Annotated in this window: 47 protein-coding genes (2 of these 47 only partly in view); 27 read left to right on the top strand and 20 right to left on the bottom strand. The window is 41.3% G+C overall.

Going from position 1 to position 57671, the window contains the following annotated elements:
- The 4 genes in view from U0R10_RS02385 to U0R10_RS02370 are tightly spaced (at most 53 nt apart) and all read right to left on the bottom strand, a layout consistent with a single transcriptional unit that may run on beyond the window.
- Nucleotides 1-200: the beginning of a DUF4249 domain-containing protein gene (locus U0R10_RS02385; protein ID WP_377982125.1), read on the bottom strand. It extends 943 nt beyond the left edge of the window; the window shows 200 of its 1143 coding nt (coding positions 1-200); its start codon is at nt 198-200; its stop codon lies off the left edge, out of view.
- Between the two features lie 2 nt (nt 201-202).
- Nucleotides 203-2605: a TonB-dependent receptor gene (locus U0R10_RS02380; RefSeq protein WP_377982123.1), complete on the bottom strand. Its 2403-nt coding sequence runs from the start codon at nt 2603-2605 to the stop codon at nt 203-205.
- 53 nt (nt 2606-2658) lie between these two features.
- Entirely contained in the window at nt 2659-3747 is a 1089-nt protein-coding gene (locus U0R10_RS02375) for a complex I subunit 1/NuoH family protein (RefSeq protein WP_377982121.1), read from the bottom strand.
- Nucleotides 3747-4913: a trans-sulfuration enzyme family protein gene (locus U0R10_RS02370; RefSeq protein ID WP_377982120.1), complete on the bottom strand. Its 1167-nt coding sequence runs from the start codon at nt 4911-4913 to the stop codon at nt 3747-3749. The genes U0R10_RS02375 and U0R10_RS02370 overlap by 1 nt, the downstream gene beginning before the upstream one ends.
- Before the next feature lie 168 nt (nt 4914-5081).
- On the opposite strand from U0R10_RS02370, the gene U0R10_RS02365 reads away from it, so the two are divergent.
- The 5 genes from U0R10_RS02365 to U0R10_RS02345 all read left to right on the top strand — a co-directional run bounded on the left by U0R10_RS02365 (nt 5082) and on the right by U0R10_RS02345 (nt 9642).
- A complete protein-coding gene (locus tag U0R10_RS02365) occupies nt 5082-6449 on the top strand; it encodes a 3-keto-disaccharide hydrolase (protein ID WP_377982118.1) in 1368 nt (455 codons plus the stop codon).
- 5 nt (nt 6450-6454) lie between these two features.
- A complete protein-coding gene (locus U0R10_RS02360; RefSeq protein WP_377983004.1) occupies nt 6455-7783 on the top strand; it encodes a Gfo/Idh/MocA family protein in 1329 nt (442 codons plus the stop codon).
- Nucleotides 7784-8278: 495 nt separating this feature from the next.
- A complete protein-coding gene (locus tag U0R10_RS02355) occupies nt 8279-9055 on the top strand; it encodes a PASTA domain-containing protein (protein WP_377982116.1) in 777 nt (258 codons plus the stop codon).
- 4 nt (nt 9056-9059) lie between these two features.
- Nucleotides 9060-9359 (top strand): rhodanese-like domain-containing protein, encoded by a 300-nt coding sequence (locus tag U0R10_RS02350; protein ID WP_377982114.1) that lies wholly within the window; start codon nt 9060-9062, stop codon nt 9357-9359.
- 1 nt (nt 9360) lies between these two features.
- Entirely contained in the window at nt 9361-9642 is a 282-nt protein-coding gene (locus tag U0R10_RS02345) for a rhodanese-like domain-containing protein (RefSeq protein ID WP_377982112.1), read from the top strand.
- On the opposite strand, the gene miaA is transcribed toward U0R10_RS02345, so the two are convergent.
- The 3 genes from miaA to U0R10_RS02330 all read right to left on the bottom strand — a co-directional run bounded on the left by miaA (nt 9624) and on the right by U0R10_RS02330 (nt 12482).
- Nucleotides 9624-10517: a tRNA (adenosine(37)-N6)-dimethylallyltransferase MiaA gene (gene miaA, locus U0R10_RS02340; protein WP_377982110.1), complete on the bottom strand. Its 894-nt coding sequence runs from the start codon at nt 10515-10517 to the stop codon at nt 9624-9626. The two genes, U0R10_RS02345 and miaA, sit on opposite strands and share 19 nt — an antisense overlap.
- A gap of 1 nt (nt 10518) precedes the next feature.
- Nucleotides 10519-11811 (bottom strand): DEAD/DEAH box helicase, encoded by a 1293-nt coding sequence (locus U0R10_RS02335; RefSeq protein WP_377982108.1) that lies wholly within the window; start codon nt 11809-11811, stop codon nt 10519-10521.
- Nucleotides 11812-12023: 212 nt separating this feature from the next.
- On the bottom strand, nt 12024-12482 hold the full coding sequence (locus tag U0R10_RS02330; protein ID WP_377982107.1) for a DUF6141 family protein: 459 nt from the start codon (nt 12480-12482) through the stop codon (nt 12024-12026).
- A gap of 67 nt (nt 12483-12549) precedes the next feature.
- Between U0R10_RS02330 and U0R10_RS02325 the strand changes: the two genes are divergently transcribed.
- Both U0R10_RS02325 and acs read left to right on the top strand, forming a co-directional pair.
- On the top strand, nt 12550-14211 hold the full coding sequence (locus U0R10_RS02325) for an MFS transporter (protein ID WP_377982105.1): 1662 nt from the start codon (nt 12550-12552) through the stop codon (nt 14209-14211).
- Complete coding sequence (gene acs / locus U0R10_RS02320) at nt 14201-16090, top strand: acetate--CoA ligase (protein WP_377982103.1); 1890 nt, start codon at nt 14201-14203, stop codon at nt 16088-16090. Before U0R10_RS02325 ends, acs begins: the two co-directional genes overlap by 11 nt.
- A gap of 137 nt (nt 16091-16227) precedes the next feature.
- On the opposite strand, the gene U0R10_RS02315 is transcribed toward acs, so the two are convergent.
- Both U0R10_RS02315 and U0R10_RS02310 read right to left on the bottom strand, forming a co-directional pair.
- Complete coding sequence (locus tag U0R10_RS02315; protein ID WP_377982101.1) at nt 16228-17901, bottom strand: sodium/sugar symporter; 1674 nt, start codon at nt 17899-17901, stop codon at nt 16228-16230.
- Nucleotides 17902-17982: 81 nt separating this feature from the next.
- Nucleotides 17983-19545 (bottom strand): NFACT RNA binding domain-containing protein, encoded by a 1563-nt coding sequence (locus U0R10_RS02310; protein ID WP_377982099.1) that lies wholly within the window; start codon nt 19543-19545, stop codon nt 17983-17985.
- Between the two features lie 23 nt (nt 19546-19568).
- Between U0R10_RS02310 and U0R10_RS02305 the strand changes: the two genes are divergently transcribed.
- The 5 genes from U0R10_RS02305 (at nt 19569) to U0R10_RS02285 (ending at nt 23093) form a co-directional block, all read left to right on the top strand.
- Entirely contained in the window at nt 19569-20162 is a 594-nt protein-coding gene (locus tag U0R10_RS02305) for an IMPACT family protein (protein WP_377982098.1), read from the top strand.
- 86 nt (nt 20163-20248) lie between these two features.
- Nucleotides 20249-20503: a DUF4160 domain-containing protein gene (locus U0R10_RS02300; protein ID WP_377982096.1), complete on the top strand. Its 255-nt coding sequence runs from the start codon at nt 20249-20251 to the stop codon at nt 20501-20503.
- 1 nt (nt 20504) lies between these two features.
- Nucleotides 20505-20723, top strand: coding sequence for a DUF2442 domain-containing protein (locus tag U0R10_RS02295; protein WP_377982094.1), 219 nt, complete (start codon nt 20505-20507; stop codon nt 20721-20723).
- 73 nt (nt 20724-20796) lie between these two features.
- Nucleotides 20797-21624, top strand: coding sequence for a fumarylacetoacetate hydrolase family protein (locus U0R10_RS02290; RefSeq protein ID WP_377982092.1), 828 nt, complete (start codon nt 20797-20799; stop codon nt 21622-21624).
- On the top strand, nt 21621-23093 hold the full coding sequence (locus tag U0R10_RS02285; protein WP_377982090.1) for an aldehyde dehydrogenase (NADP(+)): 1473 nt from the start codon (nt 21621-21623) through the stop codon (nt 23091-23093). Before U0R10_RS02290 ends, U0R10_RS02285 begins: the two co-directional genes overlap by 4 nt.
- Nucleotides 23094-23199: 106 nt before the next feature.
- Here U0R10_RS02285 and clpB read toward each other — a convergent pair whose 3' ends face one another.
- Together clpB and U0R10_RS02275 are read right to left on the bottom strand one after the other, a co-directional pair.
- Nucleotides 23200-25800 carry an ATP-dependent chaperone ClpB gene (gene clpB, locus U0R10_RS02280; protein WP_377982088.1) on the bottom strand — a complete coding sequence of 867 codons (2601 nt, stop codon included), beginning with the start codon at nt 25798-25800 and terminating at the stop codon, nt 23200-23202.
- A gap of 115 nt (nt 25801-25915) precedes the next feature.
- Complete coding sequence (locus U0R10_RS02275; protein ID WP_377982086.1) at nt 25916-29197, bottom strand: PAS domain S-box protein; 3282 nt, start codon at nt 29195-29197, stop codon at nt 25916-25918.
- A gap of 74 nt (nt 29198-29271) precedes the next feature.
- Here U0R10_RS02275 and rsmA point away from each other — a divergent pair, with 74 nt between their 5' ends.
- From rsmA to U0R10_RS02255, 4 genes are all read left to right on the top strand, one after another.
- Complete coding sequence (rsmA, locus tag U0R10_RS02270) at nt 29272-30054, top strand: 16S rRNA (adenine(1518)-N(6)/adenine(1519)-N(6))-dimethyltransferase RsmA (RefSeq protein WP_377982084.1); 783 nt, start codon at nt 29272-29274, stop codon at nt 30052-30054.
- A 76-nt stretch (nt 30055-30130) separates the two neighbouring features.
- Nucleotides 30131-31507, top strand: coding sequence for a magnesium transporter (gene mgtE / locus U0R10_RS02265; protein WP_377982082.1), 1377 nt, complete (start codon nt 30131-30133; stop codon nt 31505-31507).
- 3 nt (nt 31508-31510) lie between these two features.
- Nucleotides 31511-31966 (top strand): D-aminoacyl-tRNA deacylase, encoded by a 456-nt coding sequence (gene dtd, locus U0R10_RS02260; protein WP_377982080.1) that lies wholly within the window; start codon nt 31511-31513, stop codon nt 31964-31966.
- A complete protein-coding gene (locus tag U0R10_RS02255) occupies nt 31963-32289 on the top strand; it encodes a nucleotide pyrophosphohydrolase (RefSeq protein ID WP_377982078.1) in 327 nt (108 codons plus the stop codon). Before dtd ends, U0R10_RS02255 begins: the two co-directional genes overlap by 4 nt.
- A gap of 3 nt (nt 32290-32292) precedes the next feature.
- On the opposite strand, the gene U0R10_RS02250 is transcribed toward U0R10_RS02255, so the two are convergent.
- The 3 genes from U0R10_RS02250 to U0R10_RS02240 are packed head-to-tail and all read right to left on the bottom strand — an operon-like array spanning nt 32293 to nt 37635.
- The gene (locus U0R10_RS02250; RefSeq protein ID WP_377982076.1) at nt 32293-32949 is read right to left on the bottom strand and encodes a hypothetical protein; all 657 of its coding nucleotides are present in this window, start codon (nt 32947-32949) and stop codon (nt 32293-32295) included.
- Between the two features lies 1 nt (nt 32950).
- Complete coding sequence (locus U0R10_RS02245) at nt 32951-34576, bottom strand: hypothetical protein (protein ID WP_377982074.1); 1626 nt, start codon at nt 34574-34576, stop codon at nt 32951-32953.
- 53 nt (nt 34577-34629) lie between these two features.
- Nucleotides 34630-37635 (bottom strand): tetratricopeptide repeat protein, encoded by a 3006-nt coding sequence (locus U0R10_RS02240; RefSeq protein ID WP_377982073.1) that lies wholly within the window; start codon nt 37633-37635, stop codon nt 34630-34632.
- Nucleotides 37636-37784: 149 nt separating this feature from the next.
- On the opposite strand from U0R10_RS02240, the gene U0R10_RS02235 reads away from it, so the two are divergent.
- On the top strand, nt 37785-38219 hold the full coding sequence (locus U0R10_RS02235; RefSeq protein ID WP_377982071.1) for an Lcl C-terminal domain-containing protein: 435 nt from the start codon (nt 37785-37787) through the stop codon (nt 38217-38219).
- Here U0R10_RS02235 and U0R10_RS02230 read toward each other — a convergent pair.
- The 4 genes from U0R10_RS02230 to U0R10_RS02215 form a co-directional block, all read right to left on the bottom strand.
- Complete coding sequence (locus tag U0R10_RS02230; protein ID WP_377982069.1) at nt 38185-39213, bottom strand: alkane 1-monooxygenase; 1029 nt, start codon at nt 39211-39213, stop codon at nt 38185-38187. The genes U0R10_RS02235 and U0R10_RS02230 overlap by 35 nt on opposite strands.
- A 2-nt stretch (nt 39214-39215) precedes the next feature.
- Nucleotides 39216-40238: a porin family protein gene (locus U0R10_RS02225; protein WP_377982067.1), complete on the bottom strand. Its 1023-nt coding sequence runs from the start codon at nt 40236-40238 to the stop codon at nt 39216-39218.
- A gap of 27 nt (nt 40239-40265) precedes the next feature.
- Nucleotides 40266-41477 carry a PQQ-dependent sugar dehydrogenase gene (locus tag U0R10_RS02220; protein WP_377982065.1) on the bottom strand — a complete coding sequence of 404 codons (1212 nt, stop codon included), beginning with the start codon at nt 41475-41477 and terminating at the stop codon, nt 40266-40268.
- 79 nt (nt 41478-41556) lie between these two features.
- Nucleotides 41557-42654 (bottom strand): Fic family protein, encoded by a 1098-nt coding sequence (locus U0R10_RS02215; RefSeq protein ID WP_377982064.1) that lies wholly within the window; start codon nt 42652-42654, stop codon nt 41557-41559.
- Between the two features lie 279 nt (nt 42655-42933).
- Here U0R10_RS02215 and U0R10_RS02210 point away from each other — a divergent pair, with 279 nt between their 5' ends.
- A complete protein-coding gene (locus tag U0R10_RS02210; protein WP_377982062.1) occupies nt 42934-43659 on the top strand; it encodes a DUF6088 family protein in 726 nt (241 codons plus the stop codon).
- Nucleotides 43660-43820: 161 nt separating this feature from the next.
- On the opposite strand, the gene U0R10_RS02205 is transcribed toward U0R10_RS02210, so the two are convergent.
- On the bottom strand, nt 43821-44918 hold the full coding sequence (locus tag U0R10_RS02205; protein ID WP_377982060.1) for a helix-turn-helix transcriptional regulator: 1098 nt from the start codon (nt 44916-44918) through the stop codon (nt 43821-43823).
- Nucleotides 44919-45017: 99 nt separating this feature from the next.
- Between U0R10_RS02205 and U0R10_RS02200 the strand changes: the two genes are divergently transcribed.
- The 8 genes from U0R10_RS02200 (at nt 45018) to U0R10_RS02165 (ending at nt 55525) form a co-directional block, all read left to right on the top strand.
- Nucleotides 45018-46928 carry a DUF2779 domain-containing protein gene (locus tag U0R10_RS02200; protein ID WP_377982058.1) on the top strand — a complete coding sequence of 637 codons (1911 nt, stop codon included), beginning with the start codon at nt 45018-45020 and terminating at the stop codon, nt 46926-46928.
- 72 nt (nt 46929-47000) lie between these two features.
- The gene (locus U0R10_RS02195; protein WP_377982056.1) at nt 47001-47267 is read left to right on the top strand and encodes a hypothetical protein; all 267 of its coding nucleotides are present in this window, start codon (nt 47001-47003) and stop codon (nt 47265-47267) included.
- A gap of 21 nt (nt 47268-47288) precedes the next feature.
- Nucleotides 47289-47561 carry a hypothetical protein gene (locus tag U0R10_RS02190; protein ID WP_377982055.1) on the top strand — a complete coding sequence of 91 codons (273 nt, stop codon included), beginning with the start codon at nt 47289-47291 and terminating at the stop codon, nt 47559-47561.
- Between the two features lie 33 nt (nt 47562-47594).
- Nucleotides 47595-48023, top strand: a complete 429-nt coding sequence (locus U0R10_RS02185; RefSeq protein ID WP_377982053.1) for a hypothetical protein — start codon at nt 47595-47597, stop codon at nt 48021-48023.
- A 36-nt stretch (nt 48024-48059) separates the two neighbouring features.
- On the top strand, nt 48060-48230 hold the full coding sequence (locus U0R10_RS02180) for a hypothetical protein (protein ID WP_377982051.1): 171 nt from the start codon (nt 48060-48062) through the stop codon (nt 48228-48230).
- Between the two features lie 42 nt (nt 48231-48272).
- A complete protein-coding gene (locus U0R10_RS02175; RefSeq protein WP_377982049.1) occupies nt 48273-49679 on the top strand; it encodes a hypothetical protein in 1407 nt (468 codons plus the stop codon).
- Nucleotides 49680-49848: 169 nt separating this feature from the next.
- Entirely contained in the window at nt 49849-50550 is a 702-nt protein-coding gene (locus U0R10_RS02170; protein ID WP_377982047.1) for a hypothetical protein, read from the top strand.
- A 211-nt stretch (nt 50551-50761) separates the two neighbouring features.
- On the top strand, nt 50762-55525 hold the full coding sequence (locus U0R10_RS02165) for a P-loop domain-containing protein (RefSeq protein WP_377982046.1): 4764 nt from the start codon (nt 50762-50764) through the stop codon (nt 55523-55525).
- Nucleotides 55526-55635: 110 nt separating this feature from the next.
- Here the strand turns inward: U0R10_RS02165 and U0R10_RS02160 are convergent, their stop codons facing one another.
- Nucleotides 55636-56910 carry a hypothetical protein gene (locus tag U0R10_RS02160; protein ID WP_377982045.1) on the bottom strand — a complete coding sequence of 425 codons (1275 nt, stop codon included), beginning with the start codon at nt 56908-56910 and terminating at the stop codon, nt 55636-55638.
- A 525-nt stretch (nt 56911-57435) separates the two neighbouring features.
- Here U0R10_RS02160 and U0R10_RS02155 point away from each other — a divergent pair.
- Nucleotides 57436-57671, top strand: partial view of a DUF4116 domain-containing protein gene (locus U0R10_RS02155; protein ID WP_377982043.1) — the beginning only. It continues 1855 nt past the right edge of the window; only the first 236 of its 2091 coding nucleotides appear in the window; its start codon is at nt 57436-57438; its stop codon lies off the right edge, out of view.

Genomic DNA, 57671 nt, shown 5'->3' with positions numbered 1-57671 from the left:
TTGGTTACCGGCTGTGCGAGTACAGACAAAATACGATTGGCAGATCCAGTAATGCGCACTTTACACAATTCAGGATCATCGGAGATATCAGCTTCAATGGTCATGTACGAGTTTGAATCTTTTTGAACAAAATTTTCAATGGGCTGTACACACGAAAATAAAAGGGCTGCAAAAAATAAGGGTATATATTTAATAGGCATGGCTATAAAAATTTAAAGTTGTAAGTCATCGACACAAATGGAGAAGCAAAAACACTTAGCTCATACGCCCGCAAACCATTTTTTGTTGACTTAAAGAACACAGAATACGGATTTTGTCTTCCGTACAAATTATACACGGTAAACACCCAGCTTCCCTCCCAGCGCGCATGCTTCATCGAAGGGTTATTGATCGTCCAAGAAAAATCTAAGCGATGATAGTCGCGAACGCGATCGTTATTTCGCTCAGCAAACACGGGATATTTCTTACCTCCAATTTCATAACTTCCGGATGGGGAAGAAAACGGTCGGCCCGTATTATATGCAAACGTGAATGAAAAACTATGATGCGTCGTAGGCTGAATATTCCACATGACATTAAATGAATGTGGCTTATCATAATTGGTGGCAAACCAATTTCCGCGGTTGATCGACTGAATTTCAGGAAAATCGCCTATCATTTGATTAAACGCACGGGCATAGGTATAGGAAATCCAACCGGAATTTTCACCTTTCTTCTTTTGCAACATCACCTCAAATCCGTAGGCTTTCGATTTTCCAGAAATCAATTGCGTTTCAATGTTCGGGTTCAACTGCAAATTAGCACCAGACACAAAATCCAAGGTATTGCGCACATTTCGGTAATACGATTCCAACGATATCTCAAAGACATTCTCATTGAACGTTTTAAAGAATCCAATCGTTGCAAAATCACTTCGCTGAGGCTTAATGAATGAATCAGCCGTTTTCCAGCGGGAAGTAGGCAATGGCGTCGTGTTATTCGACAACAACTGGAAGAATTGTTGCTGACGGTTATAACCCATCTTCATCGTCGTATTTTCCGCCAATGAATATTTCATCGTCAAACGAGGCTCAAAACCACCGTATGTGGCCATGACTTCACCCGGTTCATAAGTCTTCTTCGAGATAATCGTATTGATGGAAGGCATAAAATCGGGCGCATACGTATTCACCGTTCCCGCACCAATACGCCAATATTTGGTATAACGAATACCCGCCTGAATGGTCCACTTCTCATTGAGCTTCCACTCATCGTCAACAAAAACAGCCGCCTCAATCGATTGCTCATCGTCCAATTTTACGGTAGCTACCCGCGAAACAACGCCATCATTTAAAGTTCCTGGCTTGATATCATAACGTGTAGTTGATATACCAAAATTCAATTTGTGATTTTCTACCGGCTGGTAATCAAAACTCATCGAGCCATTGCGATATAAAATGGCACTATTTAAGTCGATGGTATTAACAGAATCTGGCGCATACGTTTTAGTCACATAATTGGATACGGCTGCACTCACCAGCATATTTAACTTAGGCGAAAAATAATGATTCCAATGAAATGAGCCATTTTTATGGCCATAATCAAACGAAGTTTGTTTCGCCACCACGTTTTCAATACTGAATAATGAGTCTACTCGGTAGTAGTCGTTACTCAGGTAAGCAGATACGGAAATCGTATTTTGGGTATTAGGTCGAAAGTAAATCTTAGTGGCAATATCTGAGAAATTCGCACGAATGTTTTTCAGGTTGTCGGGTGCAAAGGATTTGAATAAGAAATCATTTGCCGACAAGCGGCCGGCTACGAGTACAGAAAGTTTTTCTTTAATCACGGGAATCTCGGCCATGATTCGGTTAGAAACCAAACCAATACCCCCTTGCATTTTAAACTTCTCCGTATTAGGCTCAATCATTTTTATATCAAGCACCGATGCCGTTCTACCACCAAAACGAGATGGAATACCACCTTTATACAACTCCAAATCACGAATGGCATCCGAGGCAAAAACCGAGAATAAACCAAACATGTGCGTCGGGTTAAAAATAGGGGTATCGTCAATAAAGATCAGGTTTTGATCCACATTCGAACCACGAATATTCAAACCATTAGCCCCTTCACCTACAGAAGAAACACCCGGCAATGACTGAAGGCTACGAATCACGTCCACTTCACCCATCATGGTAGGCAATTTTTTAATCCCTTTTAAACTTAGAACAGTCACACCTAACGAAGGTGTTTGGATATCTTTTTTGCTCGTGGAAGCAGATACAATTACCTCTTCCAATTGCTTCGTTACATCATTAAGCTCCACATTGAGAACCACATCCGCTTTGACATAAATTTTTGTGCGGAAGGGATTATACCCCACATTGCTCACTTTGACAATATATTCTCCTACAGGAAGTGGAATTTTAAAGAAACCTTTGGCATCTGTTGTCGCTCCTGACTTTTTAAAGTCGACCGAGATTGCAGCACCTATCAAGGGATCACCCGATTGTGCATCGATTACTTGACCACTTAAAATAGGAAGATTATACTCTTGAGCGATTAGATTCGTGTAAACACCAATCAATCCCAGCAACAATAGGCGGGTAAATACTTTATACATAGGTTAACAGCTAGTTAGCAAACGGTAATGATACGCATTTAATCAGACTTCTCTCACCCGAGTTGCGACCAAAAGGCTGAAATTGCGACGAAAGCCAACGTGAAAGGAATGAGTACCTTCCAACACAAGTGCATGAATTGATCTACGCGCAAACGAGGTAATGTCCATCGGATCCACATTTGCAGCGCAATAAGTACATAGGATTTGAGCATCAGCCAAACGAAACCCAATATGGTCGCATGAATCGACCCGGGAACCCCATTTGTCCAGTCGGCCAAACGTACAGAACCCACATTAGGCAATGGCGAATACCAAGCACCCCAGAATAGAATAACTCCCAAAATGCTCACCAAAAGCATCATGCCATACTCCGATAGAAATAATAAGGCCCAGCGCATACCGGCATATTCCGTATGAAAACCTCCTACGAGTTCGGATTCTGCTTCTGGAATATCAAAAGGGGCCCGATTAGCCTCAGCAAGTGAGGCAATGAAATAAATAATGAACAAAATAATGAAGAATGGCATGCGCACTACATTCCAGGTCAATATCCCCCCGATTCCCTGAACCTCAATTCCTAGCGCTTTAATGCCAAATAAATACTGAACTTCCTGCGAAAAAATGCCTTGTTGGCCTGCAATATCCTGCAAATTCAAACTTCCTGACACCATCACCACACATAAAATCGTCAAGCCCAATGGAATCTCAAAAGAAACTAATTGGGCCGCAGAACGAATGGCACCTAAGAGGGAATATTTATTGTTGGACGTCCACCCTGCCAACAAAATTCCCAAGGTATCTAAGGAAACAATGCCCATAAACAACATGACGCCCATTTCAGTTTGACTGCCTTGTAGCCAGGTTCCAGAACTGAGGGGGATGACGGAAAATGCACCAAAAATAGATAAAAAGATAATCCAAGGCGCTAGCAGAAAAAGGCGCTTTTGGGCCGCGGACGGAACGATATCCTCCTTTTGAATTAATTTGAGTAGATCAGCAAATACTTGCAATAATCCCCATTTTCCTACCTCCATAGGACCCAAACGATCCTGAATAAATGCAGAAAGTTTACGCTCGACATATACGCCGATGATGACATTGATTGTCAACAAAGCTAAGCATATGAGAAGCGCGATGAACATTAGTTAATCGCGTTTAAAGCTTGTAAGAAATCGGCTTTAAGATCCTCGATAGACTCAAGGCCAACGGCAATACGAACTAAACCTTCGGTGATTCCTAGTGAAACTTTTTCTTCGGGAGCAATTTTGGCGTGCGTCGTAGATGCGGGGTGCGTCATGATCGTACGCGAATCACCTAAATTAGGTGAAATAGAAGCTATTTTTAACGCCTTACTGAAGGCAACTACTTTTTCGAAGCCACCTTTGATATCGATCGTTAAGATACCGCCGCCATATTTCATTTGGCGTTTAGCTAACTCATAGTGGGGGTGTGACTTCAAAAAGGGGTATTTTACAGCATTTAGCACTGCATGGCCTTCCAAAGCTTCGGCGAGTGCTTGTGCATTTTCCGAATGTTTCTGCATCCGCAAGTCTAATAATTCTAAACTCTTCGAAAGGATCCACGCATTAAATGGAGATAACGAAGGACCGGTGTGACGAGCAAAGAATCGAATTTCATCTAAGTATACTTTCTTTCCACAGATAACACCACCTAGCACCCGGCCTTGGCCATCAATATATTTCGTGGCCGAATGAATGACTAAGTCGGCACCTAAGTCTAACGGAGTTTGTAAAATGGGCGTAGCAAAACAATTATCGACCGCTAACACGATATCGCGTCCTTTTTTCAAGGCAGCGAGTGCAGGCAAGTCGATGAGTTCTAAACCAGGATTCGAGGGTGATTCACAAAAGAAAAATTTGGTATTAGGCTGAATCGCTGCTTCCCAAGCCTTTATATCTGCCCCAGGAACAAAAGTGCATTCGATGCCCCATTTGGCCGTAATCTTAGTTAAAATTTGAATGCAAGAACCGAATAATGCATTAGAAGCAACAATGTGATCGCCTGCTTTAAGTAATCCGGCCATGGAAGCAAAAATGGCTGCCATGCCTGTTGAGAACGCTAAACCATCCTCGGCATTCTCCAGCATCACCATTTTCTCTACGAATTCATCCACATTGGGATTCATGTAACGCGAATAGATATTGCCAGACTTTTCCTCTGCAAAAATGGCTCTTCCTTCTTCCGCATCATCGAACGTAAAGCTTGACGTTAAATAAAGTGGGACAGAATGTTCGCGATTATGGGATCTTTCGGCTTGAATCCGAATGGCTTTCGTTTGTTTTTGCATCAGTCTCAAAAATTAATCTACAAAAGTAATAGAATAGTGGGAAATCGTGCCTATTCGGCATTCAGTATTTTTTGTCCGGAAAGATGCCCATAAGCCAACTGAATTATTTCAAGATAAATGAGTAAATTTCGACGTATTGATTCCTTTAGGATACAATAAAATAGAACTATGAAAAAACAATTACTGATTGCGCTAAGCGCAGCACTCCTATGCGTTTCATTACAATCGAATGCGCAAAAGTGGACTAATTTATTTGATGGAAAAACCTTTAAAGGGTTCAAACAACTAAATGGTCAAGCAAAATATGAAGTGAAAGATGGTGTTATGGTAGGAACTACCGTAGCCAATACGCCAAATTCTTTCATGGCCACCGAACAAGAATATGGTGATTTCATCCTTGAATTCGACGTTAAAGTGGATAACAAAATGAATTCTGGCGTTCAGTTCAGAAGTTTGTCAATTCCTGAATACCAAAATGGTCGTGTACATGGCTACCAAGCCGAAATCGATCCATCGACACGTGGCTGGTCAGGCGGTATCTACGACGAATCCCGTCGTGGCTGGTTATCTCAAAACGAAGGTAAGCCTGAAGCAAAAAAAGCGTTTAAGTTAGGGGATGTTTGGAATCACTACCGCATAGAAGCGATAGGCAGTACGATTCGTACGTGGATTAATGACGTCCCTGTGACTTACTTAGTAGATGATATGACTGCCAAAGGCTTTATCGCATTTCAAGTACATGCGATTTATGGCGAGATGAAAGCAGGCATGCAAGTGATGTGGAAAAATATCCGCATTCAAACAGGAAAAGACATGCAGCCACGCCCAATTGATGGCAAAACGGTTGTTGAGAATTACATGTTGAACAATTTATCTGAGCAGGAAAAAGCGGCAGGATTCAAGTTATTGTTCAATGGAAAAGACTTGACGGGATTCCGTTCGGCATTTAAAACGACGGCTCCCCCTTCCGTGTGGACTGTTGAAGATGGAACTTTGCACGTAAATTCATCTGGTGGCAAGGAGTCGGGTAATGGTGGAGACATTTTGACGAACGAGCAGTTTGGTAGTTTTGAATTAACGTTTGATTTTAAATTGACCGAGGGAGCTAATTCCGGTGTTAAGTATTTCGTGAATGAAACGTACAATTCGGGGATGTCGGCCATTGGATTAGAATATCAAGTATTAGATGATGCCAAGCACCCGGATGCGAAATTAGGGACAGTGGGCAATCGCACACTGGCTAGTTTATATGACATCATTCCATCTAACAAACCAGAGCCTCGTTTTCAAAAGAAGATTGGCGAATGGAATCAAGGACGGATTATTGTATATCCAAACAACATCGTACAACATTGGTTGAACGGGTTTAAAGTATTGGAATACGAACGTAAGAGCAACATTTTCAAGGTACTTGTCGCGCACAGTAAGCATGCTAAATGGCCGGGTTACGGCGCTCAAGACAAAGGAGCAATCTTATTTCAGGAGCACGGGGATTCCGTGTTTTATAAAAACATCAAAATCAGAGAAATTAACTAAACCTTATCATGGAAAGAAGATCATTTATTCAAAAAGGAGCATTAGCGACATTGGGTACTCTTGCATTTAGTCCCAAGTCATACAGTAAGATTATTGGCGCGAACGATCGCGTTCGTGTGGCGTGTGTGGGTTTTTCAGACCGTCACCGTGCCTCACATGTTCCTCCATTCAAGGCCCTAGCGAAGGGAATGAACTTTGAAATGGTGGCTTTATCGGATCTATGGAATCGTAGACGTGATGAAGGAAAAGCATTTTTAGAGAAGGAATTGGGTGGTTCGATTAAAACATACCGCAACAATGAAGAATTATATGCTGCCAAAGGCATCGATGCAGTGTTTATTTCTACAGCGGATTTCCAACATGCCTTGCATACGATCGAAGCGGTGAAAGCTGGTTGCGATACGTATACAGAGAAACCATTGGCAGAAACGATGGAAGATAACCGTGCGGTATTGAAAGCGGTGAAAGAATCAGGTAAAATTGTTCAAATCGGATCGCAGCGTCGTTCAGGAGAGAACTATTGGGCTGCTGATGAATTCATCAAATCAGGTAAGTTCGGTGATATCAAAATGGTGGAGTTGATGTGGAATGTAAACCAACCAGCTCGTTGGAGACGCCCTGAATTAACAAGCATTTTAAAAGAGTCAGATATCGACTGGAAGCGTTTCTTGATGAACCGTCCGGCGGATAAATTTGACCCACGTAAATATTTAGAGTATCGTTTATTCTGGCCTTATTCATCTGGAATTCCAGGACAATGGATGTCACACCAAATCGACACGGTACACTGGTTCTCAGGCCTAGCGCATCCAAACTCGGTTGTTGCCAATGGTGGAATTTACCAATGGAATGATGGTCGGGTGAACGCAGATACCATGACTGTGGTGTTTGATTATGGTCAAGGCAACAAAGGATTCCAAGTACAGTTCACATCGCGCTTCTCCAATTCAGCGGGTGGAACGAAGGAAATTTACTACTCAAATGCGGGTGAATTAAACTTGGATACCAATACCATTTCACCCAATGGTGGATTGCGTGAGCGCGAGGCGAAAGCCATGGGTATGCAGGCGAATTTATTGCCAACGATGAAAATTGAAGGTGCTAAAGTAGCAACCGATGCGGATACGGGTGGTGATTCATTGACTTTCAACCACGTGAAAAACTGGATGGAATGTGTTCGTTCACGTAAAACACCGAATGCGCCAATCGAAGCGGGTTACCAACACTCGATCGCAACGATCATGTCGAATGCGGCATATCGTACAGGTCAGCGAGTGACGTTTGATGAGAAGACGCAAGAGGTAATGGCGGGAGATAAAATTTTTAAGTATTAGTAGTCAGTGGTTAGTAGCTAGTTGACAGTGGTCAGTCGCTAGTCGACAGTCCGAAGGGAAATAGTCCGGAGGGAAAGTATAATTATCAGCGAAAGCAGGTATATACTTTTTCCTTCGGACTTTTCTATTAGACGCTAGTAGACAGTCGCTAGTAGTCAGTGGTCAGTGGAGAGTCACTAGTCGACAGTCCGAAGGGAAATAGTCCGGAGGGAAAGTTCAAAGTCTGTTTATTCAGTCAAGAGCTTTTTCCTTCGGACTATTCTTTTAGACACTAGTAGACATTCGCTAGTGGTCAGTCGCTAGTCGTCAGTCACTAATCACTAGTCGCTGGACATTGGACGTTAGACTTCGGACTCATTTCCTTCGGACTATTTCCCTCCGGACTGTCGACTAGCGACTGATTACTGACTACTGATTACTGACGACTAGCGACTGCCCCCTCTTGCCTAGGGTTTTAGATTTACTTATCTTGCACGCAAATTCGTATTTCCAATTATGGCTCAAATACCTACACAAACCAAGAAAGACCTCTTCACGCACATTGCGATATTAGCGTCCTTGTTTTTGGTTTTATTTTTCGGCTTTTTCTTTGTGTATCTGCCATGGAGTACACATCATGGAGAAACGATCAAAGTTCCCAATTTAAAAGGCTTATCGGCTGATAAAATGGAGGAATTGATCGATGCGAGTGATCTTACCTATGAAGTTTCTGACTGCACATATACGGCTGACAAGCCGCCATTGACCGTTTTATCACAATACCCATTGCCGAATGCCTTGGTCAAATCTGGACGTAAAATCTACATTACGATCAACTCCGAAACACCTCCTACGATTAAATTACCTACATTAGTGGGCTTGTCGGTGCGCAGTGCCGAGCAACAATTATTCATCGCAGGATTACGCAAAGGTATCGTTCACGAGGTGAATGACCCACGTGTAAAAGAGGTGATTGAAGTTCAGGCTTTGGGCCGTAAAATAGAAGCAGGCGCTAGCATACCAAAAGGTACCATGGTGGATCTGTACATTGGAAATGGTATGGCGAATGTCGACATGGAGATGCCAGATTTTGTGGGCAAACCGATGGATGAAGTGACCATTATTTTGGCAGGAATGAATTTAAAAGTAGGCAAAGTCGTATACGAAGCAAATGAAGCGTTTCCTGCGGGAACAGTCTTTAAGCAAACATGTGCGACCTGCGAAGGAACAAGTGTAAAACCTGGCGACCTGATCGACCTGTGGGTTGTGGGTGGTGAGGATGAAAACCAATAACAGCATGGATATTACGATTGAAGAATTAAAAGAACGCATGGACAAAGGGGAACTATTAAACCTAATTGATGTCCGCGAGGAATACGAATTTGATGAGTTTAATATTGGGGCAACCTTGATTCCATTGGGTGAATTACCTGACCGTTTGGAGGAAATTGAAGCCTGGAAAGATCAAGAAATTTTAATCCATTGCCGCTCTGGCGCACGTTCAGGACGTGCCAAAGAATACTTGACAAGCGAAGGATATACCAACGTACGCAATGTTTTAGGCGGTATGCTTGCTTGGCAAGAAGCTGGATATTAAGATGTTATCCATTTCCGCGAACGAATTCAAGGAAAATTTATCCGCTCTTTCCCTCTTGGATATTCGAACGCCGAGGGAACGAGCGGATTTTGATTTAGGGGGACTGCATATTCCTTTGGATGATTTACTAACGCGGATCCACGAGTTAAACACCACCACAACATACACCGTCATTTGTTATAACGGCACACAAAGCCAGATTGCTTGTCGGCTCATGACCGCCAAAGGCCTTCAAGCTCAAAATGTCACGGGAGGTCTGGAAGCTTATTTAAGCTTACCTTGAATGTAGGCGAAAGCCTGGTCGGGATGCACAAATTCAAAATCATCCTGATGTCGAAACCAAGTCAATTGTTTTTTAGCATAATGCCTCGAATTGCGTTTCAATAAGCGAATCATTTCGGGCTCATCGTACTCAGCTCTGAAAAACCCATATATTTCTTTATAACCTAAGGTTTTTAAGGCGTAACGATCTTGAAAGGCTTCGAAATCTTTGGCTTCTTGTACAAGGCCAGCGGCCAACATCATTTCCATGCGGGCATCGATTCGTTGGTATAATTCCTCCCGCGGACGATCAAGGCATATTTTGATCATCTCAAAAGGTCGCTCAGCTTTTTGCTGATGGCGGAAAGATGTATAGGATTTACCAGTCGACAAACATACTTCTAAAGCTCTAACAACCCGCTGCGGATTTTGCGCATCTACTTGCGTGGCATATTCGGGATCTAAGTCCTGTAGTTGCTTGAAAAGCTTTTCCAAGCCATCTGTTTCCAGGGCTTTCATTAAGCTTTCACGCAATGCCAAATCTACATCTGGCATATCGTCCAAACCTTCCATTAGCGCTTTCAAATAGAGTCCTGATCCTCCGGTAAGTATGACCACGTCATGCGTTTGGAATAAATCTGTCAGTATTTTCAGCGCATCACGTTCAAAATCTCCGGGAGAGAAATAGTCATGAATGGAATGTGAATCAATGAAATGGTGCTTGACGCCACCCTGCTCTTCGAGGCTAGGCTTTGCGGTACCTATGCTTAATTCTTGGTAAAATTGCCGGGAGTCGGCCGAGATGATTTCGGTATGAAAACTTTTGGCCATTTCGACACATAAAGCTGTTTTGCCAACAGCCGTAGGACCCGCAATGACCAAAAGTGTTTTATTCATCTTAATAGGTATTCTTCTTGCCGTACCATTTACGGCCAGCTTTGGCTTTATCGAATGAACGCGGGCTTTCAGCAGGTTTCGCTGCTGCAGCTCCAGGACCGGCTGGTTTTCCACCGCGGTTTGGAGGCCCTTGCTTCGCTTTTTTCTCAACGGTTAAGACCTTCATGGGGTAGCGATGTGCTTCCACAACGGGTACTTTTTTACCGATCAACTTCTCAATATCCTTCAAATAAGCTTTTTCCTCAATGTCACAGAATGAAATTGCGGTACCTCGCGCGCCGGCACGACCTGTCCGACCGATCCGGTGCACATACGTTTCCGGGATGTTGGGCAATTCAAAATTAATCACATATTCCAAATCATCCACATCGATTCCACGCGCCGCGATATCCGTAGCGACCAAAACACGTGTAGTTTGAGCGGTAAAGTTTTTCAAGGCTGTTTGGCGCGCATTTTGGGATTTATTTCCATGAATGGCTTCAGCTTTGATGCTTGCCTTCAGGAGGACTTTGACAACTTTATCGGCACCATGTTTGGTACGCGTAAAGACTAAAGCTGTTTTGATTTTGGTGTCTTCTAGAATATCTAACAACAGCGTATTCTTGTTGTTTTTGTCAACAAAATACACCGATTGATTAATGATTTCCACGGTTGACGAAACCGGAGTCACCGAAACCTCAGCGGGGTTACGCAAAATAGACGCGGCCAACTGCACAATTTCAGGTGGCATCGTCGCCGAGAAAAACAAGGATTGTCTTTGACGAGGCAAAGCAGCCAAAAGCTTGCGTACATCATGAATAAAGCCCATGTCGAGCATTCGGTCGGCCTCATCGAGGACAAAATATTCTACATTGGCAATCGATAAAAGCTTTTGATTCATCAAATCCAACAAACGTCCTGGGGTCGCAATCACGACATCAACACCTGATCTAAGCGCGGAAACTTGTGGGCTTTGTCCAACTCCACCGAAAATAACGGTATAGTTAAGAGAGGTGTGACGTGCGTAGGCTTTAAAACTTTCTCCGATTTGAATCGCAAGTTCCCGCGTGGGAGTTACGATCAATGCACGGATTTTTTTAGGCTTTTGAAATGTTTGATTAGCATCCATCAATTGAATGATGGGTAAGGTAAAAGCGGCGGTTTTTCCGGTACCCGTTTGGGCGCAACCAAGTAGGTCGGTGCCTTTAAGTACAATCGGAATAGCTTGCGCTTGAATGGGGGTTGGGGTTGAATAACCCTCCTCACCGAGCGCCTTTAAGATAGGCTCAATGAGGTGTAACTCTTGAAATGTCATATTAAAATGAGAATGTGTGCTTATGAGTAATAACTGGAAATAACAAGCATCCTCATAATAATGGCGCAAGTTACGGCTTTATTTCGGCATTTCGCGCTTTCGATGAACGCCTGCGCGGGCTGGGTGACGCTGCTGGGGTCGTTGACAAGGCAGCGTAACTGATAAATGGCGAACGTTCTTAAACCACATAAATTGCCCAAGAACTTGATAAACTACAAACGAACTGCGGCTTGAATTTCTTTTGGTTTTTGGGTACCAATCAACAATTTATCACCTGATTTGAACACCAATTGAAGCCCTTCATTCCCAGCTATATTATATACCTTCCCCTGCCCATTAAAGCCATATTTAATCCCCCAGCCACCATATTCAAACAAAGGATCATACGTACGAACTTGAGCGGATTCAATGGATTCCCAAGAATAGAATTTTTCTTTAAAATGAAAAGGAATAAACCGCACATAAATGCCTGCTGAAGTCACTCGAGTTACTAAACGCATCTGCCAAAACAAAATGGGGAATCCTAGGCCGATAATTCCACCCACAAAAAATGATATATTTATTTCATTTAGTTCCTGCATCAAAGCAAAAATCATGGTAGCCCATGTTCCAAATAAAATTAACCACAACCACCACTGCGTAAATCGCTGCGTTTCTTTAAATTCAGTCATCTAATGAACAATTTGAATGGCAAAATTTAGATTTTTTTTCGATATATTCGGGTAAAATTCTAAACCTGTGAATAAAAAATTAAGCTACATCATCGGCGCATCTTCTGTAGGTACGCTGATCGAATGGTACGACTTTTACATATTTGGTAGTTTGGCGACGGTTTTGTCGACCAAATTTTTCCCTACCGACAACCCCACAGCTGCTTTTTTAAACACCTTGGCCACCTTTGCGGCAGGCTTCGTGGTACGACCATTTGGTGCACTTTTTTTCGGAAAGATTGGGGACGTCATTGGCCGTAAATACACCTTTATGGTGACCCTGATGCTCATGGGTGGAGCTACGTTCGCCATTGGTTTAATTCCTTCCTACCAGAGCATCGGCGCCCTCGCTCCAATTCTAGTCTTAATTTTACGCTTATTGCAAGGTTTAGCACTTGGTGGGGAATACGGCGGAGCGGCCACCTACGTCGCGGAACACTCACCGGAGCACCAGAGAGGCTTTTATACGTCCTGGATTCAAACTACGGCGACACTCGGACTAATTATTTCATTAGGCGTAATCATGTTGACGCGCAGCCTACTATCTGCCGAAGAATTCGATCATTACGGTTGGCGCATCCCCTTCCTCATCTCCATCGTCATGGTCATCGGCTCGATCATCGTCCGTAAAAATATGGCGGAATCCCCTTTATTTGAAGAGGCCAAAAAGACAGGGAATGTCGCCAAAAACCCATTAAAAGAATCTTTTGGTAATAAATTGAATTTGAAATTCGTGTTACTTGCGTTGTTTGGAGCCACGATGGGACAGGGTTTGGTGTGGTATACGGGCCAATTTTATGCCCAAACATTCTTGTTAAAAATTTGCCATCTTGAAGAAACGCAAACCAACCTGATCTTAGTCATTGGCTTACTTGCTGGAACTCCCCTATTTGTACTATTTGGTGCCTTATCGGATAAACTGGGCAGAAAAGGAATCATGTTGGCCGGCATGGCCCTCGCCTTATTCCTGTACCGACCGATTTTTTCCACGATGTACGACCTCGTCGATACAAAACAAAAAACAGAGGTAAAGGGCTCGATTACCTATGAAAATGGGAATACAATTCGAACCTTTACGGATGGAACTGTTGAAACAACCACTGAAAAAGGCCCAATTATCCATATCCCGGCCACCGCACAATGGAAAATGATCGGCTTAATATTTTGCCTAATTAGCTTTGTCAGTATGGCCTACGGACCGATTGCCGCATTTTTGGTTGAGTTATTTCCGATAAAAATCAGGTATACTTCCATGTCGTTTCCATACCACATCGGCAATGGAATTTTTGGCGGTTTAATGCCCGCTATTGCGACTTTTTTAGTGACTACAGCATCGAACGATTCGACCATTGCGAAACCCTATCTGGAAGGATTAAACTATCCGATCGCCATGATTTCCGTTTGTTTGATTATCGGACTGGTGTATATGCAGGATGTTAAAATCAAAAAGACGTACCAACTTAACGGCTTGAAAAGGCTTTTGGGCATTGTTTGGATATTGTTAGGCATCTCAACGGGCCTATACCTCGTCTATTTTCAGGCAATGCCTTTATGGGAAAAAGGCGGAAACGACTTGGTTCCTGCCATCATTTATACCTTTATTTTAGCTCCTTTCATCAGCATTGGCATGTCCCTATTCGGATATTTTGCCTTGACAGGAGAGTTTGACCAAAAAAACCATGCGCATTAAAAATTTACAAGAATACCATGAAGCGTATTCCCTAAGTGTAGAAAAACCGGAACAATTTTGGGCTGATATTGCCAACGAGTTTGAGTGGATTAAACCTTTCACCAAAGTCCTTGACTGGAGTTTTGACGATTATTCCGTGAAATGGTTCGAGGATGGCCAAATGAACATTACAGCCAATGCACTGGATAGACATCTGAAAACCATTCCGGATCAGGCAGCCATTGTATATGAGCCCAATGAACCTGGGGACGAAGCGATCACATTGACCTATCGCCAGCTCCATGCGCGGGTGTGCAAATTCAGTAATGTGTTAAAAGCACAAGGAGTAAACAAAGGAGATCGTGTGTGCATTTATATGCCCATGATTCCGGAATTAGCGATTGCTGTCTTAGCTTGTGCGCGCATCGGTGCTATTCACTCGGTGGTTTTCGGTGGTTTTTCCGCACAATCTATATCAGATCGGATCAACGATTCGCAATGTAAATTGGTCATCACAACAGATGGCGCCGTGCGCGGAAATAAGACCATTCCGATGAAGGAAACGGTGGATGACGCCTTGGTTTCTTGTCCTTGTGTGGAAACGGTTATCGTCAAAACACGCACTAAAACACCGATTCCCATGTTGAAAGGACGTGATCTTTGGTGGGAAGAAGAAGAAATACAGGCTTCTGACGTTTGCGTTCCAGAGGCCATGAATGCCGAAGACCCTTTGTTTATACTCTACACATCAGGCTCCACTGGTAAACCGAAAGGGGTTGTTCATACCTGTGGCGGTTACATGGTTTACACGGCCTATACGTTTGCCAATGTTTTCCAATACAATCCAGGCGATGTATTTTTCTGCACCGCGGATATCGGTTGGATCACCGGTCACTCCTATTTGGTATATGGCCCCCTATTAAATGGCGCCATTTCTGTATTGTTCGAGGGCATCCCGACATACCCAGATGCGGGACGTTTCTGGGATATCATCAAACGTCACCAAGTGAATATTTTCTACACCGCGCCTACGGCGATTCGTTCACTGATGGGCTTTGGCGATGAGTTCTTAGTCGGAAAGGATTTGAGTTCACTTCGTGTACTTGGATCTGTGGGTGAACCCATCAACGTGGAAGCATGGCAGTGGTACGACGAAAAAATCGGCAAGGGCAATTGCCCAATCGTAGATACTTGGTGGCAAACTGAAACAGGGGGATTAATGATCTCACCGATTGCGGGGATTACGCCTTTAAAACCTGCATTCGCCACACTTCCATTACCTGGAGTTCAGCCGATACTGGTGGATGAAAACGGAAAAGAGATTGAGGGCAATGGCGTCAATGGAAATCTGTGCATCAAATATCCGTGGCCATCCATTATCCGGACGACCTACGGTGATCACGAGCGTTGCAAAACAACGTATTTCTCGACCTATCCAGGATTGTATTTCACGGGAGATGGCTGTATGCGTGATGAAGACGGATATTACCGGATTACGGGACGAGTAGATGACGTTATGAATATTTCAGGTCACCGCATCGGAACGGCTGAGGTGGAAAATGCGATTAACATGCATACCGGTGTGATCGAATCTGCGGTCGTTGGCTTTCCTCACGATGTCAAAGGGCAAGGAATTTATGCCTATGTCATCTGCGAGCACCCAACCATTAATGATGAATTAACGCGCAAGGATATTTTGGCAACCGTGGCACGCGTGATTGGGCCCATCGCTAAGCCGGATAAAATTCAGTTTGTGACTGGATTGCCAAAAACTCGCTCAGGTAAAATCATGCGTCGTATTTTACGCAAGGTCGCTGAAGGGGAATTTGGCAGTTTAGGAGATACCTCAACCTTGTTAGATCCAAGTGTGGTAGATTCGATTATTAAAGGAGCACTATAAATGAGGTAAGAGATAAGAGGTAAGAAGTAAGAGGTAAGAGTATTTTGCTCGGAATTAAATCCCGGACTTAAAACACTCTTACCTCTTACTTCTTACCTCTTACTTCTTAATTCTTACTTCTTAATTCTTACCTCTTACTACCAAAAATACGTATACAAGCCCAACAGCATCATCACGATGATCACTGATCCCACGATGAACGAAGGAGTCAATTTGAACATCGAAGCATCGATTTCCAATCCTTTCGGGTTGTTCTTCGACTCAGGGTCTAGTAATGAAATGACTACCATCGACGTGATACAGAAGGTAAATACCCATCCCATACGATCAATAAATGGAATCACATACATACCATCAGCATCTGGGAATGAGCTATAGAAAATACTATCGGTCACTCCAGTCCAGGTAGGAATGTATTTGGAAATGATGGAGAACGATACCCCACCTAAAAGTGCGAATAACGCGGCCTTTGACGTAGTACGCTTCCAAAAGAATCCCATGATGAATAAAGCGAAGATACCCGGTGAAAAATACCCAGTATATTCCTGAATGAACTGGAAACCACCTTTCTTATCGATACCCATAAATGGAGCGATCAAAACGGCGATAACCGTAGCAGCAACGACAGCTATACGGCCAATAGAAACCAATTGCTTCTCCGTTGCATTGGGATTGATGTAGTTCTTGTAGATATCCAAGGTGAAAATCGTCGAGATCGAATTTGCTTTACCCGCCATCGAAGCAACAACCGCAGCTGTTAGTGCTGCAAAGGATAAACCTTTTAGGCCAACAGGCAATAGGTTCAATAAAACAGGGTATGCGTTATCCTTGCTCAATACGCCATCCTTCATCATTTCTTGTTGGAACATACCATCTTTCCACAACAAATAAGCGGCAATACCAGGCAATACCACAATGATAGGCATCATCATTTTTAAGAATGCAGCAAACAAAATACCATTACGGGCTGTTGGCAAATCTGCTCCCAACGCACGCTGCGTAATGTATTGATTACATCCCCAATAGTTTAGGTTAACAATCCACATACCGCCAATTAACACCGCTAAACCAGGTAGCGACGGATAATTTGCGTTGTCTTTATTGAAAATCATGTGAAAATGATCAGGAGCCTTGGTCATTAAATGATTCATTCCATTCAATACACCCTCGCCTCCAAAACGCTGTGAAACTAAATCCAAGGCCAAATACGAAGTCACCAAACCTCCTAATACCAAGAATACTACTTGAATTACGTCCGTATAACCAATAACCTTCATACCACCCAAGGTAATGACGATTGCAAATGCCGACATCGCTATCATACAAACCGTGAAGTCTAATCCTGAAATCGTAGAAACCGCTAAGGCACCTAAATACAAAATAGAAGTTAGGTTAACTGCGATGTATAATAACAGCCAAAAAACCGCCATAATCAAACTCACCGTCGAATTATAACGTCTATTTAAAAACTGCGGCATGGTGAAAATCTTATTCTTCAGGTAGATTGGCATGAAGAAAATCGCAACGATTAAGAGCGTCGCTGCCGCCATCCACTCATAGGTGGCAATGGCTAAACCCATTTGAAAACCATCCCCAGAAGTACCAATAAACTGTTCTGCAGATATATTTGAGGCAATTAATGAGGCTCCGATCGCCCACCAGGTTAATGAACCTTCGGCTAAAAAGAAATCATTTGAATCGGTAATTTTTGACTTTTTCTTGTTGTAAATCCAATAACCGTAGCCTGAAACAACGACAAAATAGAATAAAAAGACTAGGTAATCGAGCAGCTGTAAACTATGTGCTTGCATAAATTGAGGGTTTAGATTTTGGTAATCAGTCACGAAAATAGGGTATTTCAGCAGAAAAGAAAAGGAATTAATGGAATTATACTATTCCCAAAAAGTAGGCTTCACGAGCACTACTTCTTCCTCTCGGTCTACAATGACTTGCCCAGGTAAAAGATCTTTGGTCTTGCGCACATATTTTTTGGATGTGACAATCACCGGACATAATGACTCGGTAGCCCGCTTCGAAAAATGGGCGGCAAGCTCAGCAGCTTTCTCGACAATATGTTTAGGCACTGTGCGCTGTTGGGGATTCCGAATAACCACATGCGAGCCAGAAACATCACGCGCATGTAACCAAATGTCAAATTTCTTCGCATATTTCAGCGTCAACAAATCATTATTCTTTGCGTTTTTCCCTACCCAGATCACCCAGCCATCCGTTTCAAATTGCTTGAAAGGCAGATCAGGAGCATCGGCCACCGCGGTAGTTTGCACACGTAGCAGCGGTAAAAAGGGTTTTAACTGTTTACGATTTTCAGCCACTGAAATTTGGCCTAACTGCTCACCTAATAAGGCTATTTCAGCCTGTTTTCGGTCAACATTAGCTTGCCAATGCGCAATTTCTTTGACGTAATTCTTTGCCTTTCGGTAATAGTTTTCGGCATTTTCAGGACCCGACAAAAGTGGATTCAATTTGATTTGAATCGTTCCGCCGTGGTAAAAATCCTCGAGCTCGACGGATTTAGCGCCAGCAGGAATGAGATGCAAAAAGGCCATTAAAATATTTCCAATCTCCTCGTAGGCTAGATTAACCTCGCGCACATGCTGTTGCTTGGTCAAGCTCTCCAGATAATGGATGGCTTTTACGCGTTGTTTCGTTAACAGTTCGATCAATAAGCCTTTTTCCCGTCGAAATTCACCGATGGAATAATGCAGACTATAAAATTGATTGAGCGCTTCCACGGCATCTTGGCTTTGAAAAAGCGCGTCGCCATGGATTGGGAAAATCGTTAGACCGATCCCTTTGGTGGTTTCAACGATCGAAATGTGCGGTTCGGATAAATTCTCTAGGGTTTGTTGTAAGAATTCCCATTGTCCCTGGAGCGATTTCGTGGCATAACCGAAGGCATCAAAATAGGCTGCACCTTCTTTTCCCAGCGTTGGATATAATGCTTTATAATCACCATCTGCAGCCTCAAAAGCATCAAAATCCTGATCAATCGACCGGTGTAATTCAGGCAACACAAGCTCATAATCCTTACTTAGTTTCTTTTGAAACTGCGCGACATGTTCCCCTTCCTGAAAAAGAATCACATTCGACCGATTGCCAAACAATTTGAGCACGAGGGTTTGTTGGCCTAAAAAATCCAACCCAATCGCACGTTCATTCTCAAAAACATAAACATCTTGTACTTCGTGCAGCAATAAATCAGAGAATAGGTCAATGGAATTACGCCCTGCGCGGTGAAATTGGGATGGAAATTGAAGCGTAGAAAACTGGGAACTAAAACAGCATTTGATCCAAAAATCATCACCATTCTGGCGTTCAAACCCGATAACCAATTCATCTTTTTCCTGCGAAAAACACTGCTTCAAACGCGCATACGTCAAAATTTGACGCAGCTGCTGAGCTAGGATGCGTAGGAAAAAATGATTGTTATGCATAAATTGGATTTTAAAATTCGCGCATGTCCCTACCCGATTCCTATCTTTCCGTATCACAACCAGCTGAGGGACTCTACAAAGATAAAGGAAGTAAATTCATCGGGTATGTATTTCCGGTGAAAGATCTCGAAGATATCAAGGAACAGATAAATTCACTGAAAGAATTGCATCCCAAAGCGCGTCATATCTGCTACGCCTATCGGCTCGGTTTTACGCCAGAAGAAGCCCGATCGAACGACGATGGTGAGCCTTCGGGAAGTGCGGGAAAACCAATTCTGAATACCATTCTTTCAAACAATGTCCATTTCACACTCGTGGCTGTAGTTCGCTATTTTGGTGGGACGCTGCTTGGGGTACCCGGTTTAATTCAGGCCTATAAAGAGGCTAGTCTCGAGGCCTTTGCTGCTGCAGAAATTATTGAAATCGAACCTATGGAAACGCAGGAAGTTCGTTTCACCTATGCCCAGATGAATGAGGTGATGAAGGTTATCAAAAAATATCCGATTCAAATCGTGGAGCAGGAGGTGAATAATGATTGCTGGTACCTGCTCCGTTTTGCCAAACGAATCGCTCGTGAGGTCAAATCTGCTTTGGACAAAGCACTCACTTCATTTTAATCTAGTAACTGATAAAATATTTCGATTATCAGTTGGCCTGCGCAGATCCAATCAAGCTTTTGTGTACTTGTGGAAAATCACATGACATGCCCACCATTTTCCGAAAAAAAGGATGGAGAATATTTTTTTATTCCAATGAAGGCAACGAACAAATGCACGTACATGCCATTAAGGGCGAAACCGAAGTGAAATATTGGATTAGTCAGAAATTGAATATGATATCTTATGCAAATTCCTGTAATTTGAGCCCAATGAACCAGCGTGACATAGAGGAGATTTTAATCGACCAATTGCATCTCATCATCCAAACTTGGCATAATCATTTCAACATTGACCAATAAAATGAAATCAAATCAGAAACACATTTGGGAAATTCGATTTGAAGGAGATCAGATGATCATCCAAGGCGAAAATAAATCAATCCAATCGGCCATAGCTAATATTTCACAAAAATTGATGCATGCTACCACCATCGAACGAAATACGTATGAAATAAGTCCATCAGGTTTCGGGGTGCATTGGCCGCTCATCGACGAAGATCTTTCTTTCCCAAATTTATAACCCTTCCCCTTTCCCCTTCGCCCTCGATTCAGTAGATTTGTTTTTCACATATCCGTATGTCAAAACTAAACCTATGAACTATTACAAAATCTACCGCGGCGCAAAAGGTATTCAAATCGAAAATAAGGAAGGGAAATTCACTAGCCCTCATGCAGGAAATTGGGATGATTTCATCAATCAACCTGAACTATTTCAAATCTGCCAACACCAAATCTTTACAGATTCCAAACTTGAAGCCATCCAAACACCCATTGACTCCCAGGAGATTTGGGCAGCTGGGGTAACGTATTTACGTAGCAAAGTGGCCCGCATGGAAGAATCCAAAGAATCCGGAGGCGATACCTTTTACGATAAAGTATACGATGCTGAAAGGCCCGAAATATTCTACAAAGGCAATAAATTGCGTGCAGTAGGCCAAAACGGCCAGGTACGTATCCGCAAAGATTCAGCCTGGAATGTACCCGAACCTGAATTAACCCTGTTTATCAATAAACAACACCAAATTGCCGGCTACCTCATCGGCAACGACATGAGCTCCCGCGATATCGAAGGCGAAAATCCACTCTACCTCCCACAAGCTAAAGTGTACGACGCCTCCGCTGGCATTGGACCCTGTTTATTGGTCACCGAAAAACCGCTTGCTCCTGAAACGGTCATTTCCATGCGAATTTACCGATCAAATCAAGAGGTCTTCCAGGGAGAAACACATATATCGCAAATGAAGCGAAGCCACGAGGAACTACGCGAATATTTAACCCGCGAAATGAGCTTTCCGTTAGGTGCCTACCTCATGACCGGAACTTGCATCGTCCCTGATCCGCCATTTACCCTACAAGCACACGACGAAATACACATTCAAATCGAACCTATTGGCACCTTGATTCAAACCGTACACCCATGAATTTAACAGGAAAACAACTCATTGGCTTTCAAACAAAAGCAGCCGGACACCGAAATTTTCAAGGCATCCAAGCTGCTTCAGGCGAGGCGCTACCACAGGTTTTTGTAGAAGCAACGGCCGATGAGGCCCATGAAGCCTTGACCAAAGCCTCCGCGGCCTTCAAAGTTTACCGAAATGTATCCGATGGGGAAAGGGCCAAGTTCCTTCATGCCATCGCCGAAGAAATTTTAGTCATCGGCGATGTGCTCATTCAAACGGCTTGCGCAGAATCAGGTTTACCCGAAGCACGCATCACCGGAGAACGTGGACGGACCATAGGCCAAATCCAAGCGTTCGCTAATTTCATCTCAAATCCTTCTTGGAAAAGAGAAATTGTGGATGAAGCGATGCCAGAACGCCAACCGCTTCCTAAGCCACGTTTGGTTCAGAAACAGATTCCATTGGGGCCAACGGTCGTTTTTGGGGCAAGTAATTTCCCCTTAGCTTTTTCTGTAGCCGGTGGCGATACCTTATCGGCCTTAGCCGCTGGTTGTCCCGTCGTCTTCAAAGCACACCCCGCACATCCCAATACCTGTGATTTGGTGGGTCAAGCGATCCAACAGGCAGCCCAAAAAACTGGTATGCCCGACGGTACTTTTTCCCTAGTACATGCACAAGGGCATGAAATAGGTGGGTATTTGGTGACACACCCCCTGACAAAAGCAGTCGCATTTACAGGTTCTTACCGGGGTGGAAAAGCTTTATTTGACCTAGCCGTTCGGCGCGAAGTACCCATTCCTGTGTATGCAGAAATGGGCTCCATCAATCCCGTTTACCTATTCAGCGATCGCCTAGCGACGCAAGGGGAAGGACTAGCTGATGCATTTAGTCAATCCATCTGCTTGGGCGTAGGCCAGTTTTGCACCAATCCCGGTTTGATCGTTATCCTAGAAAAAGACCGTGAATTTTTAACCTCTTTAGCTGCTAAATTAGACCACATGCCTTTAGGCACTTTCCTAACAGCAGGAATCAAGCAATCATTTGAACACGGATTCAATACCTTGAATCATCATCCCGCTACACAGCGCTTAACTGCATCTTCAACACCCGCACCAAGCTTATTTAGCACAAGCGTTCGTGAGGCTTTAGCGCACCCAGAGGTGTTAGAGGAGGTTTTTGGCCCATGCACGGTGGCTGTGGTTTGTCAAGATTTGGCCGAAATGATCGCGTTTACAGAGCAATTGCCAGGCCAGTTAACCGCTACGATTCAAGCGGAGCCAAGTGACTTAGTGAATTTAGCTGAATTAATCGATGAGGTAAGCCAAAAGGTAGGCCGCATCTTGTTGAACGGTTTCCCAACTGGCGTGGAAGTTTCAGCAGCGATGGTACACGGCGGACCTTTTCCCGCTACTTCCGATGCGCGCAGCACCTCTGTGGGAACCGAGGCTATTTACCGGTTTACGCGGCCGGTTTGCTGGCAGAATTTTTAAGGTAAATCCTGAAAATAAATCGGCGCAAGCGCCTCAAACTTTGGCAAAGCTTTGAGCTTTGCCAAAGAGACATAAAAACCCCCAGGCATCAGCCTGGGTTTTTTTTCTAAATCTCCACCTCCACATTCTCAAAAGTTAAATTCCCCTCCTGATCCACATCCATCAGCACCGCGGAATCTTTCTTAATCTTACCGGACAAAATGGACTTAGACAATTCATTCAACACAACCCGCTGGAGCACACGCTTCATCGGTCTACCGCCATACAAAGGATCAAATCCTTCTTTGGCTAATTTAGCCAAGGCCTCCTCCGTCGCTTCGATCGTGATATGTTGCTCCGCCAAACGGTTTTGAACTTCCTTAAATTGAATCGTCAAAATCTTCCGCGCATGTTCCTCCGTCAATGGTTCAAACAACACAATCTCATCCACCCGATTCAAGAACTCCGGACGCACCTGCTGTTTCAATAAGACCATCACTTCTTCCTTTGCTTCCTCCAACAAGATCGCATTGTTCCAGCCCTCCATTTGGCCTAACTTTTCCTGAATAATATGACCACCGATATTCGATGTCATGATAATGATGGTGTTCTTGAAATTCGCCGTCCGTCCTTTATTGTCGGTCAAACGCCCCTCATCCAAGACTTGTAACAAGATATTCCAAACGTCAGGATGTGCCTTTTCAATCTCGTCCAACAATACCACTGAATACGGCTTGCGGCGCACGGCTTCGGTTAATTGGCCACCTTCGTCATAACCAACGTATCCCGGAGGCGCACCGACCAATCGTGAAACGGCATGGCGCTCTTGGTACTCCGACATATCAATGCGAACGATGGCGTTCTCATCATTAAAGAGATAAGCAGCTAAAGACTTAGCCAATTCCGTTTTTCCAACACCCGTCGTGCCTAAAAAGATAAAGGAACCAATAGGCCGGCGCGGATCCTGCAATCCCGCACGCGAGCGACGTACCGCATCCGACACTAATTCAATCGCCTGATCTTGACCCGCCACACGTTTGTGCAATTCATCTTCTAGATGCAATAGCTTCTCAATCTCTGTCTGCAACATCTTGCTCACCGGAATTCCCGTCCACTTAGCAACCACCTCGGCAATATTCTCCGCAGTCACTTCTTCCTGCAACATCCCTTTCTCGCCCTGGGAATTCGCCTGCAAATCCTTTAATTTTTGCTCAGACTCCACCAAGCGACCATAACGAATCTCAGCTACCTTGCCGTAATCTCCTTGACGCTCGGCTTGGTCGGCCTCCAATTTCAATTTATCAATTTTCTCTTTTTCTGCCCGGATCGTGTCTAGAACGCCTTTCTCCGACTGCCATTGTGCCTTCAGCGCATCGCGTTTTTCGGACAAATCAGCTAATTCACGATTGAGGCTAGATTCTTTTTCCTTATTATTTTCCCGACGAATCGCCTCGCGCTCAATTTCCAGCGACATAATCTTCCGCTGAATATCATCAATCGCCTCCGGAACAGAATCAATTTCTAAGCGCATTTTGGCAGCCGCCTCATCCATTAAGTCGATGGCCTTATCTGGAAGGAAACGATCTGAAATGTACCTACTGGACAACTCGACCGCAGCGATAACCGCATCGTCCTGAATCCGAACCCCATGGTGCAATTCATACTTATCCTTGATACCACGCAAGATCGAAATCGCATCCGCCACATCAGGCTCATCCACAATCACGGATTGAAACCGACGTTCCAAAGCTTTGTCCTTCTCAATGTATTTTTGGTACTCTTTTAACGTCGTAGCTCCTATCGCATGTAGTTCTCCTCTGGCCAATGCTGGCTTCAACAAATTGGCCGCATCCATCGCTCCTTCTCCCCCACCACCTGCGCCAATCAGCGTATGGATCTCGTCAATAAACAAGACAATCTCTCCGTCTGAATCCGTGACTTCTTTGATGACCGCTTTCAAACGCTCCTCAAATTCACCTTTGTATTTAGCTCCGGCAACCAATAAACCCATGTCCAGCGACATGACAATTTTGGATTTCAAATTCTCCGGTACATCCCCCGAAACGATTCGTTGGGCCAAACCCTCCACGATGGCGGTTTTACCTACACCGGGTTCACCCACGAGCATAGGATTGTTTTTGGTCCGACGCGATAGGATTTGTAGGACCCGACGAATCTCTTCGTCTCGCCCAATCACCGGGTCGATTTTACCCGCCTTCGCTAATTCATTTAAATTCTTACCGTATTTTTCCAAAGACTGGTAAGTACCTTCTGCATGTGGATCGTTCACTTGTCTATTTCCTCTAAGTTCGATGATTGCTTGTTTAAAATTCTTGGTCGTTAATCCGAGCTTTTTCAGGGCATCGGCCACGGAATCGTTTCCATCCAATAAAGACAAAAACAAAACCTCCACACTCACATACGTATCGCCAAAATCTGCTTTTAATTTATCCGCGCGCTGCAAAGCCTGCTGCAAGGAATTACTAGCATAAGGCTGCTCCCCCGATACTTTCGGGTAGCTGGTCAAAATGGGGCCTAAATTAGTTTGAATTTGACTGGGGGAAACACCTAATTTCTTGAGTAGAAACGAGGCCGTTTGCGTATCATCCTGTAGAATCGCTAGCAACAAATGCCCAGTTTCGATGGCTTGTTGGCCCCGCTCCTGCGCAATTTCCATGGCTTGCTGAATGATAACACTCGCTTGGGAAGTATAATTGTTTGGGTTCATGTGGTTAAAATTGTTGCGACCGCTAGCTGCAATTGCTTAGCCATGCACAAAACCCGGAAAATTTGTCGGTGAGTTAAGGTACTCGGACGCGAAAAACGTGCCAATATGGCTTGTATTAGGCGAATCTGTCCGAAATCACTTGTTTGAATGTAGCGAGTGCCTCTTTCAGTTGTACAATCTCCACAGGGAATTGACTGAACTCGCAGACTTTGGCTTTCAACTCAATTTGCTCACAGATAAGATGTACTTGCGCAGCTCCCAAGGTCCCCGAATTTCCTTTCAGCGTATGTAACTCAGCTTGAACTCCTTTGCAATCGTTCGCAGCGTAGGCTTGTTCAGCAGCGGCAAGTTGCTCCTCAGCTTCGGCAATGAATTCGGTCAGCATCCCTTCCACAAAAGCAGGATCACCCCCAACGGCATCCGAAAGGGACTTAAGCACCTCTTCGTCAACGGCCTCGTATGACGTATCGAGCACCACATCTTCTGGAGCATGGCCATCATGTACCCATTTGCTCACCATCTGAATGAGTTGCTGTGCGCGAATAGGTTTGGCTAAATAATCATCCATACCCACAGCGAGGAACCGTTCACGATCTTCTTTCATCGCATAAGCCGTCATCGCGACGATAGGCGGCAATGCCTGCCCCGAAGCTTTCAGTCGGCGCGTCGTCTCCATCCCATCCATCTCGGGCATTTGAATATCCATTAAGACCAAATCAAAATCAGCATCTTGGGCCAAACGGTCAATCGCCTCCTGACCACTGGTTGCCGTTTCAATCACACATCCGGCTTTAGCTAAAATCTGTGAGGCAACTTTGCGATTCGTCGCATTATCATCCACCAATAAGATACGGGCACGCACCTCGGTTAAGGTTCCTGCAATATCATATCGATCAGCCTGCTGAATTGAAGATGCTTTGGACGCATCACCGATCGCCAATTGGACCGTAAACCAAAACGTACTCCCCTTTCCTTCCTCCGATTCTACCCCAATATCGCCATCCATCATCTTACAGAATTCCCGCGAAATGGCTAATCCCAAACCGGTTCCCCCATAATTTTTAGACGTTGAATTATCCAATTGCTGAAAGGCAGAGAACAATTTCTTCAAATTCGTCGGACTAATTCCTATCCCCGTATCAGTCACGCGAAACATTAATTCCACGCTTTTAGATGTCAAATTGGCCGTAGAAACCGAAATCGTCACCGATCCATTCTCCGTGAATTTCAAGGCATTGGACGTCAGATTGGATAGAATTTGTAACAATCGTGTCTCATCGGCCACGACAACTTTAGGCACGTCCGCCGCAATCGTATACGCCACCTTATTCCCTTTCTGATGGGCAATCGGCGTAAACAAGGACATCAGTCGGTCCAATAAATCCTCAAATACCAATTCAGCCGGATGGAGCACCATTTTACCTGCTTCGATTTTGGCTAAATCCAAAATGTCATTCAGGATATGCAATAAGGTTTCGGATGACTTCCGGATGGTTTGCAGGTAATCTTGTTGGTCTTCATTCAACGGCGAATCGCACAATAAATCCACCATTCCAATCACCCCGTTCATCGGCGTACGAATCTCATGGGACATATTGGCCAAAAACTGTTCCTTCACTTTCAAGGAATGTTCCGCCTGCTCCCGCGCCTCAACGAGTTCGGCTTGGTATTTCTTTAAATCTGTTATATCCCGGGCTATGCCTGAAACCTCCGAAATAAGCGCTTCGGATTGGATGGGGTTTAGGTAGATTTCCAACCACTTTTGCTCGCCGGATTTGGTCATCAACTCCAATTCAAAATGTTGTTTTTGACCTCTAAACGCAAGTTTGTATTTGTCTTCGAGCGGTCGGCGTTCTTGTGGGGCCACCAACTGGAATCCCATGCTTTCTGTACTGAAATTCAATTGCGGTTTAATCTGTAATTGTTTTTCTAGGAGTTCGGCATACTCTTGGTTGAAACTTGTCAACATGAGGCGTCTATTCACCGACCACATTAAGTGGGAACTTCCTTCAAAAATCGCATTTAATCGGGCCGTTTCACGAGCCAAAGCCTCTTCCGCTTGCTTGCGCGCAATGGCCACCGCCACTTGGCTCGAAATAAAGTCCAGTAATTCTAAATCGCGGTTCTCGTACTTATTGGCACGCTCGTAGGATTTAACCCCAATGATCCCGGTAACTCGGTCTCCGATACGTAGCGGCACGCAAAGCATCACTTTTGGAACGACACCATAGAGGTAAATCTTCTTCTCCGCGGCTAATTGGTGTATATCATCATCATGCAAAATCAATGGCTTATTCGCCATGATCGCATATTCTGTCAGTCCATTCCCCAGTTTACGTTTGGTAAAATGAACCCGCGAATCAAAATACTCATCGATGTAATACGGGAAATACAAAAAGCTTTTCCCCGGATCATATTGGGCAATAAAGAAGTTCTTGACGTCGATGACCTCGCCCAACTGCTTATGGATATTGACATAAAAGTCATCCAAATTCGTGGAACTAATCGCTACTTGCGCGATGGATGAAAAGAGCTTATTGGCACGCTCCGCACGGACTTTCGCCGTAGAATTATGTAAAATACAGCGGTAGGCAGTGGGTGCTCCGCGTTCGAACCGACAGGTCGCTGAGCCAGAAACGTAGAGGCGCCGACCGTCCTTTCGCTTGAATACAGCGGTAAATTCGGGCAGCTCTTCGCCACGAGCTAAGAGATCAAATTGCGCTTGCGTGATGTGTGCGAATTCGGGGTGCAAGACATCTTGCATGCGTAAGTCGCGGGCTTCCTCCTCGGAATAGCCCAGCGTTTCAAGCCAGGCTTTATTGACAAATAAAAACCGACCAGACACACCGGTAATTTGAATGAGGTCCGTGGTATTATTAATTAAATCTTGTAGCTGGGCATTGGATCGCGAAAGCGCTTCCGTCACCTTCTTTCGTTCGGTGATATCCTCCCCGATGATACTTAAATAAGACGTATTATTGGACGCCTTCACAATCGTGGAAGCCACTTCTACCCATTTCGTAGCACCGGTTTTGGTGATGTAATTACGTTCACGATCCTCAAATAAACCACCCGAATCAATGGCTTTTTGGAAGGAGGCGCGACGGTCCTCGGTCTCGCCTTGCGGTAATAGGGTGGCAAAAAAATCTTTCCCGTTTAATTCATTGGAAGAATAATCCAGTAAGGTATGTGTGAACGCATTTGCATATACGATGGTGCCGTCGAGCGCCATGATGATACCAAATAGCTTGAGGCCAGCAATGGTATGAATGAGGTTTTCTTTCGAAGTCGCTTCGGAGGCAATTCCATCGTTAATTTCCAACACGTCCAATTGCTTTTTCAGCTCTTGGATTTCGTGAATTAGATCTTCCTTTGTTTTGTTTGCCCAAACTGCCATGGCATTAATCCCTTTTTTTGCTTAAATGTACAAAAAAGGGCGTAATTTCGCGTACCCTTAAGCCCCAAGAACACGTGCAAGTAAGAGCAAAAAAGAATTTAGGTCAACACTTTTTGAATGATTTGGACGCCGCACAGCGTATTGTGGATGGACTTCAGCCTCAAGGTGAATACCAAAAAGTCTTGGAAATAGGCCCAGGGATGGGGGTTCTCACCCAATTTCTCGTTAAAAAAGAAGCTTACGAAACGTCCTTAATTGAAATCGACAAGGAATCTGTCGACTACCTGCGCAAGCATTACCTAGAATTTACAGGAACCCGATTAATCGACGGTGATTTTCTACGCTACCCATTAGAGAATATCTTCGGCGAGGAGAAATTCGCGATCGTGGGTAACTTCCCCTATTTCATTTCAACACAGATATTTTTCCGCGTATTGGAATACAAAGATCAATGCGTGGAAGTCGTGGGCATGCTGCAAAAAGAAGTAGCCATGCGCCTAGCCGCCAAACCCGGCAATAAAGATTATGGCATTTTAAGTGTCCTTTTACAAGCCTATTACGACGTAGAATACCTATTCAGTTTAGGCCCTGAGGTGTTTACCCCACCTCCCAAAGTAAACTCGGGTGTCATTCGCATGCGCCGGAATTGGGATAAAAAACTAGCTTGCGACCCAGCGAAATTCAAGATTGTCGTGAAGATGGCATTCAACCAGCGACGCAAAACCTTACGCAACGCCTTGCGCGCCATGCAATTACCTGATCACCCGTTGTTGACCAAGCGCGCTGAACAATTAGGCGTGGCCGAATTTGTGGAATTGACCCATTTATGGGAAGCACAAGGTTACCCAGGCGCATAATTTAACGGTTTAGAGACATACGTTTTCCGTCAAAATTTCCGTACTTGCGCCTTCAATCTTTTCAAAATCGAATCTCATGGAAGAAATCAACGTACAGCACCTTCCGTTCGAACTCACCAAAGAGTTTTTAGAAGATATTCGCCAGCTGATTACAGCCCAAGCGAACGAAGAGATTATTGCCAAAATCGAAGACCTTTTCCCTGCCGATATCACCAGCATTTTATATGAACTGAACGGCGATGAATCAAAATATTTAGTCCAATTACTGGACACTAAAATTGCCGCTGCCATCATCTCCGCCTTGGATACCGATGACCGCAAAAAGTTCCTCAAGAACTTTACCTCCAAAGAAATCTCACAATACATTAACATCGTCGATTCCGATGATGCCGTGGATATTCTGAACGAACAACCTGTCCGCATTCGCGAAGAAGTCATCGCCCTATTGAAGGACCGTGAACAAGCGCGTTTCATCATTGACCTCATGCATTACGATGAAGATTGTGCAGGTGGTTTGATGCAGAAGGAGTTAATTAAAATCAATGTGACACAGACCGTGACGGAATGTGTGGAGGAGATTCGCCGACAAGCCGAAGATGTAGAGAAAGTTTATTCCGTCTATGTCGTGGATGATGACGGATTGCTTTTAGGAACCGTTTCGTTGAAAAAAATCATTTTGGCCAAACGCGGATCCAAGATTCAAGATGTCTACGAAGACGACGAAATCGTTTCAGTACAGACCTATAGCACTGGCGAAGAAGTGGCCGATTTAATGCAAAAATATGACTTGGAAGCCATTCCAGTCGTGAATATTCAAGGCCGTTTATTAGGCCGCATTACCATCGATGACGTGGTCGATTTCATCACAGAATCCGCCCAAGAAGATATTCAGGTCATGGCCGGTATCTCGGAAGACGTAGAAGAAGATGACTCAGTGTGGCTTTTAGTACGTTCGCGCTTACCGTGGTTAATCGGCGGTATGGTGGGTAGTTTTTTAGCTGCCAAAATCATTGATCGCTTCGACGATACGATTGCCTTATTGCCCGCTATTTCAGCGTTTATTCCGTTGATTGGATCCACAGGCGGAAACGTGGGGATTCAGTCCTCTTCATTGATCGTACAATCACTAGCTGATAAAAGTGGTTTGGATACAACGCTTTGGAAACGTCTTCAAAAGGTATTTGTGGTCGCCTTAATCAACGCGATGATTGCCGCTATTTTTGCCTTCGGTTGTTCCATGCTCATCGATAAAGGCGAAATTATGTTATCCATCACGGTGTCGCTTTCGCTATTCGCCGTGGTTATGTTGGCCTCACTCATGGGAACCATTACGCCTTTGGTGTTAAACCAACTCAAAATTAATCCAGCCGTGGCATCGGGTCCGTTCATTACGACGACCAATGACATCTTGGGCTATGGTGTTTATTTCCTCATCGTCTATTTCTTGTTGTAGCCGATGATAGCCGTGATACAGCGCGCGAGTTCAGCCCAGCTGCATATTAAAGAAAAACTTCACGCCTCCATCGGCAAGGGATTCGTAATTCTACTCGGCATTCATGTGGATGATACGCCGGCAGATGTCAACTATTTGGCCGGAAAAATCCATGGATTACGCATATTTTCCGATGCGGAAGGCAAAATGAATTTGTCGCTTGCACAGGTCGATGGACAGATTTTATTAGTGAGCCAATTTACCTTATACGCGGACACCCGAAAGGGAAATCGGCCTAGTTATATAGCAGCAGCCCGACCAGAACAAGCGATTCCTTTGTATGAACAAATGATTCATCAGCTCTCAGAAATGATGGGTGGACCGATTCAAACAGGCGTTTTTGGTGCCGACATGCAAGTAAGTTTGTGCAACGATGGTCCAGTGACCATCATCATCGATTCTAAAAACCCAGCGATATGACCTTAGAAGAAGCCCAAAAACAAGTAGACACCTGGATTCAAACCGTAGGCGTTCGGTACTTTAGCGAACTGACCAACATGGCCATGCTGACGGAAGAGGTGGGCGAAGTAGCGCGCATTATTGCCCGTCGGTACGGCGAACAGTCTGAAAAGGAGTCCGACAAGCAAAAAGACTTGGGGGATGAAATGGCAGATGTGCTGTTTGTGTTGATTTGTTTAGCCAATCAAACAGGCGTGAACCTCACCGAAGCGCTGGAAAAAAACATGCAAAAGAAAACGATCCGCGATGCAGATCGTCACCACAACAATCCCAAACTCAAATAATCATTACTTCGCTAGCGGGATTTGATTCGCTGAAATACGTTTGCTAATCGACTTGCCTTCCTCCTGATTCGGGATAAATGGCTTAATCAACGAAATCATATCCAGACTTGGATTCAGTTTTTGAATGGCCTCGTGGCGCACATCGAATTCCGTTTGACCCGATATTTGGGTGTATTCCGCGTCCGACAAGCCCTCATGCTGATTGCCGGCATTACTAAATGTAGCTAAATGAATACCAGCTAATTTACCGCCTTCCCATGAAACCACTTCCCCACCGTGGGCCCAATTGAAACCTGAAAGTGTGAAGTTTTTAGCATTGAGTTGTTGGACATCTTGCAAAGGAAGTCCCAAATAAAGCCCCGAATCTGTCTTCCAAGCAGACGATTTTCCTTGAATGGTTACGTCCACGATCTCACCGGCACGGTAATAGACGTACACTTGTTTAGCTGAGTTCGGGAAAATGATGGAACCTTGCAACGTATCTGTTCCGATGACCCAGCTCGTGTCTGCAACGACATTTTCTTTTCCGTATTTGGCTTGTAAGCCAGCTAAATTAGCGCAAGCCAATACTTCATTGAGTGATTGGGTTGGAACTTCTGTTTGGGGAGTTGTGCAAGCGAAAACCGTTGCAACAAGGAAAAGTAAACCTAATTTTTTCATACTAGAACGAATAAGCCAGGGTCAAATTAACTTGACGTCCCTGATTTTGATATTGATTGAACCGTTGATACGTTTTGCCCAACAGGTTGTTCCCTGAAAGACCCAAATTAACATTCCGCTTCACGAAATAATTAATTTTAAAGTTCAAATCTACAATATCATCTAATTGAATCAACTGATTTTGCGCAGGATTTAGGGCGAATAAATCCTTGATCCAATACACATCCGGTGAAATAAACACCTTATTCGATAGTTTCCAGGTATTCGTCCAGCTCACCGTCAAGCCTGGTTTGTGAGAAGCTTGGAAAACGGTGTTCAACAAGGAATAGCGCACATGGTCAACTTTCAAACTAGAGGTAAAGGCATTGGAAACATGCACGTTTACTTGACCGATAATGTTAGCAACTTGAATTTTTTGAATTCCACCGATGTACAAAATTTGAAAACGAGAAGCATCCGAAGGACTATTGATAAACGTAGGCAAATCAGCATACTCCGCATAATTATACTTGATTTCAAAATCGACATTTTTGTTACCTACCCCCTTGATACCTCCGAAAAGATTACCTACCTGACTAGTATTGGTAAATCTCGTTGGAATGGCCATCCAAGGATTTTCAGCCAAAAATGATTTAAGCGTATTGAATTGTACATCGCCACCGATTCCACCAAACAAATGAATGAAATCAGACACACCAAAATCCAACTCAAACTGCGGGAATATACTTGTCTTCGCAACCACATCTTTCCCCTCCTGTTCCGTTGCTACTAGAATCCCCGCATTGACCCGAATACGAGAACTCGCATACGCAATACTGGGGTTAACGCGATAAAATGAACGCAATAAAGGTTTATTCCCCAGCGCCGAAACATATTCTCCATGGATGTAATCAGCGTCCAAACGGGCTTTCACCTTCTCTGATAAATCTTTGGAATAGAACAAATGAGACTTCGCAATTAACTCCGAAAGTCCACCTGGATTCTGCAATAAGCCCGCATCTAAGGTCAATTTATAATCCGAATGTGCATTTTTACGCGCACTCAACACCTTGCCCAACACGTTGAAATACGAATAATTCAACCGAATATCCGCAGCTTTAACAAAACTAGGTATTTCAGGCAAGCCATAGGCGTGGTTGACTTGTCGGCTGGCAGATAGACTCCCTTCCCAGAAATTCACAGATCCTAAATACCTACTAACCAAACGGGCTTGATTTTCACTTCGAGCAGAATAGGTCGATTGGACCGGACCTTGTGCATTCGCGTCATGGTTCAGATAAAACCCAATAAACTTATTTTCTTGTGGCGAATGGCTCGCATTAAAGTTCAACAAGGTATGTCCGTAATTACCCACCCCGAGCTGCAAGACGTTATCGTATTTCTCGCCAAAAGCCACTTTAGCCGTATCTCGGGAACGCATATCCTGCGCGGGTGGCGCTTGGATACTTGGCAAGGAATCGCTTGACCACGTGAGACTCGTCGCTTGTTGCTTCATCTCCTTGATGCTCAAAGGCATCTTAAAAGACTTTAATGGCAGGTATTGACGTTCGGATACCTTCAATTGCCACAGGGACTTCGCGCCACCGGGAACCACAATCACGGATCGATCAATTTCCTGTGCGGACATGTTCAAGCTAAATACGCTTGCGACAAGGACAAAAAGAATAGTCGTTATACCCCTCATTTACTTAATTCTTCTAATTTTTTCTTTGCATGCAACAGAATGCTTTCATCACTCATACTCGACAAAATACTATCTAAAATGACTTTGGCTTGTCGGCCATTTTTCAATGCGATGAAATTATCGGCCATCAATAAATACGCCTTCCCTACCCAGGCATCCGCTACTTCATAATAGCGCGCGCCTTCTTGGCTAAAATATGTTTTAATTAAGTCTGTAGAACCTTTATAATCACCTGATTGTGAATGCATTGCAGCCACCTGAATAAGTGCCTGCGCTCCTATATCTGAACTTTCCCGCTGAACAACTTGCATGAAATAGCCTTCCGCTTTCGTAGCATCTTGCTTCTGCGCCCACGCATTTCCTAATGAAATGGTCAGTTGGTTCTTTTCTTCTGGGTTCGCCAATGCGTCTACCCAAACATCCGCTTTGGCGAGTTGATCCGTTTGCGCATACAACGACACTAATTTCTCCGTTGCCTTCAAACGTAATTCCGGCGTAATCGTTTCGCGTAAAGAAGCTGTCAGATACGCGATGGCTCCTTCCGTATTTTTTTGCTCCAATTCCAGCGTGGCTAATAACCAAAGTGCCTCCGACTTCTTATCTTCCGGCTGTACCCGCTTCAAGTAAGTAGCTGAATTCCCCCAATCTTTCGTCTGAAAAGTCCCGTACCCAAGCATCCAGTTGACCTCCGCCATCTGCTCGAATTTAGGATACTTCGATATAAATTTGACTAACTCCGGTACAGCCACGCGGTATTTTCCGGCCTCGAAAATAGACCGACATAAATCAAATAGCTCTTCATCGTCGCCTTTTTCGTCGCCGTGTTGTTTGGTATAAATCTCACGCAATTCAAAAACCTCTTCGCCACGACCGACGCGCTTCAGTATTTCACTTGCTCCAATCAACGCATCTTTTGACGTAGAATCCGCAGTAAATTGACGCACAATACGGATGTAATCATCCAGCGCTAAACTCCACTGATTGGTAATTTCATAGGTTTGACCCCGTATCAACAGCGATGGCGCGAGATACGGATTTCCCGAAGCGGCTTGTTGGATCGTTTGCGTCAGCGACCCAATCAACTCGCCATAAAGCAATTTATTTTGCGATTTGAACAACGCGGCATGGGCCTTAAATGTCGCTAAATCACGTAAGGGTGATTGTGGATATAAAGCTCCAATGCGTAAATATTCAGCATTTGCTTCCGCATAGCGACGCTCATTAAAAAGCACAGCCGCTTTGCGTTCGATCAGTGCATCTGTTCCCGCTTGACCTAAGGCAATGGCTTGCTCGAAATAGGCTAAACCAGCCTCTATTTTCCGATTCGCAATCGCCGTTTCAGCCGCATTTCTAAAGTCTTGTGGTGTCTTGGTGACCGCCACTTTATTGGACAAATATTCCTCAAAGTACAATTGCGCGCGATCATACATCGTAATGTAGGTAAACGACTGCGCCAAACTCAGGCGAATCCGTTGGCTTAATTCGGGTGAACCCGTTGGCTTTGAGGTCTCGGCCAACAATGGCATATAAATCTTAATCGCATCCGAATTCTTATTGTTTCTCGCTAAGATTTCTGCTTGGGCATAGCGCGCATTCCAGGCCATTTCTTGATTTAATGGATATTCTAAGGAACGTTTCAAGAACGTAATCGCCCGCTTTTGATCATTTGCCGCGTAATATTGGGCACCCTTTTCATACATCATCAATTGATATAAAGCTTGGAATTTGGCTTTTCCGGCGGGTGAATGGAGCATGAAGTGGGATAAGGCCGACAAATCTTGCGTCTGCTGAATTGCGAAAAGGGCTAGGTCAACGAACAATTCCGCATGCACTGGATTCGTGTCGGATGCTTGGTATTTTTTAACTTCTTGAATGATGCGAGGCCAATCTTTTTGAGATTTAAATATTTCCCAACGGGCAATAAAGGCATTTTCAGCTAGCACTGGATGGTATGGCAAAGCCGCAATCGCATCCAAAGTTTCCAATCGCTCTTTGACCTTATTTTGGGACTGATACATATCGGCCATCACCTGCAAGGCTTGTTGGCCCACCGAATCCTCCTCCGCCGCAATACCCTTAAACAAGGTCAATGACCGATCTAACTCACCCGATTTAGCTAGCGCATAAGCGAATTTAAACGTACGGTTACGCGAAAACTTAGTGGGTGAAGCTTTATACAAAATGTTGTAATTCCCGGCAGCCTTGGCATATTGGGCATTGGCAAATTGCTTCTCGGCAAGTATAAGAGCTAATTCAGTCACCAGGTATTTACCCGTCGTATCGGCTAAGATAGGTTCCACAAACTGCTCTAATTCCGCAATTTTACCTTGCTTCATGAGGGCTGAACTGATCCATTGCGGAATTTCGGGACCGTAGGTTGGGTCTTTGGCGGCCAACTTAAAATCAGCAATGGCCTCATCGTACATCCCTGATCTGAAATGCATCACACCCGCATAATAAGCTGCAGGCATGGAAAATTCTTCCTCGGATTCGTATTTTAAATTATTGAACAGCGCCAGCGCCTCCTTGAATTGCTTGACCTGATAATGCGAAATGGCTAAGAAATACGTGTATTCTAAATTGGTCTGTGCCGCTTGACTCAAATAGCGAATCGCACGTACCCAATCACCCGTTTCATAGTAAAACACACCTATTTCACGTTTGAGTAGGGCAGCAAATGGACTTTCGGGATGCTCAGACACAAAGCGAATGGCTTGCATTTCCGCCTCGGGGCGCATGGTGTAAATCGAACACATGGCGATGTAATATTCCACCTGTGTTTTTTCCGCCGTAGATTCACGGGGTTGTTGATGTAAATAGTTTAAATATTGAATAAATTCCTCGCGCGCAGCGATGAAGTTTTTAGACTGAAAAAAGAGATTAGCTTGACGAAATGTTTTGGCTGGATCTGTTGGCAAAGTGGTTTGTTGGCCCACACTCACCCACGCCGAAAAAAACATGAAAAGGAATGAAATACCAAAGGCGGAAAAACGTTTTTTCATTCAATGAATCAGGAGTGTTAAATAAAGATGCAAAATACAATTTAATTTCAATATTGATTTGAGGATGAAACGGATAATCAACAATATTATTTCCTTATGACACTATTTTCTCTAATTTTGACATACCAAATTACATAATCATCCACGACATGCTTCGTATTATTCTTTGCTTACTCATCATTTCGCCAGCCTTTGGCCAAGAAGCAGACCGCAGCACCAACAAACGAATTCCGCCGATCAAATATGGCGGTTATGTCATCTTCGAAAAAAATGGACATGGCCTGATTGCAACTGTTGAAAACGTTGGAAAAATGGATTTCAAACAAGCGAAAAAAGCGTGTGAGGATTTGACTCAAAATGGATTTGATGATTGGCGCTTGCCGACCAAAGAAGAGTTCGATTTGATACATCCCAAATTAAACCACAAGAAGATCGGTGGAGGAAGTATTTTTCAATCCGCTTGGTACTGGACTTCTTCTGAGGTAGACAAGGATAACGCCTACACGCACAACCTGCAAACTGGGTTGCAATCGCCCTATTTCAAGGATTTTAAATGCTTGGTGAAAGCTGTTCGTTCGTTTTAGGCAACACCCCAAAACGCTTCATTTGCACATCCATCACCCGAAACCAGATCGGTGGAACGAGGGCCAATAAAATCATTCCCGGATATCCCGTAGGCATTTGAGGCGTATCGTCATGATGACGCAATACCTGATATTTACGCGATGCTTGGAAGTGATGGTCGCTGTGTCGGCTTAACTCAAACAACAACAAACGTCCCATAATGTGATTGCTGTTCCAAGAATGGTGTGGCTTCACCCGCTCGTACCGGCCTGATTCCACGCGATCACGGGCTAATCCATAATGCTCAATGTAATTCACGGTTTCCAATTGGATCGACCCAATCAGCGCGGCCGCCATGAATGAGCCCATCACCAGTGTCCCGAAAAACCAGCCAATTAGAGCTAAAAACAGGATTTGAATGCCAATGAACAAACTGGTTTGTTGGGCATCTATCCGCCAAGCACTCCGCAACGTACCCGGAAAGGTTTGTAACCAAAACGCAAAAACAGATTGTTTGTATTTGGCCGAACTCGGATCATCTGGTGTACTCACGTGCGTGTGATGTCCTTTATTGTGCTCGATAAAAAAGTGCATGTATAAACTAGTGAGCAGTAGGCATTTGGCCAAAAACTGCTCGGCCTTAGTGGAACGATGACCTAATTCATGGGCGAGGTTAATGCCAAAAATACCGGCCATCAAGCCCATCATGGCGATGCGGCCAAGGCGATCGGACCAGGCCAATTCATCGGTCATGCTAATGAGAAAGAAATACAACGTGACAAACTGTAAACCAAAAGCCACATATAAAATCCAATCGTACAAAACATCTTTTTTGGCTAAAGCCTCTTCCTCAGCGGCTAGATTGCGCGCGTCTGGTTTTAAGACCAGTTCGATACCTGGGACGAAGGCGAAGGTAAATAAGAAGCCGGCCCAACAAGCCAACCCGGTAGAATGAAAGGACCAATAGGCAAAGGCGAACATGCAAAAAGGTGCGATGTATTTAAATGCTTTCATAATTAAAATTTGAAGACGTAATCTATATACGGTATGGCGACTGCTTCCCCAGCAGGAATTAACACACCAAAATCAAAGGAATTTTTCTCCCCCATAAAACGAAAACCACCCGTCAAAACACCCCGATTTTTCATGGAGTAGGTTTCAGTTTGGAAATCATATTCGCGCAAGGAGAACAACCAATTTTCTGTCACGAGCATGACACGATTCGAAATACGCGTCATGGCTGAAATCGTAAACATCGGTCGGCGCGCTCCACGCCACGCATAACTCGCATTGGGATCTTGTTGTTTGACCGCGCCCCAGCCGGCATTGAGGGTCACATTATGTTCCCGTGTGCCGTAGGTGGCGGAGCCATAGCCAACTGCTAAACCAAAATTAAAGTCTTTAATGAAAGACGTTGCGGCCAGCATACCATAACCGAGGTGCCATTGGGGGGCCACTTGATACCCCCATTTAGGGGTGATGAAGAAAGCAAAGGGAATCACGGCGCCACCACCTATGGAAAAGTGATCATTCACACCATATTGCACACTATTCGCGAGCACATAGGCATTTTGATAATAGCGTTCTCCCTTGCGTAATGGGATGGCGGATGGACCAAAAAAGTAGCGCGTCGGATGTGGATTGTCAAATTGGATCCCAGCTTGTCCACCGGCGACTTCGGGCAGGTAGCGAAGTGATTTTACATTTGCTCGTGAGATAGCCAGATTACCTAATTCCTGACTAATGGCTTGCACTTGATCCGCGGACAGTTCTTGCAATGCACAGATAATGGTGCGGTTATCATAGAGTTGAATCTCCACACGAATGGAATTCCCGAGTTCATCTTGCGATTGAATCTGTGATTTGATTACCTGCATGGGTCCTAAATTCAACTCGAGAACTTGGATCGCACGCTCATCTTCCGATTGAAATTGCCCTACTAATGGCGTGGCATTGGGCAGCTGGATGCGCACAAAGCGTTTTTGTGCGAGCAGGCAGCCCGGCAAAATCAACATGAAAATAAAAACGAGCGCACGCATAGGCATCAAATTTAACTAAAGATGCAATTATTTTTTATAGGTGATGCGGTAGATGCTGCCACCTAAGTCGTCACTAACATATAAAGAACCATCAGGGCCTTGTGCCAACCCACATGGGCGATGTTGGATCGGGCCCGTTGGTTTCACCAAATCCGTTCCCGCAAAGTTATCCGCAAAGATTTCCCATTTGCCACTAGGCTTTCCGTTTTTGAAGGGTACAAAGCCAACGAGGTAGCCTTTTTTAAATTCGGAAGATTGGCCATGGAAGGCAATGAACGCACCATTTTTGTATTTGGCCGGGAATTGATTTCCGGTATAAAATAACAAATCATTGGGTCCCATGTGGGCAGGAAAGGCGACGGTTGGGTCCAAGGCATTTTCACCGCCTGTCTTCTTTCCGTCTCCACCGTATTCGGGCGCAACGATCTTTTTATTTTGTTTTTGGTCGTAGTAGATGTAGGGCCAGCCGGCATCATCGCCTGCTTTTTTGAATTCGTACATCGCCTCAGCAGGTAATTCCTGGGACATTTGAGGCGTATAATATTGGGGATAAAAATCGTGGAATTGACCACGTCCATGCGCCATGGCGAACAGTGAATTTGTTTGGGTGTTCCAGGCAATCCCGACGGCATTCTTTAAACCGGTGGCGTATCGCACGCCATCTTGGAATTTTTGGTTGAGTTTATTGGCATCAAACTGCCAAATCCCTCCTGCTGAATCCAGGATCGCGCAGGGACTCATGCCTTTCCCGGTTCCGGGCACACGACATGGATCGTTCCAGGAGCCGATGGTCACATAAATATGTTTTTTGTCTTTGTCAAAAACGAACGGTTTCGCATTATCACGTCCGTGATCAGGCAAACCGTCCACGATCGTTTCGTAGGTATTTACGTCGGCAATTTCACCTTGCGCATTCAGCGCATAGCGATGCACACCTTTGTTGGACGCCGCATAAAAATACTCCCCATCGATCCCAATCCCGGTTCCCGTATAATTGCCAAACCAATTCTGATCTTCATACGCCCCGTCTTTGTCCTTGTCTTTTAACATAACGATGCCGTTCCCCTCTTTTAATTTGGAGAGTTTGGCATACACATGTCCTTGTTTGGAAACGGTGATGTGGCGCGTGGCGCCTAGTTCTTTACCGATTTCCGAGATGGAAAATCCGGTGGGTAATTTGATGTCTTGAGCAAAAAGAAGCGTAGGCGCTAAAAGTCCCAGGGTAAGCCATTGTTTCATAGGTCGATAGGTAAATTTCCGACAAGGTAAGAAATTTTGGAAAAAGAGCTAGGGGGTGGTGGGGTTCTAGGGCAAATAATTAATAAGGAATCAATTCATAGGTCGTATTTCTTCCGCCGCCCATTTCCTGACGTAAAATTCCTTTCGCTAGCAGATCGTTTATGTCCCGTAGCGCTGTATCGTGGGAGCAATGCGCCATTTTAGCCCATTTAGAAGATTGCAATTTGCCTTGAAAATCATGCATGAGCTTGGTAAGCATCAGACGCTGCCGGTGATTTAAAGCAACCTGATCATGCTTTTTCCAAAAATCCACCTTCCACAACACCGCATCTAACTGCTGTTCCGCCGCCAAAAGCGCATGTTTCATACAAGTCAAAAACCAAACAAGCCAGGCCGTAATGTCTCCTGGACTATATTGAACTTGTTGTAAGATGGCATAGTAGTATTTCTTTTCAGCCATAATCTGACTCGACATACTGTAAAAACGGTCGGGGGAGTTTTCGGAACGAGCCAAAAGCAAGTCCGTTAATGCACGCGCAATTCGACCATTCCCATCATCAAAGGGGTGAATGATGATAAACCAAAAGTGGGCAATCGCCGCTTTTAATACCGGATCCAGGCCATTCGGCTGATTAAACCAAGCAATAAATTGAGCCATCTCAGCAGGCAAATCCGCTGGGGATATCGCCTGAAAATGTACCCGTTCATGCCCAATAGCACCTGAAACCACTTGCATGATGCCAGTCCGATATTTGGCTACTTCAATGGGATACATACCACTGTGGCCCGTGGGAAAAAGTGCGGCGTGCCAGCCGAACAATCGTTCGTTCGTAAGGTCTTTCGTGTATTGTTGGGTGGCGTCTAGCACCATGTCAACAATCCCTTCCACATTTCGGTCGACAGATTTCAAACCCCCTGCTTCCAAGCCGAGTCGAATTGCGATGGAAGAACGTACTTGGTCATAGTTGAGGATTTCTCCTTCGATCTCGGAGCTTTTGAGCACATCCAACGTCAGTGATTGCAGGATGGATTCTTCCTTGGATGGAAAGCCGAGTGCCAGCATCCGACCTTGAATCTTACCTTGCAGGAGTCGCACTTCACCGAAAATAGCTTGAATAGCTAAGTCATCCCACGTAAAATGAGGCCAATTTCCCTGCTGATATATGTACTCTGCCATGCGTAAAGGGTGTTTTGCGTCGATTAACTCATTTATTCTACGCAAATATGCGTCGAATATACAAATTATTCGACGCATGTGGCCAGCGGCCAAGAATTAATCAGGTTGTTGGCACCTGATTATCAAGTATTTGACCGCATTTTCGTCCCCCACCCCTTACCTTTGGCAAACCTCAAAGGATTGCCAAAGGTTGCGCAGGATGCTATATCCTGAAGCCAATATGTCAAGTTTATTACATTAAAAACTTGACAACTAAAAAATGTTTTTACTTTTGTATTCATGTCAATTGCATCCACCATACGAACTCAGATAAAACGTATTCCTAAAGGGAGGACTTTTGGCTATGCCGACTTATCCATTTCGAAAGCAGATTACCTAACGGCGGCAAAAGCATTAGAGCGGATGCAGGCAAAAGACGAAATAAAAAAACTTGCAAAAGGAATCTTTTACGTTCCGGAGATTTCGATTTTTGGCGAATTAAAACCAATGGACTCCGAGCAGTTACGTCCTTATTTGTTTAAAAATGGGAAGCGGGTCGCCTATGAAACAGGGACCTCGCTTTACAATCAATTGGGCTTAACCACCCAAATGGCATTTAAAATCAAGCTTGCTTGTAGCCAAAAAAGGATCAGCCTTAATCGAGGCAGCTTACAGGTAAAAACGGTCAAAAGTTATGTTGAGATAACGCAAGATAATTACGAATTACTTGGTCTATTAGACGCCATCAAGGATATCAAACGGATCCCAGACTGCCCCACCAAAAATGCCATTCAATTCTTTCGTGCTCGCTTGAAAACGATGAATAACCAAGAAATAAATAAAATAATACGCTATGCCCTCGCCTATCCACCCCGCGTGCGGGCATTACTAGGGGCGATGTTAGAAAATAACCAATATGTTGGACAGCTAAACACGCTAAAAGATAGTCTAAATCCGTTAACACGTATACCATTACGCCTTTCAGAAACTGATCTCCCCAATCAGGCGCAATGGTATATCATATGAATTTACACCAAAACCAAGCCCAATTTCAGGAAGCTATTCGTATAACAGCCGATCGTATGAAGCTACCCGCTTCGTTTGTTGAAAAAGATTATTGGGTATGTTTTGCTTTATATACCATTTTCCAACACAAAATTGGACAGGGTTTAGTCATTTATTTTAATTTAGGCGCCTTCAACAAGGTAATTGTCAAATGATTTTTTTAGTTTTTGTATAATTTTAATTCTGAAATTTTCTGGACCAATAACAGTCATCTGATCCGTATATTTTAATATAAAGCTCTCCAACTCCTGATTGATTTCAATATCGAGCTCTAATATACCTTCCCGAGTCTCTTCATTTACAATTTGTATCTTTTGAGTGAAATGAAGTGGGTATTTTTCAAGATAGCTGTTAATCCAATTGCGCGCTTCTAGTTTTATAGTAATCCTTTCTTGCTTCAGATCAGGGTTTCCAATGTTATTTCTAATTATACCAAAACTATATTTGAAGTAATCTGGTGGATTGAAGGAAGGATCCAATTTTACTTTAGGTGAAAATTTGGTCTCAATAACTGATTCGATCCTATCTAAAGCTAGTAGCCTTAACCCATTAATTTTAGGTTCTATTTCCATCTCTGTTCCAGTTGTTTCATGAAATAAAAGGTACCAGCCGGTATACCATCCATTATTATACTCCTTAATCATAAGTGGTAACCCAATCATCGTTTTGGATTTGGATGTTTTTGTGAAGCCCTTATGTTGAAACTGAATTGTTTTTTTACCTGATATACACTCAATTAACCTTTTGAGTTGTTCGGATCCTGACCTTTCTCCATCTTTGATTAGTTGGATGGCTGGCCAAGGTAAAACTTCATTGTATTGAGTCAAAATATTTTCAAGAGAGATTGCCTTTAACTTATTGACTAATCCTTGACCTGCTCCATCTGTGAACAAATGCTTATTAAATTCAATAGTAGAAGCAATTTGAGTTAATTCTCTTTCTGATAAAGATGGGAATGCACTTATATCATCTCTAACATAGTGATAGTGATTATTCAACTTACTAAATTTCAATAATGGCCCTAATTCATCTTCTAAGGTTGGATATCGTAAGCCAATTGCCTCTTTCAGGTTTTTAATGTCCCTATAAAAGGCACGTTGGCTATAACTCCCTAAATCAAAGTATTCTGAAAAGTGAGCAGCAACATTTTCATAAGTTACCTTGAAAGTTTTGCGAAGTAAGAGATTATTGATCTCTTTTAGTTTTTCATTTGAGTTCACAGAATCTACATTTTACCAATATTAATTAAAAGTTTGAATGATTGCCACTTTTTGGCAGTCGTGTGTCGTATTATTGTATTGTAATCATTCAGATAAAAAATGTCAAAGCCTCAATACCTATCAAAATCTGACTTTCAGTTGGCCTCTTCGTGTGCTAAAAAGCTAGTTTATAAAAAGAAAGGATATGATTCATCAAATGATACGGATGAATACATGATGATGCTTGCCCAAGGTGGCTATATAGTTGGCAAAATGGCCACTATGTTGTTTCCAGATGGCATAGAGGTGGAGGGCAGTACAGCTGAATCTTTACAAAAGACAAAAGAGCATATTGAAAAGTATGATTCAATAACTCTATTTGAACCTGCTTTTGAATATAACCAACGATTAGCTAGGATTGATATTTTTGTCAAACATGGTAATAAGATTCAATTAATTGAGGTTAAATCTGCATCAAGAGATTCTCTAAATCCTAAGAAGGACTCGAATAAACTTAACAAGTATATTCAAGATATATCATTTCAATATACCATTTTGAAGGATGTGTTCCCTGACTGCGAAATAACGTGTTTGCTCTTAATGCCCGATAAATCCATGAGGACTTTGATTGATGGTCTAGCTGGATGGTTTAGATTAATAGACAAATCTATTTCGCAGGATGAGGAATATGAAGCACCAAATGAGATTATCTCTAGAGAGACAAGTAAATTTCAAAAGCCGGAAGTTGAGTTTGTTTTTGATAATAATCCAAATCGGCAAGATTACATCGATAGACTTCGTAATGAAGGTATTCTAAATTACCTGGATGTCACAGAGAAAGCAATAGCACTTGAATCAGGAATTCGAGCTAAAGCTGAGTCGTATATCAAGATATTAAACAATGGACTTGAAGCTACCTCCCAAGATTATGAGATATCAAAATCGTGTAAATCATGTGAATATTACGTTTCAGGAGATGCTAATTGTGGTTTTTTAGAGTGTTGGAAAGGGGTGAATACATTTCCAAGTATTTTCGATTTGTACTATGGTGGAACAGTTGGTTCAAATAATTACTTGAATGAATTGATCAAAGATAGAAAATATGAGTTTAGGGACATTCAGACTGAACGATTATGTAAAAATGATGGAAGTATTGGAACGAGGAATGAGCGACAAATAATCCAGTTTGAAAATACAGTAAATAAAAAAGAATGGATTTCTGAAACCATGATACAAGAACTTGATTCTTGGATCTATCCACTTCATTTTATAGATTTTGAAACGTATACAGGTGCATTACCATTCCATCAAGGAATGCGCCCCTTCGAACTTATTGCATTTCAATGGTCGTGCCATACGATTGATCGACCAGATGCAGAACCTAGGCACCAGGAATTTATCTATACGGACTCTGATTTTCCAAATTTCAAGTTTGCCGAGAGCCTAATGAAGCATATTGGAATGTCAGGTACTCCTTTGATGTGGGCAACTCATGAGAATTCTGTTTTGAGAACTATCCTTTATCAAATGGATGAATATGGCTATCAAAATCCTGCATTAAAAGATTGGCTTCAAAAGACCATTAAGGATAAAGATTTAGGAACGGAAGGTCGGTTTATTGATATGAATGCATTTACCTTGAAACATTATTTCCATCCTGAAATGAAGGGTAAAACATCCATCAAAAAGGTATTGCCAGCTATTTGGAACAATAATCAACTCCTTCATGAAATACCGTATCTTCATAAGTATTCCATTAAAGACCTGGAACAACAAGTTTTAGATCCCTATGACACTTTATTTAATCTAGCTAACGAAAAAATGAAGTCCGTTGATGAAGAAATAGAAATACAATCAGAAGATGTGAAAGGTGGTACAGGCGCGATGAGAGCATTTTACCGGATTCGGTTCGATAATTCTATTACAAAGGAACATAAAGAAGAGCTAAAGCATAGATTGCTAGAGTATTGCAAATTGGATACAATGGCAATGGTTATTATTTGGTTGTATTGGAAACAAACCGTTAGATAATTTTAAATATTATAACTTTTATACAGGCAAAATTATATTTTCATTTGGTTGTTAATAAAAATTTATAAAATTATGAAAGCAAAAGATTTTTCAGAATTAGATTTTTCTCCTTGGGACATGGATTTTACTGAAGATGCGTTTGATGTTGGTGAAGATTGTTTAAATCTTTCATCAGATTCTTCAGATGTCACTGTAACAATTAGAGACGAGGGCGATTCACTTGTAGTTGAATGGGCATCAGATGATGATGGAGATCAGATATTATACGTTAAGTCAGATTCTAGTCAAACGGTAGATGAAGCCTATGGAATAATCAAAGTGCAATTAGATTCCTTTTAATTAATTTAATCCCAAATTAAAATGGTTTATTATACTGTATATACAGATTCAATTTCTGCTGTTAACGAATTTGCTAAATTTAATTATTCCTGTGAAAATGGTGATAATGAATTTCAAATTAAAATTAATGTGTCTGATTTGGAAAATTTTCGAGCATCAGTTATTTATTTTAAGTCCAATGGGAAATCCAAAATGTTAGAACTTATGGAGGATTGGTGTCAAGATTTTGTGAGCGATGGTGAAGAAATTCCTATTGGCTTAGACGAAGAAATATTAGAAATATTAAATTCATAAATTTAACAAACTAGTAACTAATAGTACTTAAAGATGTCATTTCAATATAAACCAAAATCTATTAATCAATTAAAGGAATCATATAATCGGAGAAAAAGAGAAGGCTTGAATGGATTTGAATCTTTCGATGATTTTTTTAAATGGTATAATAGCAAGGAGCTAATTTGTCATTATTGTGGCTTAAAAGAAGTAGAATCCCAAGAGCTATCCATTAAAGAAATATTAACGTCAAATAGATTTCCCAAAAAAGGAATTATTGGACAAGGGAAGAGTCGTGCAGTATGGTTGGAAGTGGACCGGATTAACCCGAATGGAAGCTATTCAAGAGAAAATAGCGTTTTGTGCTGCTATTTTTGCAATAATGATAAAAGTGATGTGTTTAGTGGAGAAATGTACTCTCAATTTTTTCAAAATAGAGTCTCATTTTTAAGGCAATTGTTGAAAAATGAAAAATTAGAATAATCTATTTCAATTAAGTCATTAAAAAAATCGATAATCATGGCAACAATTACATGTGCTCACTGTGGTGGTATGTTTCAAATTCAATTAACTATGGGAACGACTGGTCGTGGTTCCCGTGGATATCAACATTCAAGTTCTCACGGTTGTGGTAAAATGACAAACGTAGAGGTTCATAATGGGCAAATTGTAAAGACTTGGAAAGGGTAAATAAAGACTTAAAACTAACTTTTAACATTAATTTATAAATCAATGAATATCATTGTCACAAATTACAATATCAAAATAACTCCAGAAGGATTGTTCCAATTATTCATTAATGATGTACCTCATTCGGAAATATGTTTATGGATAAGAAAGTTGACTGATTATTTTTATCTCTTAAAAACCTCGGATGGACAAAATAAAATAATCAATCCAAGCGATGGGGTGGAAATTCTGCTAGGAGAAAACCATTTGAATATTTATGATAAATATGTTAGGTATTCAGAAGACAATAAATTCAAATTCATTGACTTCGAATTAAATAATTATAGCACATTCGAGATAAATAAAGGAGAAGACATATATAATATTCAGAGGTTTGACAAATTTCTTTTATACGAACAAAAGCTCTACTCAAAAAATAATTTATTAGTTGATCTGAAATCATTAAAGTCATTTAATTTAAATGATCAGTTTTTGATTTTTAGTTACGAACAATTAATAATTATCACCGACAAGAATTTAAAAAACCAATTATATTGTCTTTCAAGTGATATAATTCCTGATCAAATAACTGATATTAAAACTGGACAAGTAATAAAAATTAGTATATCATCTGTCGATCAAATATTTAATCGTGAGGGTGAATTAGTGTTTAAAGGAAATTTTGGGGAATACTTATCGGATGGACCTATTAAAGTTTCAAATGATAACGGTGAATATTTATGGATTAGTAACAAATTGATAGGGCCAATTTCTGGATTTTCATTTGAAAAAATTATTATTTGTTACTCAAACAATTATAGAAAAGTAATTATAGAAGATGATAATTTATTAGATATCAATTTAGAAGATTTAAGTTTTAAAATCGCTAAATCAAATATAAAAGAGTTAAAGCCAGCAAAAAATGGAAGATACCAAATTGGATTGAACAAATTTGGAGAATCCTTTTCAGTTTTAACTGATGATGACAAATATTACTATTTCAATAGCGTTAAGAACCAATTCAATGAATACCCATTTGGTATAGAAAAATTTGTTTTTCAAAATGGGAAACTTTCATGGATGAGTTTCAATGGAGAAGTATTTGATGTTAATTTAGATTATGAAGAAATTGTAGATTATTCATATGTAGAAGACAGTTTGTTAATCGTTGCTAAAAAAACAAATGAATACTATTTGATTTCTACGAAAAATGGAATTTTAAAAAAAGGTAAAAAACCATTTGCTTTTCTTAGGAATTGGGGCGGATATGTAATGATAGACCCACTACCAGGAAAAAAAATAGAATTATATTATTACGATGACTTAAAAAATAAATTACACCATTTCCCATTTAAACTTCCAAGTGTAGGTTTAGAAAAGATGGATAGCCAGTTTAGGATCAGTTTGGATACCTTAGCACCCTTTATTGGTATCGAATTTGAAAGTTATAACAATCCACTTTGTTTATAAATAAATTACCTTATATGTAAATAAATTATGAAACTATTTTATTCCCTTAAAATTAAATATTAGAATAATACGTTTTAGTACCTATGATTTAGTAAGTATACTGATAGTTGAAATTTAAAGATAATTTATATGATTTTTTATTAGTGTTTTAAGTCTATGTATTCTAAAAATGTATTATTATATAAGTTTTGATTTACGAAAAGGGGAAGGAGGTTTTCCAGATTTGGAGAAAATTAAATTACTATTTTCATCAAAAGACCCTTTAGAAGTAATTAAAAAATATGTGGTGTTTTCATTTCACAATGATAATCAACTGCTTCCCGTAGATAAATACAAAATCATTGATAACGGACTGGATAAACTCGAAATTGGAAATGACGGAATGATCAAAGGTCCTATGCCAGTAATATGGTTAAAGCTTAAGGAGGAGATAGATTCAGAGGATATTAATTATTGGCAAGATGCATTGATGTCGGAATATAAATTATCAATTAAAGCCATAAATGATCATAATCCGTTCTTTTTTCAAGATCATAACGGATATTCAAAGGTGATTTATTCTGAACATTTAGCGGATGATTTATGGGAGAAATTGGAATATTGGGGCCAAAAACTTGATTTAGGTCAAAAAGTTGATATTGATAAAATATGTAGCATTGAAAGGAAAGAAAATCTAGAAGCTGAACCTTATAATATCACGCTTGAAATTTCATATCAAGCTGAAATTTCTACCTGGGGCTGGACTTTTGAGAGTCAAAAAGACTTAACTCATTTTAAACTGACTGATAATTTTTATTCAGATATAGTTAACTGTAAATATCCTGAAGAGAATCCCAACTTATATTTTTTACATAAAGCGATTTGTAAATAGATTTATTTGAAACTAGGTAAATCTTAAAATATTTGCAAAACTAAAATCATGGGGCATATTCCATAATGAGGGGCTAGATCTTGGTTGGACTTGGAAACCCCTGTGAAATTTTGTGTTTAGGATCTGGAATTCCTTAATAAATACGAAGATAAATATTTATAAATTGGTGATATTTTAGAAAATATTTGTTAGCTAAAATATTATAAAAATAATGAACCATCTACCACATCTTTCTATCCTTCATCAGCTTTACCTAACTGAAGAACAACCCTTCCGAAAGGTACATCGAATGATTGATTTGTTTGAAAGCATTATCAAAACGCATACCGTGGTTATTTTAGCTGGTTATGTTAAACATAATAAACTAAGCGATAAAGCTAAAGGATTGCTTTCTCAAGGCTTACGAACACCATCCCTTGGAACGTGGCAATTATTTAGTCGGGTACTATTTGAAGAGTTATCAAATGACAATAATAGTTTGATTTCAAATTACTTTTCGAAAGAATTTAACAAGCTAGAAAAAGCCTTACAAAATGAAAAAACAAATGTAATTGCCTTTCGAAATGGCTATGCACATGGTGCAACTCCTACTGATGCCCAATGCCTAACCGATATACAAAAGTTTGATCCATTTTTAAAGCAATTAATGCAATTTGAATGGCTTCGGGAATCCTCCTTAGTTGTTCGGGAAGAGAAAGTATGGATTACAACTAGCCAAGAATCTCTTTGCCTTCATCCTATTTTACTTTACCGAAAAGAAGATTCAGATGCATCATATGCCTTTTTCAATGATTTGAAAAATGATAAAATAGGTTTACTAAATTATACCCTTAGTAAACATTATAAGGAAAAAGAGCTATTTACAGAATTTCATAAACACCTGCCGCTTCATGAATGGAAAAAGTCTGGGAATAATGATTTTTACCAACGGATCGAAGAACTTACCGAAACGTTTAAGGGTAGAACATTAGAGCGTGATAAAATTTTACAATTTGTTGTCCAAAAATCCAAAGGTTATTTCTCTATTCAAGGTAATCCAGGGATTGGAAAATCTGCGCTAATTGCACAAATCTTAAAAGATTTGCGGGCGCATAGTGGATTGAAAAATATAAAAGTAATTGAATATTTCATTCGCCGTGGAACCCAGCAAGCACAGGTGGAGTATCTTTTCAATTACTTGATTCGTCGAACCGATGAGGTTTTTGAAGACGGAAGAGATATTTGTTCGGAAGGAAAAATGGTATTTGATTTACAAAATCAATTGTTTTCAAAATGGCGGTTATGGGAAGAACAGAATAATGGCCAACAATTACTTTTTTTGATTGACGGATTGGATGAAGGTGTTGAAAGTAATTTAGTAACATATCTTCCCCGTGAAAATTTTGAAAACATCCTATTTATTTATGGATCTCGACCTGGTGGGCATAAGAGTATTGATGATTTATGGGGACAATTACCTGTATTGAATCACACAAAACTAGAACTTTCTGGTTTGGGTGTTGAAGATATTCGTGCACTCATTTATGAAGTGGCCAATAAGTATGACTTAAATCGAGAAAGCCCTTGGGTTGATGCCGTTCAAATTAGATCCCAAGGAAATCCCCTTTATTTGAAATTACTCTGTGATGCTATAGAAAACGGCAGTATCAGCCTAAATGATATTAATGCCTTACCAAAAGAAATAGATGAATATTATAATGCAATTTTGCTTCGATATGCCCAAGATACTATTGACGGCGATGCTTTACTTACAGGTTTATTCACGTTTGCAGCGGCCAAAGATTATTTGACGTTTGCTCACCTTGGACTAATTAACCAATTAGGCCAGTCATCCATTCAACGCATTGGGAGTACCCTAAAAGAGGTACTTATTGAAAACCCATTAACAGAGGACGTATTGGATTTTCAATTGTTTCACGAAAGTTTTAGGGAATATTTAGTACGCGAAAATCATAAACAAGTAAGTGATGCGACAGGTCGAATCATCAATTTCTGTATCAATTGGAAGGATTTAAGTGGTAGTTGGGAACAGCGCTATGCATTAGAACATTTTGCCGCACATTTATCTGAAAGTAAAAAGGCTGATCATCATGAACTTTTATTGGAATTAATTTATGATCAAGCATATGTTACGGAACAAAAAAACATTCTGAAAAATTTTGATTCTTCCGCCCAACTTTATCAATTGGGGCTTCTTAAGGCTTCTGAGCTCGACAAATTCGATAACACCTTAGAAGCAGCATTATGTTTAGTTGATCTTCATTATGAAGAAGCCAATGACGCACCTCAAATTATAGAAATGGTTGCGAATGGAGATATCGATTTAGCCCTAAAGCGCATTGAACGTTTTGGAGGTAATGACCAGGAAGGAATGAAGCGCAAGTTTACCCTGTATATGCTTTGTCTAATGGAGTTAACGCTGCTTGGAAGTAAAGACAAACCTTTCAAAAAATCTGGGATACAGAAATTACTAAATCATTTGGATGAACAAGTACCTCGGGATACGTCTCTGATCGATTGGTATAACTTCTTTCCGAGCTATATCGTATTTTTAATGTCTTGTGAATGGTTGGTTTTAAATTTGGATTTTAAATTAGTGTATAAATGGACCAAAAATTTGGAATCGGATTGGATTTCAGAGAAAGGACCTTATGATCAAAATCAATATAATGTTTTACTTGAAAGTGCAAATGGGATTAACAACCCTCGAAACAAAAATAACAACTTGATGGGTATTGCAAATGCACTTTCGAAACAAGGGATAATTAATAAAGCGCTCGAATGTTTAAATTGTATAACAGAAGAATTTCATAAAATTAATATTCTAGGTAACATTGCAAAAGAGGTGCTAATTCAAGGAAATCATGAAGAAGCAACTTCTTTGATGGAAAAAGCATTTAAATGTACTGAGAGTATTAAAGATGATTGGGAAAAGAGTATTGCATTAAATTACATATCTAATTGTTTAGCACAACAGGGAAAGGTTAATGAGGCACTTGAATGTTCCTTTGGAATTAGTGATGAATACCAAAAATCTAGAGCTCTAATAGATATTGCCACATATATATACAAAGAAGGGGAGCAAGAAAAAGCCAAATCAGTTATTAAAAAAGCGATTGAATGTCAAAAGAATATTAGTGATATTGAACAAAGATGTAACGTTCAGAATGAAATATCGACTGAACTTTTTAAGCAAGGAATGCACGAAGAAGCGACATCAGTTATGAATGAAGCACTTAAATGCGCTCAAAGTATAAATGATGATTGGTTAAGGAATATTGCGTTAAAGGACATCTCATGCGGATATGCAAAACAAGGAAAGGTTGATGAATCACTTGCATGTACTCGAGATATCAATGATAACGAGCAAAAGAGTGACACTCTTACAAAAATATCGTCTGAATTGACTAAAATAGGAAAAGTAGATGAGGCGGTAGTAGTTATTAACGAGGCAATTGAATTTGCTTATGAAATCATAAATGAAGAGCAAAAGAGTATTGCTTTCAAGTCCATATTTAATGAACTGGCTAAGCATGGTCACATTAAAAAAGCTGCTTCAGTAATGCGGAAAGCACTTGAATATAATAGTCGATTTAATGTTAATTATAAGCAAAATGTAAGTTTAGAAATTTCAATAGAATTTTCTAAACTGGGAAAACTAGAGGAATCTTTTGAGTGTGTATTATATCTTATTAACCAAAAACAAAAGAGTTGTGCTTACAAAGAGATATCGACTGAACTTTTTAAGCAAGGAATGCACGAAGAAGCGACATCAGTTATGAATGAAGCACTTAAATGCGCTCAAAGTATAAATGATGATTGGTTAAGGAATATTGCGTTAAAGGACATCTCATGCGGATATGCAAAACAGGGAAAGGTTGATGAATCACTGGCATGTACTCGAGATATCAATGATAACAAACAAAAGAGTGACGCTCTTACAAAGATATCGTCTGAATTGACTAAAATAGGAAAAGTAGATGAGGCGGTAGTAGTTATTAACGAGGCAATTGAATTTGCTTATGAAATTGTTGATGAATTACAAAAGATTCAAGCCTTGAAAGATATTTCAACCGAATTAAATAATTTAGGGGAATTTGACGAATCAACCTTAATTATGGATAAGGCACTTGAATTTACAAATAGTTTAAATTCTGTTCGGCGAATGAGTCAAGCCTTTGTTGAAATATCTGAAGAGCTAGTTAAACAAGGTAAGACAGAAACTGCGCTTGAATTTGTCCGCCAAATTAGTGACGATTGGCGAAAAACTCGAGGTCTTATTTCTATATCAATAGAATTAAATAAATCAGGTGATCAAAATGAAGCATACAAAATTATTCAAGAATCACTTGAAAATTCACGCGCTATTGGAAGCGAAATTAATAAAAGTAATTTAATTAAGGATATATCTATTGAATTGGCAAAAAGAGGCAACTGGCATTTAGCATTAGAAATTGGTTCGGAAATTTCGCAAATCGCAATGCGGCAAAGTTGCTGGAAAGAAATGGCTGAATCAATAAAAAAACATAGCGATTGGCAAAATTCTTTAAAACTTGTTGATAAACTGCAAAATGAAGAAGCGCGATTGTTTTATCTGAAAGGCTGGTCGGAAAGTTTATCTCCATTTGAAACAGATAATAGTTGTTTTAAAGAAGCTGTTTCGGTATTAATGAATGATTCCCAAAGTGTAGAAAATTTGTTGCAGGCGTATGCGCTTAATCAGCTAATGTTTGGTAGGCCAACAAAAGAACAGGTTAAACGCTTGAATAAAACACTTAATCTACAATGGGCCATTGATATTGTAAAAAAATTCCCCAAGGAGGTCGAAGATGGTCGCTTTTCCCACAATCTTGAAGATTGGATTCATGAAATAGTAGATGAAGATGAGAGAGATCAAATTGAATTATGGGCGAGACAAGTTCTTAAAGGTAAAATATCAGAAGAAGATTTTAAAAATAATATAGAAAATATTTAGCATACCATACCATATCATGTATTTTCATTTATTAATAGAAGGTTTGAAAACCGAGGTGATACTAAGGCAATAAAATTATATTTCTATGCTAAATTCAAATTTAGGTTAAGTTAAATCCATTGGCTAAAATAATTTTTGATTTTTTCAGGCATAAAAAATATAAAACTGATGATGGCTGAACCCCCACCTATTAAAATTATATAAGCCACATAGGACGGTAAATTAAAAAATTCTTGCACCGTGACGGCATATCCCAAAAATGGTTCGATGGCCGAAAAGGATGCCAAAAAGGAAACTAAGCCTAATAATATATTCGTTTTTTCTTGAGACCTTTCTTCTACTACCTCACCTATCTCTTGAATTCGTTTTGTTAAAGCAACCACCTCATTCTCCACGTCTAAAGCTACACGAAGTTTGGTATTAATCATGGCAGGAAGAAAATTATAGGATATAAAGGAGAGGTTATACACATTTAAAAAATCTCTCAAATCTGGCCGAAGATCAGTTTTGAAATCGGAAATTCCCGTATTCATCTTAAATAGGTTATATTTAACATATAGGTTATGAAGATAAATTAAGAAATAGTTTTCCTTAAAGGTTATAAATTGAAATTCTGAGGTTAAGATATTATTCCCAACGATAACAAAGGAATCTAACAAGGCAATTCCTCTCCAATTTCGAAATGCTGAAAACTGATAATTTTCTGCCAATTGTTTTTTGTATTCTTCGCTTGGTGCATTTGCGTCTTTGGATATCGCAGTTCCCGGTTGGGCTATACATCCTATATCATACAACAGGGCGTTTTGAGTTTCTAAATCTAGATCTTCTTCAAACTCACAGGTAATATATAATTTAAACTTTGTTCCTGAATATTCATCCAATTCAACTTCCTTTGCTCTATTTATTTGATCTAATAAATATTCTTTCACTATGAAAGCATTCCAATTTAAATCAGTTCCCTGAATTAACCCTCTTTCAAATTCTCGAACAACAAAACATGCATCTGAAAATTGGGCTAGCTGGGAAGATTGTTCATTAAATTCAACCTTTAAGTCTAGAGTAAACATCCCAAATGAGTCTGGAAAGAGAAATAAATCAACTTGGTTAATACTGATTTTTATTTCCTTATTTTCTGCTAATAGTGTGAGTCCCTGCTCAGTTTTTTTTGTTAGGCGTCTTACCTTATTGTTTTCGCCATTTAGAGTATATAAGTTCCGGAAACCCTTGTAAAAATAGTCCTTATAAAAAGGTAATGAAGTTGGAGCAAATTGATGTATTTCATACCCTGAAAAGATTGCTTTTTGCTCGAATTCTGAATTGATAGGGAAAACACCTACAATTTTCAGTATGTGGTTTTTGATTTTAATTTTTGTATAGTTTTCCATTAGTTCAATTTAATAAATTAGTATTAGCTACCAAAGTACTTCTACTTTTTGAGCTAAAACCAATTTGAAAATATATGTAAATTACTCAACAAACATAATTTTAATCCAATTAATCTGGTATTTTAGATTTTTTTAAATACAAATAATAAATTAATGATATTCAATGTATCTCTAGGAGTGGCCTTTTATAATCAGGGCTTTATTTACATTAAGAAGAGGTATCAAGAATACTTTGGTTCTCATGATAGTATAATTTATATTTATCTTGGCTCATGGAATGAAGTGCCAATAGAAGGCAGAATTAATTGAACTGCACAGCCGGGGGAATCTCCAAGAAATATGAAGGGAACATTTTATACAATATGGGTTAAGCAGAATCATAGACAGGGGGATAATTTAATTATCGAGATTTTAAATCCTAATTATCTTAATTCGATTTTATTAAGATAGTTTGAGTAGTTCCCTCCGCACATAAAATGACTAAATGAATATAGAAGACTTTTTTAAATTTAAATCTTATTTAATATGGTAAATAAAGAGTATAAAAAATATTTAATTGCATTGCAAAAAAAATTGCATTCAGATTTAGATATATTTTTCGAAAGTATACCTAATGAAATTCTTAATCAAAAAGAATTTATTGAATATGCGATTCAATTAACAGGTAAAGCATATAAATATGCTTCGATAGAAATAAAAGATAATAAAGAAACCTTGCTAAAGGCATTGAAAAATGATGAATGGGGAACTTTGAATGAATG

This window comes from Aquirufa avitistagni (genome assembly GCF_042715545.1).
GTDB lineage: Bacteria > Bacteroidota > Bacteroidia > Cytophagales > Spirosomataceae > Aquirufa > Aquirufa avitistagni.
The sequence above is the reverse complement of the archived record's forward strand: the minus strand, read 5'-3'. Positions and strand labels throughout refer to the sequence as shown.

Excerpts from the sequence above, each read along its gene's own strand:
- miaA (WP_377982110.1), bottom strand. The coding sequence starts at position 10,517 with ATGAATAAAACACTTTTGGTCATTGCGGGTCCTACGGCTGTTGGCAAA.
- U0R10_RS02375 (WP_377982121.1), bottom strand. The coding sequence starts at position 3,747 with ATGTTCATCGCGCTTCTCATATGCTTAGCTTTGTTGACAATCAATGTC.
- U0R10_RS02210 (WP_377982062.1), top strand. The coding sequence starts at position 42,934 with ATGTCAATTGCATCCACCATACGAACTCAGATAAAACGTATTCCTAAA.
- U0R10_RS02175 (WP_377982049.1), top strand. The coding sequence starts at position 48,273 with ATGAATATCATTGTCACAAATTACAATATCAAAATAACTCCAGAAGGA.
- U0R10_RS02235 (WP_377982071.1), top strand. The coding sequence starts at position 37,785 with ATGCTTCGTATTATTCTTTGCTTACTCATCATTTCGCCAGCCTTTGGC.
- U0R10_RS02330 (WP_377982107.1), bottom strand. The coding sequence starts at position 12,482 with ATGACTGAATTTAAAGAAACGCAGCGATTTACGCAGTGGTGGTTGTGG.
- U0R10_RS02355 (WP_377982116.1), top strand. The coding sequence starts at position 8,279 with ATGGCTCAAATACCTACACAAACCAAGAAAGACCTCTTCACGCACATT.
- U0R10_RS02365 (WP_377982118.1), top strand. The coding sequence starts at position 5,082 with ATGAAAAAACAATTACTGATTGCGCTAAGCGCAGCACTCCTATGCGTT.
- U0R10_RS02315 (WP_377982101.1), bottom strand. The coding sequence starts at position 17,901 with ATGCAAGCACATAGTTTACAGCTGCTCGATTACCTAGTCTTTTTATTC.
- U0R10_RS02180 (WP_377982051.1), top strand. The coding sequence starts at position 48,060 with ATGGCAACAATTACATGTGCTCACTGTGGTGGTATGTTTCAAATTCAA.
- U0R10_RS02255 (WP_377982078.1), top strand. The coding sequence starts at position 31,963 with ATGACCTTAGAAGAAGCCCAAAAACAAGTAGACACCTGGATTCAAACC.
- U0R10_RS02350 (WP_377982114.1), top strand. The coding sequence starts at position 9,060 with ATGGATATTACGATTGAAGAATTAAAAGAACGCATGGACAAAGGGGAA.
- U0R10_RS02165 (WP_377982046.1), top strand. The coding sequence starts at position 50,762 with ATGAACCATCTACCACATCTTTCTATCCTTCATCAGCTTTACCTAACT.
- U0R10_RS02380 (WP_377982123.1), bottom strand. The coding sequence starts at position 2,605 with ATGTATAAAGTATTTACCCGCCTATTGTTGCTGGGATTGATTGGTGTT.
- acs (WP_377982103.1), top strand. The coding sequence starts at position 14,201 with ATGCGCATTAAAAATTTACAAGAATACCATGAAGCGTATTCCCTAAGT.
- U0R10_RS02310 (WP_377982099.1), bottom strand. The coding sequence starts at position 19,545 with ATGCATAACAATCATTTTTTCCTACGCATCCTAGCTCAGCAGCTGCGT.
- U0R10_RS02345 (WP_377982112.1), top strand. The coding sequence starts at position 9,361 with ATGTTATCCATTTCCGCGAACGAATTCAAGGAAAATTTATCCGCTCTT.
- U0R10_RS02225 (WP_377982067.1), bottom strand. The coding sequence starts at position 40,238 with ATGCGTGCGCTCGTTTTTATTTTCATGTTGATTTTGCCGGGCTGCCTG.
- U0R10_RS02250 (WP_377982076.1), bottom strand. The coding sequence starts at position 32,949 with ATGAAAAAATTAGGTTTACTTTTCCTTGTTGCAACGGTTTTCGCTTGC.
- U0R10_RS02230 (WP_377982069.1), bottom strand. The coding sequence starts at position 39,213 with ATGAAAGCATTTAAATACATCGCACCTTTTTGCATGTTCGCCTTTGCC.
- U0R10_RS02245 (WP_377982074.1), bottom strand. The coding sequence starts at position 34,576 with ATGTCCGCACAGGAAATTGATCGATCCGTGATTGTGGTTCCCGGTGGC.
- U0R10_RS02290 (WP_377982092.1), top strand. The coding sequence starts at position 20,797 with ATGAACTATTACAAAATCTACCGCGGCGCAAAAGGTATTCAAATCGAA.
- U0R10_RS02195 (WP_377982056.1), top strand. The coding sequence starts at position 47,001 with ATGAAAGCAAAAGATTTTTCAGAATTAGATTTTTCTCCTTGGGACATG.
- U0R10_RS02240 (WP_377982073.1), bottom strand. The coding sequence starts at position 37,635 with ATGAAAAAACGTTTTTCCGCCTTTGGTATTTCATTCCTTTTCATGTTT.
- U0R10_RS02220 (WP_377982065.1), bottom strand. The coding sequence starts at position 41,477 with ATGAAACAATGGCTTACCCTGGGACTTTTAGCGCCTACGCTTCTTTTT.
- U0R10_RS02215 (WP_377982064.1), bottom strand. The coding sequence starts at position 42,654 with ATGGCAGAGTACATATATCAGCAGGGAAATTGGCCTCATTTTACGTGG.
- U0R10_RS02170 (WP_377982047.1), top strand. The coding sequence starts at position 49,849 with ATGTATTATTATATAAGTTTTGATTTACGAAAAGGGGAAGGAGGTTTT.
- mgtE (WP_377982082.1), top strand. The coding sequence starts at position 30,131 with ATGGAAGAAATCAACGTACAGCACCTTCCGTTCGAACTCACCAAAGAG.
- U0R10_RS02370 (WP_377982120.1), bottom strand. The coding sequence starts at position 4,913 with ATGCAAAAACAAACGAAAGCCATTCGGATTCAAGCCGAAAGATCCCAT.
- U0R10_RS02275 (WP_377982086.1), bottom strand. The coding sequence starts at position 29,197 with ATGGCAGTTTGGGCAAACAAAACAAAGGAAGATCTAATTCACGAAATC.
- U0R10_RS02335 (WP_377982108.1), bottom strand. The coding sequence starts at position 11,811 with ATGACATTTCAAGAGTTACACCTCATTGAGCCTATCTTAAAGGCGCTC.
- U0R10_RS02285 (WP_377982090.1), top strand. The coding sequence starts at position 21,621 with ATGAATTTAACAGGAAAACAACTCATTGGCTTTCAAACAAAAGCAGCC.
- clpB (WP_377982088.1), bottom strand. The coding sequence starts at position 25,800 with ATGAACCCAAACAATTATACTTCCCAAGCGAGTGTTATCATTCAGCAA.
- U0R10_RS02300 (WP_377982096.1), top strand. The coding sequence starts at position 20,249 with ATGCCCACCATTTTCCGAAAAAAAGGATGGAGAATATTTTTTTATTCC.
- U0R10_RS02190 (WP_377982055.1), top strand. The coding sequence starts at position 47,289 with ATGGTTTATTATACTGTATATACAGATTCAATTTCTGCTGTTAACGAA.
- U0R10_RS02305 (WP_377982098.1), top strand. The coding sequence starts at position 19,569 with ATGTCCCTACCCGATTCCTATCTTTCCGTATCACAACCAGCTGAGGGA.
- dtd (WP_377982080.1), top strand. The coding sequence starts at position 31,511 with ATGATAGCCGTGATACAGCGCGCGAGTTCAGCCCAGCTGCATATTAAA.
- U0R10_RS02295 (WP_377982094.1), top strand. The coding sequence starts at position 20,505 with ATGAAATCAAATCAGAAACACATTTGGGAAATTCGATTTGAAGGAGAT.
- U0R10_RS02185 (WP_377982053.1), top strand. The coding sequence starts at position 47,595 with ATGTCATTTCAATATAAACCAAAATCTATTAATCAATTAAAGGAATCA.
- U0R10_RS02200 (WP_377982058.1), top strand. The coding sequence starts at position 45,018 with ATGTCAAAGCCTCAATACCTATCAAAATCTGACTTTCAGTTGGCCTCT.
- U0R10_RS02160 (WP_377982045.1), bottom strand. The coding sequence starts at position 56,910 with ATGGAAAACTATACAAAAATTAAAATCAAAAACCACATACTGAAAATT.